Here is a 53,835-nt window from a genome sequence, read left to right as displayed (position 1 = left end):
ACGCTGTTTAATGCTTATGGCCCGACAGAAATCACCGTCTGTGCAACCTGTTGGCGTTGCCCGCCAGACTATACTGATATGTTGATCCCTATCGGGCGCCCGACAGCGAATACCCGTATTTATCTCCTGGATAATCACGGCCAGCCGGTGCCGTTTGGGGCCGTGGGGGAATTGTACATGGGTGGCGCGGGTGTCGCGCGTGGCTATCTCAACCGCCCGGATTTGACGGCTGAACGGTTCCTTATCGATCCGTTCAGTGATGAACCGGATGCTCGCATGTACCGCACCGGGGATTTGGCTCGTTATCTGCCGGATGGCAATCTGGTGTTCGTTGGTCGTAATGATCAACAGATTAAAATCCGGGGTTTCCGCATTGAGCCGGGTGAAATCGAAGCACGGCTGACGGAGTACCCTGATGTGCGTGAGGCGATTGTATTGGCGCTGGGCGAGGGTCAGGATAAACGTTTGGTGGCTTATGTGGCGGCGCCAGCGGATAACGGATTGGCAAACCAATTACATCGTCATTTAAGAGCTTTGTTGCCTGATTATATGGTGCCGGCAGCCTTCGTGCGTCTGGATGCCTTTCCGTTGACCCCGAATGGTAAGCGGGATCACCGGGCCTTGCCGGTGCCCGATCAATACGCTTTTGCCCGTCAGATCTATGAAGCGCCACAAGGGGAACCTGAGATCGCTCTGGCGGCTATCTGGCGTGAGTTACTGGGGGTTGAGCGAATTGGCCGGCATGACAATTTCTTCACCTTGGGTGGACACTCGCTGCTCGCCATGCGGATGATCAATCTGGCTGCGGAACGGGGATTAATTTGCTCGTTGAATAATCTGTTCCAATTTCCGGTGCTAGCGGAGCTAGTGGCGGAGATCACCTCGGATTCACGATCTCAGTGGCAAAGCAGCGCCATCCCGGTGCGGCCGGATGGCACCGAGCCGCCGCTATTCTTCGCACCGTGCGGCATGGATGACTATTCCTATGTTTTCGGGCTGGCTCGGCATATTCAGGCGGATTACCCGATTTATGCTCTACCTTGGCCGTCTATCAATGAGGAGCTGGCGTCAACCATTGAAGCGTTGGCGGACAGAATGATCACCTTTATGAAGGTCGTGCGACCGGAAGGTCCGTATCGAATATACGGCTACTCTTCTGGCGGTATATTGGCTTATGCTATTGCCCAGCAATTGCTGAATGCTGGAGAGACAGTTGATTTCTTGGGGCTAATTGATACACCGGTTCCTCACTGTTTCAAGACACGAGCTGATCAACCTAAAATTCAGTTCCTTGCGGAATTGACAAGGCAGTCAGTGGATAAGCATCCTCAAGAGATTGCCGTATTGCATCAGAAAATGGACGAACTGAATTTAGTGCAACTTATCGCAGTTGCGCAGGAACTGAGATTATACCCATCAAATCTGCATCCTGACTTGATTGCCAAACGTTGGGTACATATGGGAAATTATGTCCAAATGGTCAAGGATTATCAGCCGAAGGTCCTTGCGATAACACTGCACCAATTCTATGCGATGGAGCCTTATCCTCAGATCCCGTTTATCACGGATATTGCGTCACAGATGTTAACAATGGAACCGTCGTTAGGTTGGGAGCAAATAGTTCCCGACGCTTCGCTACAGTTAACCTCGGTTCCGGGGGATCATTTTAGCCTGATGGAAGACAGTGAAAATAAAACTGTTTTGGCTAAGACCTTAAGCATGGCGTTGGCAATGAATTGTGAGGCGGAGGCGCTGTAATGTCAGTGATATTACGAGATAAAAAGTTCTAATTAAAAATAGAAACATCCGGTCAAATGTTTTTATAATAGCCGGATAATCTTGCTGAATATAGGCACCGAATGTTAATCACTTCGGTGCCTGATGAATTTGATACCAGCACGCAGGATATTGCGCTGTTGCGTAGATGGGAAAAAACCGGGTATCAGAGGGGATGTAGGCTGACCGCACCCTGAATTTGCAAACCTTCCTGACTCGGATGGGGGAATAATACATGCTATTGGGGATAAATAGGGAAATAGCGTAACCGTTACCTATTTTCGTTAACAGAATAGCTGTCCATAAAAATATCACTACAGATATTCCGAATGGTATGTTTGGCTATATTGGTGAGAAACCTAATTATACTTTTCTAAGTGAGGTGGGGATATTGCCATGCGGTTTTTGGGATGTTGTTGAGTATTTTATTATTCGCATATCATGAATGAAAATTATTCTTTTTTATTGTGATTTGGTGAATGAGGTTTAAAAAGGCATGATGAGATTGAAATGAATATAATCTATATGAATAAAATGAAAATAGGCGTTGTTATCATAGGGAGATGATTATAACAGCGTATTCAGGGTGTCTTCATTTTATGGCAATCAATGCAAGTTTATTTTTGTCAATCAATGTTATGTTGTTGTAATGGAGTTTAAATATTCTGTTTGACATGCTGTTATATCGGTGACGATAAGGCTTTTGCATAAAAAATCGTATTTTTTTGAAAAAAAGAGTTGATTTTTATAGGCACCCATTAAGAGGATAGGAAAATTAGGAAATCATTTGTCCGGTTGGTGTATTGAGAAAATATGAATGGTTTGTGTAAATATCTTCTATCTGATTAACCGCTGAGGTGGTTATTTTCCGGTATGACGATAATGACATGCTGAGATCTTATTATGCCCTGTGGCAGTGATATTTCCCTGCCTCTTATTATCCCGTTTTAACCTAAGAAGGAAAAGAGAATGAAAACTGAAATATTAGCCAATATGCAGACGCGTTGTGTCGGGCATTATCTGATTGATATTCCTTTGGTATTTGAAAACATCGTCAACAATGAAATATTTATTGGTGATGCAAAAATAGACACCAAGCGGATGCCTTTGTCCGCATTTGAACAGCGGATAGAGATGAGAGAACAAAAATTAAGGACGACTAAGACTGCCGATACGAAAGATCTGCCCTTTTTAAAGAAGGCTTATCATCTCCAGGGAAACTTATATGGTGTGATTTTTGATAGAAATCATAGTGTCAGTGAACCCGGCTTTCCCCGAGTATTAGAAGCCCATTTATATGATAATGGGGTTGCTTTTATTATAGAAATGAAGTTTACAGAAATATCAGATGATAAATACAGTTATTCAAGAAACCTTTATATAAAATCTGGATTGAATCAAAGCCAATATAAAATTCTTTCTCAAACTCTGGACAAAATGCAAAGGCTCATTGCCAGAATCAGTGGCAGAAAGGATACCGATATTCCGACAGAAGCAGGAATCTGTATCCCTGACGGTTTTATTGCCAGTCATGATAATGATAATGAGAATATGATGTTTGTCTATCAGGGAAATCAGGATGACCATTTCACATTCAGTATTGGAATCGTTAATGACTTTAAAGGGGAAGGCGCTTTACTTGAACGTATTAGTGAGATTGAAAGGGATTGGTTCGTTAACTATGGCAGGATAATAAGAAAGAGGGAAAGAGAGATAAATGGGATTCATGGGGAGGAGCTATTAGCAGTAGGTATGCAATCTCTTGACAATAATCCGCGTTATCAATTTGATTTTATTGCAAATGATATGGTGTTGGATAATAAAAAAGTCTGTGTTGTTATTATGTTAATGAATTACCAGTTACCTGCAACGCCCTATACTGAAGATGAATTGATCGCGTTTTGGGATGCAATAACGAAAACTTTTCGTAGAAGACCGGATGCTTTCGAACAACGATAAAGTGAGAGGGATAGTGTTTTAAGTAATTAATTGGAGGTCCCATGTGTTATGAACCGCGTTTGAAGCGAGTTGATATCACGTTATTGCCGGAGCTTGCACCGGGGCATCTGCGTTATGATATCAACTCTGACTTAAAGGTGTGGAGCTGGTGCGTTTCAGCACTGAGTTTGTACCGGAAGGGAATGTGTTGATCCGCCATTTACGCCAGCAAGGGTATATTAGCGGTAGCCTTATTAATAAGGCCACCGTTATTTCTTCTGGTGCGTCCAGATTGAATATTATTGTCAGGAGCAAAAGGGTTTAATAATAAAATTGCTATGACAATAAGAATTTTTCTGGTACATAATGGTGAAAATTATTCGCTAAACAGTATTCTTCCAGTTGTTGGCTGGAATGAATACCTATCTTGCTATATATCTGGACCATATAGGTTTCAACGGTACGATAAGTGATGTTTAATTTCTGCCCAATTTGTTGTCTGGTATATTTTTGTAAAAAGAAAAAAATGATATCCCATTCACGTGGCGTAAAAATATCGCTAGGTGGTTGGAGTATAATCGATGCTGGTAGTTTTTTATAATATTGATGTAGACTGGCTAATGAGTAGTTTTTGGCTTGCCATGCATGAAGAAAGATGCCGGTACATTCGTTTTCATCATTATAGAGTGGATATTTTTCCGAAAAATAAGATGATGGAAGTTTATTTTTCCCATATGTATGTGTTTCAAGTGAACATATTCTTTTTTCTTGTTTTATAACACTTTTATCGTGAATAACGAACTCTTTTGTAAATTCAGCCCCGTTCCAAGGGAGTTCACTATCATATTTCCCTTCATACTCAAACAAATCTGGGAGGTCTTGGATTTGTCTAAATGCCAGATTACCAAAAATCCAACACGAATTTTTATCCTTGATTCCCCAAGGTTCATTACTTTGCTGCAAAGTGTTAATGACTTGAGATGATATCGTATGGTTCTTCATGAAAACTCCTTGATAATTTGAGAGTCAAAGAAAAACTTTGCTTTTAAGTTCCTTAAATCTCTTTGGGATATAGCGGTCAAATTTATTTTCTTCATAAAAATTTATAACTCTATATGTTGTGATAGACTGAATTTTTGCTTAAGAAGCAGGGTTGGTATATACCCGTTATCTTTCAAGTTGCCTCTTTGTTGGCTGCACTCACTCACCCCGGTCACATCGTTATCTATGCTCCCGGGGATTCGCTCCCTTGCCGTCGCGATCCATCTTGAAATCCATTGGGTATAGGTAAATATTAATTTTTGGCTTTTTGCTCCTCAAAAATAATAAGTTTTCTTCATATGTAAATTAGTTTTTTGGTGATGTTATTTTCCCTGTTTTTTTATGTCTAAAGAAATTGATTTTATATAAAAATATAGGGTTTTGTTAGTCAAAAAATGTATTTTTAGTTGATTGGTTTGATGTTTCCCATATGTGTGGTTCAGGTAATCATGATTTTTTCAGTGGAATTACCGTAAATGAAATATGAAGAACTATCTTTTTTTCCTCACGGTTGATGACTTATTTCCATTATGTTAATGATTTGAGGTGGTATTGCATAGTTCTTCTTCATAAACACTTCGTTGTAATTTAGGGTTTAAAGAAACATTCTGCTTTCTTGATTCACAAATCTTTCTGGTACATAGAGATCATAATCATTCGTGCGGCAATATTCTTCCAATTGTTTGCTAGAATGAATACTACATCTTTTATATATTCGTGAGATATGGGTTTCAACAGTACGATAGGAGATATTTAACATCCTACCGATTTGCTTGCTGGTATACTTATGTAACATAAGGAAAATAACATCCCATTCACGTTGAGTAAATAAGTCAGTCGGTGGTTGGAATAATATAGATGCTGGGAGTTTTCCGTGAAATAGACGAGTGAATGAGAAATCTTCGACTTTCCATGCATGTAAAAGGATGCCGATACATTCGTTTTCGTCATTATAGAGTGGATATTTTTCTTGGAAATAAGATGAAAGAAATTTATCTTTACCGAACATATGTGTTTCAAGTGAACATACTCTTATGTGTTTCTCCATTACATTTTCATCGTGAATAACAAATTCTTTTGCAAATTCAGCTCCATTCCAAGGAAGTTCATTGTCATACAGCCCTTCAAATTCAAATGAATTTGAAAAATTCTTAAGAGATTTTAATGCCAGGTTACCATAAATAAAGCATGAGTTTTTATCCTTTATTCCCCAAGGCTCATTACTTTGCTGCATAGTGTTAATGACTTGAAGTGAAATATCTAATTTGTTGATTTTGTTCATAATGAAATCCTATTGTACAATTAATTGTTAGTAATTTAAATTTATAACTCCTTACTACCAATCGTAAGAAATCTTTCAGGAATATAAAGATGGTAGTTATTCTTCTTACAGAAATCTGCTAATTCTATCTGTGGTGGTAAATTAAATTTCTGGTAAATTGACTGAATATGATTAACAACATCTTCTGTGCTCATCATTAGTTCTTTACCGATGCTCTCTTCATCCTGTGAACGCAGGGTTAGAAAAAGCACTTCCCACTCGGTTTGCGTCAATATGTTATTAGGCGGTATAAATTCCAGGGTTGATGGTGATGTTCTCTCATAATAGTAAGCAACAGAAAAATCTTGAGCTTTATACATATGAAAGAAGATCCCAGTGCAATCATTATTCTCGTCAAAAAGGGGAAATTTATCACAAATATAAGTTTGTTTAACGTCATTTTCTCCAAACTGATGGGTTTCCAGTGAAGTGACGCGTTGCATAGTTTGAATGGTTTTTTGATCTTGACGGTGGAATTCTTCTACATATTCAGCAATAGGTGAGGGTAATTCACCCATGGAAAGCCTTATAATATCGAAATCTTCAGGAAGGTTGAGCAGTTGATAAAAAGCAGGGTTAGCATAAATAAATCTTGACTGGTTATCTCTGGCCCCCCAGGGTTCATTGCTTTTATCCCACATCAGGGTTAATTGTGGCGTAATAAGACTAGGGGTGTTTCTTATATTTGACATAGTGATTCCTAAATTTCTATTTAAATCATTATCTGAATGGTTGCTTTGTCGATTATGTCTTAAGTGGACAGCTATATAATAGGATATAATGCTTTTCTCGTCAAAAAGCGTATATTTATTAATTGATTTTTTACTATTTAATAATGAAACTTTAAACATTAAATAATATAACTATATATACTATTTTAGGTGAGTGTTATTTTAGTGATTTATTGAAAGAATGGTTGGAGACTGTTGCTGTGCTCGCTGCCGTGACTAATATCGGGCATTTCTTAACTGGAAAACATCTATCATTAATGGTAAAAATAGGTGCAGATTATACCCGAAATTATCAGCATCCTCTCTATTATCAATGGGTAAATAATTATTTATCCTAATGCTTAACAGCTGTTATGTTAAACTGTTTTATTTACTTTCATGTGTAATAAAGGGTAAATATGAACATTGCTACGAAAAAAATAGTTTTTGAATACATTTTTGATGTGGCTTGAAGATTAAACTAAGCAGATTACGCCTGTTGTGTTACGTATATGTTGTTGGCTTTACGTACTGTTTGTGTTTACTACCCTTTTAAAAGAGTAGCTTGCAATAGTGACTTTCATTGGCATTAAGTAGTAAATACTTAATGAACGACACTAACATAAACTTGGTTTTTTTATTTGAATTTAATTTTTGCTTAATGCTATCCGTTACTTCACATATATAGCACGCAGGTTTAATTGGGAGTGAAAATATCAGCAAAGATGAGCTTGATATGACAAAAGGCACGGAGGATATGCAGTATTTGAGACTGTATTAATGGGTACGGTAATGTTAATGGAGCTAGGGCTGCTTACCACTGCTAGTGTAACGAGGAACGCTCTTGTTATGCCTTTTAGGACCTGGAGGATGTTAACAGTGGATAGAACGGTAGAAACGCAACCGTGGTTGTTGAACTTAGGGTTCAATATCGCTACCATCGATCAAAGGTATATTTATCAATTTGATAACTGTATCGTCCTTTTTAAATGATTAGCGGGGGTGATATGAGGAGGCTATATACCAACAAGATTGGTAAATCCTGAAAAGGTTAATGAAGTTTTCGCTCATCTGAATGAAAGCTCGGATAATCATACCCTCTATACTGCGTTGATGAATGGAGTTGATATTACTGACCAGATAAAAGGGTTGTCACTTTCGCCAGGTTATCGCATGGTTAGGGTTGATGGTCGATTTGGTAGTCGTATCAGTCAATCCCACTTCGAGCTAGCGTTGGTTAACGATGTGTCTAAAGAGGTCGCCTATTATAATCGAGTGGTTATACAGCCAGATGTGGTATTAAATTGTCGTCCAGTAACACAAATTCTTGTTTGGCGTATCAGGACGCCTCAACACCGCGCTGTTCTACGTCATCTGAGCGCGATATCTAAATTGAAGACGATAATATGAGCCAATTAATCTAATCCCGCTATTAATTTAACTCATTATAGTTAGTAATGTTGTATTTATTGGTCGTATTTATGTAGATAAGAATAATGGAAGTGAAATGTTATTTTTGACTATCTTATTTGCATTGTTAACATCAATGTGGGGATATGGGGCAATATGTGGTGGGTAAACAGACTTTCTTATATATTAATGTTGATTTTGAGTTTTTGCTCTATATTATTTTATTCTTCTAACAGTGTTTTTATATATAAGCTCATTGTGTCTCTGAGCTTAGGTTTTTATTTCACTATATATATTTTTAATCTTTGTGAATAAATTTCTTGTTGATGGGGGTGTATGTTTAAAAAATTCGAACAACTATATCTGATATCAGTTATAAAAAATTATCATTATTTCATTGATTAGAAAATAAATAATCAAGGGAATAATAACTTAATAGAGTTAGAGTAATCTGCTTAATTAGACCAAATTATATAAATAATGCCTGATTAGTGGCTGTCATTATATTTTTTACCGTGGAAAGAATGGTGGATTTGCACTGCTCACGGAAAATTAGATTCTCAAAACCGCTGCTGTATCTGTCAGATGCAGTGGTTTTCTATTTAACCACAGCTAAATTAAGGGATTGTTTATGGGGAAATCATCAAACCGCAGTACAGAATATTTCTTTACTGGGAAATATTACGATGATGATGATGGCAATAATATTGTTGCCATTGGTGTCGGAGGGGTTATTTATGCCAAAGGAGGAGATGATCATATTACCCTTGGTTCGATTGGAGCGACGGTCTATGCTGATTCTGGTAATAAGGTTGTCAATGGTGGCGCCGGATATTTAAAAATAGTGGATAAGGAAGGCAATCTGGCCGTACATGGCGCTGCGGGTTATTCGGGTATTGATAAGAGTGGTGATGGTGATATTTCATTTGCTGGTGCGGCGGGAGGGGTTTCTATCGATCACCGTGGGAGCCACGGTAATCTCAATTTCTCTGGGGCGGCGGCTTATAATGGCCTGAGTCGTGAAGGGCAATCCGGCAATGTGACTTTTGACGGTGTTGGAGGTTATAACGAATTATGGCATGAAACGAATCAGGGCAATTTAAATTTTATCGGCGCCGGTGCCGGTAATAAAATTGATCGTACCTGGTATGATCACTATGAGAAAAGCCACGGTGATGTGAAATTTGAAGGTGGGGGCGCGGCGAATAGTATCAGTTCGCGGGTTGAAAGCGGCAATATTAATTTCACAGGTGCCGGGGTTGATAATCACATTATACGTAAAGGTAAAGAAGGCAATATTATTTTGCATGGAGCAGGGGCATCAAACCGCATTGAACGCTTGCGCCAAAGTCAAGATCAATATGGACAGACCCACGGTAGTATCGAATTTGAAGGGGCAGGGGGTTATAACCGGATTTATTCTGATGTCGCACAGGGTGATATTAACTTCAATGGTGCCGGTGCTTACAATGAAATATCAAGAATCGGCGCAGGTAGTGGTTCTCGTAATGAAGCATTGGAATACGCTAAAGCCGAAGATATCGTATTAACGACAGCGACAATGGGAGGAAGTTGGATTCAGCAATTCCAACAAGTGACAGGTATTAAATCAACTATCGAGCCTAACTCTTATCTCTTTGCATTTACCGATGAAATGTACACTAAGCTGGTTAAGGTCCAACTTCAAAATGATCCTGAAACCGGTAAGCTCGGTTATTACGCCACTTCTTGGTATAAAGAGGGCAATCACCTTAAGAATCTTGCTACGGAGAATATCTCTTCAGACAACGGATTTGTTGATATAAGTATCAATGGGGGTTATCGCCTCTCTAATTTAATCTTTGAACATCATCACCCCGTCATTATTCAGCATACTGTTGAAGAAAATTTGCAGGAAAACCATTGGGTGACTTATGCCGGTGGAACCACTGCCAGAGCAGGAGATGTCACGTTGATTGATGCCAAAATGCATAGGCATGCAATCCATTCTGGTGGTTTGATATTGGATGTTTCCGCAGTGAAATCGAACCGTCAACCGAACACTTATATTTATGCCAAGTATGTTGATTCATATACCCAAGTTGTGATGGTTGAGTTGAGAAATGATGCTAAAACCGGTGCGCTGCAATATTACGCCAGTGCGTGGTACAAAGCGGGTGATCATACCGGCAATCTGGCTGCCGAAGATTTTTCACTCAAAAATGGTTATTGCTCAATGGATATAGGCGAATATTCACTAACCAATCTGCAATATAAAGTGAATACAGTACGTCGTATTTCTGAGCATTTAGCACACACAGAAGAATATAGTCATCAGGAGTTGGTGAAATTATCCGCGGATATGGGTGACAGCGCCGGTGACATTAATTTCAAGGGCATGGGGGGAGGCAATGTTATTACCTCCAGTGTCACATGTGGCAATGTCAATTTTGACGGGGCGGGTGCTGCCAATGTGATTGTGAGACGTGGGGAACAGGGCGATATGACGTTCCGTGGTGCAGGTCTGGCAAACGTGTTGGTTCATCAAAGCCAACGTGGAGAAATGGATGTTTATGCTGGCGGAGCGGCAAATGTATTGGTTCGAATCGGTGATGGGCGGTATCTGGCTCATCTTCTGGCGATGGGTAATATCTCGATCCACCAAGGCGATGGTAACAGCCGGATTATCATGCTTGGGGGGTATAACACCCATAGCCAAATAGGTAATGGCAACGCAAATTGGTTGGGTGCGGGCGGTTTTAATGTGGTGACCCAGGCTGGTGGGGGGAAGGTCTCTTCGGTATTGGTGGGTGGCGCCAATGTGTTGACTAAGCTTGGTGCCGGTGATTTGGTTGCCGGTATGCTTGGTGGTGCGAATATTCTCACTCATCTCAACAATGATGAAATATCAGATACCACGGCGGTTGCGTTAGGTGGCACCAATATTCTCACGAAAAAGGGCAGAGGTAGTGTTACTGCGTTGATGGGCGGTGGTGTCAACGTGCTTACTCACATTGGTAATGGGAGGACGACGGGTGTGATGCTAGGTGGCGCTAATATTTTGACCAAAGTCGGAAACGATGACACCACGGGTATCATGCTCGGTATAGGTAATGTGCTCACTCATATCGGTAGCGGTCAGACTCTGGGAGTCATGGGAGCCGCGGGTAATATCTTTACCAAAGTGGGTAGTGGCACTGCGATTGCGGCCATGATTGGCGCAGGCAATATCTTTACCCAGGCTGGCAACGGTGATGCATGGGGGTTGATGGGGGGCTTGGGGAATGTTTTTACCAAAGTGGGGGAGGGTAAAACACTGGCATTGATGATAGCTGCCGGCAATGTGTTTACTCACATTGGTGATGAAATGAGTGTTGCCTTGATGTTGGCTAAAGGCAATATCGCCACCAAAGTGGGTAATGGCATGACGCTGGCTGCAATGATTGGTGAGGCCAATGTGATGACCCATATTGGTAATGGCTCAACCTTTGCTGTGATGATCGGGCAGGGCAATATCCTGACGAAAGTGGGCAATGATTTGGCGTTCGGTTTGATGGTTGGTGAGGCCAATATCTATTCGCATGTAGGTAATGGCACCAGTATTGGCTTGTTTGCCGGTGAGCTGAATGTAATGACCAAAGTAGGTGATGGTACAACATTGGCGGCAATGTTTGGTCAAGCCAATATCATGACTCATTCCGGCAATGGCTTAACCGGTGTTTTAGCGTTAGGAGAGGCGAATATTGTCACCAAAGTGGGGGATGATTTTATGGGAGTGGTTGCGGCGGCGGAGGCTAATGTCATCACCCATAAGGGATCATCAACCACGGCCGCCGTGCTATTCGGTAAGGGCAATATCCTAACGAAGGTGGGCGACGGGACAACCGTCGGTTTACTGATTTCCGATGTAGGTAACATCATGACCCATGTTGGTCATGGTACGACGGTGGGTTTCGCCAAAGGTAAAGCCAATATCATTACTAAAGTGGGGAACGGTATTGGCGTTAATGTGGTTTGGGGGGACGTTAATATTCTAACGCAGGTTGGTGATGGTAACCGTTATAACTTTGCGAAAGGTAAAGCGAACATCATTACCAAAGTGGGTAATAAGCAGGAAGTCACGGTTGTTCAGGGTGATGCCAATATCATCACCCATGTGGGACAAGGTGATGATTATACCGGCGCATGGGGCAAAGCCAATGTGATTACTAAAATCGGTGATGGGCGCAATGTGGTACTTGCCAAAGCGGATGCTAATATTGTGACTCAAGTCGGTAACGGTGACAGCTTTAATGCCTTGTGGAGTCAAGGAAATATTGTCACCAAAGTGGGTGACGGTATGCAGGTTACTGTGGCAAAAGGCAAAGCCAATATCACGACCACGGTGGGGAATGGTTTAAGTGTCACCGCGACGCATGGCGATTTTAATGTCAATACCAATGTGGGTGATGGTGTTTCCGTTAACGCAGTGTGGGGTGAATATAACGTTAATACCAAAGTCGGGCATGGTCTCAATATTGCGATCATGAAAGGTAAAAACAATGCCAATATCCATGTGGGTGATGGTCTGGGGATTAACGCTTCTTATGCACGTAATAATGTGGCGATTAAGATTGGTAATGGCGATTTCTACACGCTTTCTATTGCGGAAAGCAATACGCAAAGTAATAACCTTCCCTTCCTGTTTAAAAATATTAAACAAACTGTGTTAAATGTGGAAGGTAGCTACGCGATTAACTATCTGATCCACGGTAATGAGGCGAATACTTCTGGAACCCATAAAGGCCGAGGGGCGATTAATTTAACCGAAGTTTCTGCCATTGATGGTTTCCAGATGAATGCCATTGATGAAGTGGGTTCGGATCTGCGTGATAAATTAAGTGGCACGGTAACTCAGGTGGAGACCCCTGATACAGAGGCCATCCAGAATGCCTTGCACATTGGAGACAAGGTTGATTCGACTCAGAGTGAATCATCATCGCAAGCTGATGCTGTTATTAAACATGCAAAACAGGACAACGCTGCGCAAAATGCGTTAAGTGATAAAGAGAAAGCGGAGGAGAATCGCCGCATTCTGGAACAAGAAAAGGATGACCAACTTAAAACAATTTCAACATCACAATCCCAATTGGAATCAACAAATCAAAGTGTGCTGAATACCAATGGACAACTACAGCGTGATGCAATCAGTGAAGAATCTAGGGCAGTAACGAAAGAATTGCTCTCCATGACTCAACGTCTGAATGCGCTTAATGACTATGGGAATTACGCTGGGAAATCGGGTGATGAGTGGCGTAACCGGTTTGCTGTGGGATATTTGGACCGTACTCAGGAGAAATTAAATGACACCAAGTTTATTTCACAGAAAAAGTTAGCTGATTTACAGCCGGGCCTTATTGATAACCAACAACAAGTAAAAGATGCAGTTGGCAAATCAGAAGCAGGTTTAGCGCAAAGTTATCAGAATATAAAGAACGCAGACGACAATATTGAGGATGCGCGTACAAAAGCGAAATCAAGACAGAAAGAAGCAGATTTACAACGTCTGTGGGCAATAAAAGCGAAAAATGACGCTCATACCGCGTATGAAGAAGCGAAAAAGCGTGGTGAAAGTGATAGCACGGCGGCGAAAAATAAAGCTGCTCGGACGCAGATTGATGCGAAAGGGGCTAAGCAAGCTGATAATGTAAAACCAGATCGTGTCGGGGCGACCGGCAGTGGTTTGTCTGGAGAGGCTTATATACCAACCGACATAGTGAAACCGAAAAGTCATATCAATCCTGAGTCCAAAACGGAAGCTAGTGGCTGGAACAGTGAAGATCTAACGCTAACAGCGGCAGATTTGACGGCATTAAATAGTGCGCGACAGGCGATTAACCGGCTACAGATTAACAGGGGTATTCGTCCAAAAAATGCCGGCGATTCGATCATCTCTCTGCTTACCGGAACGTCATCTGATAGCGTTATGCAACCTATCTCAAATCAACCGAGAAAATTAACCAGAAGAGTACCTGTAATTTCGGGTATCAATTTGAAAGGGTTAGGTCAAGTTGCTGGTGGCGATAGCTTTAAATCCCATTCTTCCATCCTGAGGGAGTTTGAGCCTTTCTTACTGAGTCAGGGGGACAAACAGTTTATGGACTCAACGAAGAGACATCTTGGTCAGATAAATACTGATTGGCCCAGTAAGGCGCTGGTGGCAGTACGTGAGGCTTTCAACAATACGGTCGAACAACCTGATGAACAGCATGTGTTGCGGCTTGAGCAAGCGCTTGTTCATTGGCAACAGCATGATCCCGATGAATTTGCCAAGCGTGGTCGATTAGTCAAAAGCCTGCGTTTTGAGATGGGGGAGTTGGTTGTCTACCTTCAAGCAAAAAGAGCTGAATCGGCCGGGATTTTAGGGATTAGCTTAGCGCCTGACCATGTCGTACAGTTTGACCAACAGGTATCCTTTGATGGGGTCGGGCGTGTGGTGGGTCTGAAAAGCGATATCGCGCAAGGTGAAATTAATCGTCTTACTGATTTACAAATCAAGCCATTGACCCAGATTAACTCTGCCGCGGAGCGGGAAGCACCTAAAACTGAAAGTGAAAGCCTCATCGTTTTCATTAGCCGATTGCAACAAGAAGCTATTCCCGAAGGTATGCCACTCATTGAACGGGCCAAAAACCTTTGGCTTAGCGGGCAAGTAACCCGACCGGAAACTATTAAGCTATTTGAGGATGCGGCGACCCAGTTGCGGACACATCCTGAATTACACACGTTAACTCAGCACTTACTGGCTGATGCCCGTAAAGAAAAGAGGACTGGACAATATATTGACAACCTGTTTGGCCGCCATTTTGATTCTGAATTGGCCCATGAATTGGTGAAAACAGCGCCACGGGATGCCATGACTACTTCCAGACAGACAGGGCAATTTCTGGTAGAGAAATTTGAACAATGGATAGGGGGTTTTTATCCTGATGTAGCCGAGCGTGAGAAGATTATTGCTAAAAAGATGGCCGGTTTCGCCAGAGCCATTAATAAGGATTTTCGCCCTTGGTTTAGTCGGGTGCCTGAATTGACGACGTTTCTGGACGAACCGACTTTTGCCAACTTCAAAATCATGATGACTCAGGTTGATGATGGTTTTGCTGTGATTAAGGTGCCGTTTCTGGCAGTAAAAATGGCAATTACCCCAGGGATGGGGATGGATCGTGCGGCGTGGAAGGTTGAAGGGGATCGTTTCTATGAAGATGTTATCACCAAAGCCCGTTCAACCAGTAGTCAACTGACTAGCGGGGCTGATGTCACGTATGAAGTCGAAATAACCGAAAAGCAGACCAACGATTATGGTACGGCGCTGCCCTACCAGCCTGCCAATAACAAGCATGATGACTTTTTGTATGGCAGAAAGGTTGCCGCGGGTCGAATTTTGGTCTCCGGATGGGAAACGGAATTTGAGCGTAATGCGTTAGCGCAAGGCCACTCTGTGGTGACGGGAGCCTCTGGCTCGACCAATATCATGGTTCACCTCAATAACTATATTGCCAATGAACAGATTGCCAGTGAACAGTCTACCTTCTCGGTTGGACAGAGCTATCTCAACACGCTGGCGTTTCTGGTATTTGATGGTGGTCACTCTGTCAACGAAAGTCTGGCGGTTTATCGGGCACTACAGGTAACCAGTGACGAACAACGTAAGCAGATACTGAACAGCTACACTGCCAATTATCGGGATCTGGTGGATATTGCCGGTCAAGAAGGCAAAGTGTGGGTAAGTCAGGCGCTAGATAACGCTTTCCAAGAAACTGGGGAGTTCTATCAGAAACATGCCTGGGTGAAGCCACAAAATCGCCCTGCGGCGGAAGAATTAGACCGGTTATCGGGTAAGAATAACGGGCCAGAACCTACTATCATCGACGATACTCATCAGGATAAGAGAGTGAGTAGGCCACTCGGTGACTGGCAAATAGCAAAGGTGACGCCACAAGCTGATGGCCGTGAAACTCGCTTTGATGGTCAGATTATTATCCAAATGGAGGATGATCCGGTCGTCGCTAAAGCCGCAGTTAATCTGGCGGGTAAACACCCGGATTCTAGCGTAGTGGTTCAACTTAACTCTAAGGGCAAATATCGTGTGGTTTATGGCGATCTTGCCAGATTATCCGGTAAGTTGCGTTGGCAGATTGTCGGTCATGGCCGTGATACGTCGGAGCAAAATAACATTCGTCTGAGTGGTTATGCTGCTGATGAACTGGCGACCAAATTAACGCGGTTTTATCAGGACATTAATCTGGGTAAACGCATAACTCACAAACCTGATCACATCAGTATTGTGGGTTGTTCTTTGATAAGTGATGACAAACGGGATGGCTTTGCTCGTCGTTTTATCACTGTGTTGGATAAGCAAGGTATTCACAGTGATGTTTCCGCTCGCAGTAGTGAAGTGGCTGTTGATGCTGGTGGACGCAAATTTACTCGTGATCAAAATAACCAATGGGTTAACAATTTGCCTGATAACAAAATCATATTAAGTTGGAATGACCAGAATGAGCTGATCACATATACCGAACAGGTTCGTCGCGGTATTGCTGAAAGTGATATCAACCTCTCCAGGGTAGGACATACCGAAGCTGATACCGTTATTAAAGGAGCAATTACGGGTCATAATGAAGTATTAGTTAAACCAAAGAAACGTGAAAATACGATTCAGGTTGACTCTGACGATCAATCGAATAATCAACTCAGTTACTCCGGAAATATCCAGGTGAATGTGGGCGATGGGGAGTTTACGGCCTTCAACTGGGGAACCTCGAACATTGGTATTAAAGTGGGTAGCGGTGGTTTTAAATCACTGGCCTTCGGTGATAACAATGTGATGGTGCACATCGGTAATGGTGATAGCAAACAGAGCTTCGATATTGCAGGTTATCAAGCGTTTGAAGGGGCGCAGATGTTTATCGGTAATCGTAATGTCAGCTTCAACCAAGGCCGCAGTAATGACCTGATTGTGATGATGGATAAATCCATTCCAACACCGCCGTTGGTTAATCCGTTTGATGGTGCTGCGCGTATTGCCGATGTACTACAAGGTGTTGCGGGTTCCAGTGAGGATCAAGATTGGTTAGCGGCACAAGATCAGCAGTGGACCATCGCCGGTGCGAAGAGGTTTGTGGAGGATATGTCCGGTTTGGACCAAACCAGCAGCGTGGACTACAACACATTGACTGATCTGGATTCGCAACATGAGCGTAGCAGCCGTGGTTTGAAGCATGACGCCGAATTGACGTTGAACAAGAAGTTTAATCAGTGGCTAGGCGAACATGGCAAGGGCACGGGTATGGGCAAAATAAGTCGCATGGAACAATTCCGTCAGGCCAATCAGAAACTGGCATTTAACTTTGCTGTAGGTGGGCGTGGCGCCGATATTCAGGTGACAACCGGTAACTGGAACCTGATGTTCGGTGACCATATCCAGTCGATTCTGGATACTAACTTGGGTTCGCTGTTTGGCCTGATGACGCAACAATATTCAGCAACGGGCATGGCGAAGACCACCTTTACCTATAATCCACAGGACTTGCCACGTCAGCTTAGGAATAAACTGACTGGCCGATTGGCGAGTATAAATACAGATACCACCTTAGCGGATATTTTTGGGGTGAATTACACAGCGGAGGGGAAAATTATTTCCCGCACAGGCGAATTGGTTGATGGTGAGGCGATTCTGAGAGAGATGCTGGAAGTGATTGGGGAATTTAGTGGTGATCAATTGCAAGCTTTCACTAATCCAGAAAGATTACTTGATAGCTTGGAGGCGGGCATTGATATGGGCGAAGATGGCGTCAGGTCATTTGCGGAGAGTCATGGTCTGAAAGAGAAAGGGCCCGATGAGCGTCAGGAACCAGAATTTTCGGTGAGTATCAATGGAGAAAATGCTCGGACCAATCATAAACCCAAGCCTGCATTTGGTTTTAATTCGCTGAACTTACCTAATCTGTTTGCAGCGATGTTCAGCGAAAAGAAGCAACAAGAGATGAAATCGTTAGTAGCTAACCTAAAAGAAAATCTGACGACCGATCTGCTTAATATGGAGGAAAAAACATTTGATTTCCTGCGTAACAGCGGCCATTTGCACGGTGATGGTGATATCCATGTATCGTTGGGGAATTATAACTTCAACTGGGGCGGTGACGGTAAAGATCTCGGCGCTTATTTGGGCGATAACAACAACTTCTGGGGTGGTCGCGGTGATGATGTCTATTACTCGCTAGGCACCTCCAATATCTTTACCGGTGGTGAAGGCAATGATCTTGGCATCCTGATGGGACGTGAAAACTGGATGTTTGGTGGTAAGGGGGATGATACCGCAGTGGTGGCCGGGCGCATTAACCATGTCTTTATGGGGGAAGGCGATGACCAGACATTTATCTTTGGTGAAGGCGGTTTTATTGATGCAGGTAACGGACAGGATTACGTCGTCACTTCCGGCAACTATAACCGGGTGGATACTGGGGAAGGTCAGGATTATGCGGTGATCATCGGCAATAATAATCAGGCCGAACTGGGTGGAGGCGACGACTTTGCCAGAGTATTTGGTAATGACAACCGGATTGATGGTTATTCCGGCAATGATGCGATTAAGTTGATGGGCTACCATGCGGTAGTCAACGGCGGAGAAGGTGATGATCATCTGATAGCCGCCGCTATTTCGAAGTTCAGCCAATTTGATGGCGGAGAAGGCCAGGATCTGCTGGTGTTAGGCGGGTATCAGAACAGTTTTCAGGGTGGCTCGGGTGTGGATAGCTTTGTGGTGAGTGGAGAGGTGATTGATAACCGAGTGAGCGATATTAATGCGGGAGATATGGTCCTGTTTAACGGTGTTGACTGGCGAAACCTGTGGTTGCAGCGTAGCGGGTATGATCTGGTGCTGTCAGTGAATCGCCCTACTCAGGACAACACCGCTCAGGGGAGATTTGAATCGGTGGGTTCGGTCACCTTTAATGATTACTTTAATGGCAATCGCGCCAAATTGGTGACTCGGATGAGTGATAAGAACGCACTAGGCGAACGTGAATTTACGGCACTGTCAGATAATGCGGTGGATACTTTGATTCAGGCCATGAGTAGTTTTTCCCCGACAGTGGGTGATAATGGTTTTATTGAGAGTTTGGACAGTCAGGCGAAAGTGGCTATTGCAACGGCGTGGACCGATGTCACGATTGGCAAGGGAAAATTTGCCTAATTAACTTACTGTAATTAACGTTTATAAAAGTAAAAATGGCTCACAAAACGGTGGGCCATTTTTTTGTTCTAATAATTTATTATTTTTTCGAAGAGATAAGTTAAATTTTTTTCATTTTTTTGATATAAAAAGATTAATGAATTAAATAAATAATTAATTTTTTATTATAATGAGCTTGAATAAAAATCAGCTTTTGGTTTATTTATCTCCATTTCATTAACTTAGTTAATATTAAAAATAGTCATGTTGGGTATTAGGCAATATGAAGGGGGATAAAAAGACTTTTTGTGTATTAATATTGCTTTTAGACTTCTACTCTATATTATTCCGTCCGGTTTATTCGATCGTTAGTTAGAATATTATTTAAAATAATTTATATATAAATAAACTCAGAATGATTATGAGTTAAGTTATTGTTTATTATGTATTGTTTTGTTGGTAAGTTTTTATTAGGTGAGAATACATCTAAAAAATTTATGTAAATTATATTCATTATTTATACCTAATAGATTTCGAGTTGCAGCGAGGCGGCAAGTGAATGAATCCCCAGGAGCATAGATAACGATGTGACTGGGGTGAGTGAAAGCAGCCAACAAAGCAGCAGCTTGAAAGATGAAGGGTATATAACAAACAAGGTGTTTTTTCATTTCATTAAGCTGGAACAAAAATAGCTAAAGGATTGCTTGTGGGTAAATCATCAAATAGCAGTGCACGATACTTTTTTACTGGGAATTATGTTGCTGACGATAATAATAATGATATCAATGCCATTGGATTTGGTGGTCATATTTATGCTCGTGGCGGGAATGATCGTATTACTCTTGGTTCAATTGCGGCAAAGGTATATACCGGTGATGGAGATGACTCGGTGGTCGGTGGTGCGGCCTATCTGGAGATAATGGATTCCGAGGGTGAGTTGTCTGTAAAAGGAGGGATGGGCTACGCAAATATTGATAAACAGGATGATGGTGATGTCGTCTTTTCTGGTGCGACTGGCGGCGTTTCTGTGGTGCATTCAGGTAGCGATGGAGCTCTTAGTTTTGAGGGGGTAGCGGCTTATAATAGTCTGAATCGTAAAGGTTTGACAGGTAATGTAGACTTTAAGGGCATCGGGGGCTATAACAAATTATTGCATGAAACAGAGCAGGGTAATTCGTACTTTGCCGGAGCTGGTGCGCATAACAAAATTGACCGTACTTGGTTGCAACATTATCAGGGTTCTCAGGGTGATGTTGTGTTTAATGGCGCAGGAGCAGCAAATCGTCTCAACTCACGGGTAGAGCGTGGCGATATTTTGTTTGATGGCGCTGGTGCTGATAATCACATTGTACGTGAGGGTAAAGAGGGAAATATTATCTTACGTGGCGCCGGGGCATCAAACCGAATTGAACGTTTGCGTCAAAGTCAAGATCAATACTCGCAAACTCGCGGCGATATTACTTTTATAGGGGCTGGTGGTTACAATAGAATTTATTCTGATGTTGCACATGGCAATATCAACTTTTCCGGTGCGGGCGCTTACAATGAAATCACCCGATCAAATGCGCATGACATGTATCATGGTGAGACAATTGGTGGGGCATTGAAATATGCCAGAGCTGGAGAGATTGTATTAACGACGGCGATGATGGGAGGCAATTTTCTCCGGGAATCTCAGAAAGTGACGGGAATTAAATCAACAACAGAGTCGAATACTTATCTCTTTGCACTTACCGATAATCGCTATACTCATATCATCAAAATTCAGCTACAAAATGATCCTGTCACCGATGAGCTCAATTACTACGCAACTTGCTGGTATAAAATGGGTAATCACCTTAAAGATCTGGCGTCGCAAAATATTTATTCACTCAATGGATTTATCGATATAAATAATAATGATGCTTACCGTCTTTTTAATTTAACGGTTGAGCAACAGAGACCCATGATTATTCAAGGTATTGAAGAAAACTTGCTAGAAAATGAGTGGGTGACTTATATCGTCGGGACGGCGGTTAAGGCGGAAGATATTACCCTTTCTAATGCAGAAATGGGTGGACATTTTGTCTTTTCTAATAGTCAGAAAGTGGATGTTTCCGCTGTGAAATGGAGCCGTCAACCTAATACTTATGTGTATGCCAAATATATAGAATCGTCTACCAAAGTGGTGCTCGTTGAATTGGCGGATGATCCTGTAACAGGTTCACTGAAATACCTGACTAAAGCGTGGTACAAATCGGGTGATCATACCGGTGATTTGGCTAATGAAGATTTTTCTTTGGCAAATGGTTACAGCGCCATAGAGGCGGGAGGTTGTACGTTAAGCCAGCTTCGATACCAGTTCGATGCGATATACAGCACTTCCGAACAGTTAGAGCAAACTCAAGAATTTGATAAACAGAGTATCAGTGAGAGTTCAGGAGACGTTAGTTTCCGCGGTGTCGGGGGTGGAAACATCATTCAATCCAGTGTTACTCGCGGCAATGTCAATTTTACAGGCGGCGGCTTAGCCAACGTTATTGTTCACCAAAGTCAGCGTGGAGAAATGGAGGTTAACGCTGGAGGTGCCGCTAACCTATTAGTGCGGATCGGTGATGGTCGATACATCGCTCATCTTTTGGCGGTCGGCAATATTTCGATCCATAAAGGCAATGGTAATAGCCGGGTAGTGATGCAAGGTGGTTACAATACACACACGCAGATAGGTAATGGGAACGCCAACTGGCTGGCAACGGGGGGATTTAATGTCATGACCCGACGGGGTAGTGGGAATATTTTCTCAGTGTTGTCGGGGGGCGCCAATGTGTTGACCGGATTCGGCGCCAGTGATCTGGTTTCCGGTATGTTAGGTGGTGCTAACATTATCACGCATATTAATGATGATGATCGCGCGTCAAATACTACGGCAATTATGTTAGGCGGCGCCAATGTGCTGACTAAGAAAGGGCCGGGCAATGCACTGGCGCTGATGGCCGGTGGTGCTAACGTATTGACGCACATTGGTGATGGTAACACCAGGGGGATCATGCTAGGTGGGGCCAATGTCTTAACTAAAGTAGGAGACGGTAATGCAATTGGTGTCATGCTTGGTATAGGTAACGTGCTTACCCATGTCGGTGAAGGTCAGAGCTTGGGGGTGATGGGGGGCGCTGGTAACATTTTTACTAAAGTCGGCGATGGGAAGGCGCTTGCTGTCATGATGGGTAAAGGCAATTTCTTTACTGATGTGGGTGACGGTGATGTTTGGGCCCTGATGGGGGGGCTGGTAGGTAATGTTTTTACCAAAGTGGGAGACGGCGATGTGCTGGCCTTGATGGCCGCTGCGGGCAATGCATTTACTCACATTGGCGATGGGAGAAGTGTTGCTTTGATGCTGGCGAAAGGCAATATCGCAACCAAAGTGGGTAACGGTATGACCCTGGCCGCGATGATGGGGAATGCTAATGTGATGACCCATATCGGTGATGGTAATACTTTTGCCGCCATGATCGGCAGCGCCAATGTGCTGACGAAAGTGGGTAATGATCTGACCGCCGCATTGATGATAGGTAAGGGCAATATCTATACGCATAAAGGTGATAGCGCAACGATAGGCTTATTCGTCGGTGAACTGAACGTGATGACCAAAATTGGGAAGGGTACAACGCTGGCTGCCATGTCTGGTAAAGCGAATATCGTGACCCATGTAGGTCAAGGTTTAACGGGGGTTCTGGCAAAGGGTGAGGCAAATATTGTCACCAAAGTAGGTAATGATTTTATGGGGGTTGTGGCTGTTGGCAAAGCCAACATCATGACTCATGTGGGTGATTCGACAACTACAGGCATGCTTTTTGGTCGGGGTAATATTCTGACAAAAGTGGGGGAAGGTACAACCGTCGGCTTGCTCAGTTCCGATGCAGGTAATGTGATGATCCATATTGGTAATGGAACCACTGTCGGTTTCGCTAAAGGTAAGGCCAATATCATCGCTAAAGTGGGTGATGGGACCAGCGTTAACGCTGTCTGGGGTGAGACGAATGTTCTGACCCATCGGGGTAATGGTGACCGTTACAATTTCGCCAAAGGTGAAAAGAATATCATTACTAAAGTGGGGGATGGACAAGAAGCAACGGTGGTTCTGGGGAATGACAACATTATCACCCATGTTGGTCATGGTGATGACTATACCGGAGCTTGGGGCGAAGCGAATATTATCACTAAGATCGGTACCGGGCGTCATATTGTACTTGCCAAAGGGGATGCCACGATTGTGACCAAAGTGGGTTCGGGTGACAGCTTGAATGCTTTATGGAGCGATAAGAACACGGTTACCAAAGTGGGTGATGGCAGACAACTCACGGTGGCAAAAGGCCAAATCAACATCACGACTACAGTGGGGCAGGGGTTAAATGTCACGGCAACGCATGGCGATCTTAACGTGAATACCAAAGTCGGTGATGGGGTTTCGGTTAACCTGGCATGGGGTAGGAGTAATATTAATACCCAAATTGGGGATGGTCTCAATGTTGCGGTAATGAAAGGTGAAAACAATGCCAATATTCAGGTTGGTGATGGTTTGGCGGTTAATGCTGCTTACGCACGTAATAATGTGGCGATTAAGATTGGTAACGGGGATCTCTATAGCCTTGCGGTTAGTAACTTTGAAAGCAATAAACTCTCCCTTCTTTTTGACAACCTCAAACAGACGGCATTAGGTGTTGGTGGTAGTCAGGCGATTAACTATCTGGTTCGTGGTGATGAAGCGGATACCTCCGGTGTACGTAAAGGTCGCGGCGCGATTAATCTAGCAGAAATTTCTACCATTAATGGTTTTGCAATGGAGGAAGTCGAGCAGGTAAGTTCGGACTTAAACCAGCATCTTAGTGGCTCTATAACTGATATAGACGAGTCTGATGTTAATGCGATTGAAAGCACGTTGAGTCGAGAAATCGAATCTGCATCAGGCCAAGAGGAGAATTTGATCGTCAACGGTGATTTTGAGCAAGGTGATCAAGGTTGGCAATCAACCAATGGCATTGAAGCCTATAGCCCCGCGAGAGCTTATGGTTTTGATAATGCCGGTCATGGCGAGCGGGTCACTGAGCTTGATGTTGAAGCCAATACTACTCTCTATCAGGATCTACAAAACCGGAATCAGGGAGAAATTATTTTACTGAGTTTTGACTTTGCAGTGCGTTCGGGTGTTTCTGCGGATAATGGTATGGCGGTTTTCTGGAACGGTGAGCAGGTATTCTCAACGTCGGATGATCAAAATAAATGGCAAAACAAAACGTTGAGATTAATGACCAAAGAGGGCAATAACCGTATCGAATTTAAAGGTACAGGTCCGAATGATGGTGTGGGTTATCTGTTGGATAACGTTATAGCCAAATCCGAAAGGTCATTGATTGTTAACGGTGATTTTGAACAGGGTGATCAAGGTTGGCGGTCAGTTGATAATATTGAGGCATATCGTCCTGCAAGTGCTTATGGCCTTGATAATGCAGAGCATGGAGTGCGGGTCAGTGAACTGGATGCTGAAGCTAATATTGCGATTTATCAGGACCTGCAAAATTTATATGAAGGAGAAGAGATCTCGCTGAGCTTTGATTTTGCTAATCGTCGCAATACCTATCTCTCCAACAATGGCATGGAGATTCTTTGGAATGGTGAACGGGTATTCTCAACGTCTGGAGATGCAACTGAGTGGCAAAATAAAACGCTGGAATTGATAGCACAAGCGGGCAGTAATCGTATTGAGTTTAAAGGGACAGGTTTGAGTGATGGGGTGGGTTATCTTCTGGATAATATTGTTGCGAAATCTGGGGGGTCATTACAAACCAATAGCATGACTAAATATGTGAGACAAGATCAAACGGCGCAGAATGCGCTGAACGATAAAGCCAAAGCGGAAGAAAATCGCCAACTGTTGGAACAGGAAAAAGATAAACAGCTTGCCGTAATGACAAAATTACAATCCCAGTTGGAATCAACCGATCAGAATGCGCTGAATACCAATGGTCAAGAGCAACGCAATGCAGTGAAAGAGGAATCTCAGTCGGTAACGGATGAGTTGCTTGCCATGATGCAAGGTTTGGATCGGCTTGAGAGTGATGTCAACTACGATGGCCCATCAGGGGAAAAGTGGCGCGATCGGTTCGCAGATGGGTTGTTAAATCACGTTCAGGATAAATTACAGGCAACACGTTTTGCTTCTCAGCAGCAATTGGATAATGCGCAGAAAATGATTGTTACCGACCAACAAGAATTAAAAAAAGTGGTTGCGAAATCAGAAGTGGGTGCAGCGAAAAGTGAGCAATATCATGCCGACGCAAGTCAGGATATTGAGAATGCGCAAATAAAAACAGCGTGGAGAAAGGAAGAGGCGTTCTCACAACAACAGCGGGCGGAGCAAGCGAAAGATGACGCGAATACTACCTATCAGAACGTTAAAAATCGTGGCAAACGTGACATTACCGAGGCTGAAAACAAAGTTGCTCAGGCACAAGCTGATGCCAAAGGGGAAAAGCCGAGTGAGCAGGCCAAACCAGAACGTGTGGGGGCAGAGGGTAGTGGTTTGGCTGGAGAGGCTTATAAGCCAAAGACTCATATAGAAACAGGCCGCCAGATTCATCCTGAGTCTGTCGTCTATGCTGATGGTCGATTTAGTCAAGGGGTAGATAAAGAAGAGCGGCAAGCGCGGGAGAATGTTGAACAAGCGGTTAACCATTTACAGCGTAATGTTGGACGCCAATATTCAGCGAATACGTCGGAGGTAGTGCTGGCAGGTCATGATTCTGCTCAAAATCATGATGCGATCAAAGAGGACATACTGCAAAAAATCGATAATAAAATTTTTGACTTTATCGCTCGTGGAAAAGAGTTAGAAGCTTATTCATTCCATTTTAGCCAGGATAGCAATTTACTGGAGAAACTGCGGAAAATCATTCCTGAGATTGGCAGTGTTCTCCTGACTAAAGGAGATAAGGTTGAGTCAAAGGAGTTCCTTAAGGGACTGTGCTTTGCCCTGTCAGCCCGCTATTTGATCGAAGACCGGGTGCATGGTTTGGGGGGCGGTAAGGCTTATATGCTGTGGTTGAAAGATGCTGTTAAAGCTTACAACGATAAATCAGTCAATAAGAAAACCGATATCAACTCGATTGAATCTGCTTTGCTCAACCAATACCGTCGGCAAAATATTGGTTCGGCGATTGAAGATTTATTATCAATGCAGTACAGCCAGTCGATGGATAGCTCTACGGTTGCTGCGCGTCGAAAAGCCAACGCTGCTTACGGCGGTAAGTTAAAAGCCAATGGACTGACCGGGCCGAATATCAATAATGCATTGAATTATGAAGCTGAAGGCTATGAATCTGTCATGGATAAGCTGCGTAATGTGAAAAAATCGACTTACATGACATTTATGTCTGAACAACATGCTATGTCAGTGGTGGTACACAAAGAGCACGCGCAAACAGTTTGGTCATTCTATGATCCTAATTTTGGTGCTAAATCGTTTGCTAACTATGATGATTGCCGCCGTTTTATGGATTCTTTTCATAAAGGTTACCTCACCAGCTATACCTTTCAGGCGAGTGAACAGCGGGATCAAAGCTTCTCTGTTCAATTCAATCAGTTTGAAGAGGGTATGATTGCGAGATATGACGGTATCTGGAAAAAGGCACGTGATGGTGAACAGGGCTACGTACTGCGTGCATTAAAAGAGCAAAATAAGACTTTTACTTTAGGTTCGGGTATTACCGGGCGCGTAGTTGATTACCGTGAAAATCATATAACGTTAGAAGTGACGACTAAACAGGGTGAGAAAATCCTAGTTGAAGTTGAAGGTAACAACTTTAAGCAAGCTGTCAACTTTGTACAGTTGAATATTGGCAAGGTATTGACTTATTCGACGGTAAGTAAATTGACATTTAAAACCCCAGTTGATAGCGAAGCGTCGCTGCCGTCCTCTATGTTGGAACGATTGTCATCAAGTGACGTTATTAAAAACAAAAATGTCAATTCTTGGGAGCGCGTGACTGTCACGCCTCAAACGGATGGCCGTGCAACGCGTTTTAGTGGTCAGGTTATTATTCAGATGGAAAATGATCCGGTCGTTGCCAGAGCTGCGGCTAATCTTGCGGGTAAACATCCAGATTCTAGTGTCATTGTTCAACTTGATGCTGACGGTAAATATCGTGTGGTCTATGGCGATCCCGCTAAATTATCGGGCAAGTTACGCTGGCAGATTGTAGGCCACGGTCGTGATGAGTCGGAACAGAATAACAGTCGTCTGAGTGGTTACCGTGCCGATAAGTTGGCAGTAAAACTAAAACAGTTCAGCCAGCATTTTGGTCATGTGGAGAAACTGAGCCACATCAGTATCGTGGGTTGCGCGTTAATCAGTGATGATAAACGAGATGGCTTTGCTTGCCGTTTTATCATGGAATTAGGTAAGCAAGGTATTCGCAGTGATGTTTCGGCTCGCCGTAGTGAAGTGGCGGTTGATGTAACAGGCCGTAAGTTTACTCGTGACAAAAATAACCAATGGGTTAACAACCTGCCTGATAACAAAATCATATTCAGATGGAACGAGCTGGGGGAACTGATGAGCAACACGGAAAGGGTAGTACGTGGTATTGCTGAAAGTGATATCAATCTTTCCCACGTAGGGGTAGCTAACTCAGATGAATTAGTCAGCGGGGCGATTGCGAATAATTCGCATATTTTCATTGCACCGAAGAAACACCGGGCCAAAGTAAGTAGTCATTTAGCTAGTACATCGAATACTCATCAATGGGAATATTCCGGCAATATTCAGGTCAATGTGGGAGAGGGAGAATTTACCGCGCTCAACTGGGGAACCTCGAATGTGGGCATCAAGGTGGGTACCGGTGGTTTTAAATCGCTGACCTTTGGTGACAATAACCTGATGGTTCATCTCGGTGATGGTGATAGTCAACACAGTTTCGATATTGGCGGTTATCAGGCGTTTGAAGGGGCGCAAATGTTTATCGGTAATCGTAATGTGAGCTTTAACATGGGCCGCAGTAACGATCTGATTGTGATGATGGATAAATCCATTCCGACGCCACCAATGATCAATCCGTTTGATGGTGCTGCGCGTGTTGCCGATGTACTGCAAGGTATTGCGCGTTTTGATGAAGGGCAGGTATGGTTAGCTGCTCGAAATGAACAGTGGACGTTAGCTGGTGCGAAGAGGTTTATTCAGGATATGTCGGGTTTAGATCAAACCAGCAGTGTGGATTATCGCACCTTGCTTGATCTGGATTCACAAAATGAACGTAGCAGCCGTGCACTGGAAGACGATATCGAATTAACGCTGAATAAAAAGTATAACGAGTGGTTAAGCAACACGGGCAACTGTGCTGATGCTGGCAATATGAGTCGGGCAGATAAATTTCGGTTGGCGAATGAGAAACTGGTATTTAATTTTGCGGTGGGTGGTCAGGGGGCCGATATTCAGGTGACAACGGGTAACTGGAACTTGATATTTGGTGACAATATCCAATCAATTCTGGATACCAACTTAGGCTCGCTGTTTGGTCTGATGACGCAGCAGGTTACGGCAACGGGTTTGACGAAGACCACCTTCACCTATCATCCGCACGATTTACCGCGTCAGCTTAAGAACAGGCTGCTTGGTCGGTTGTCGAGGGTTGGCGCGGATACCACCTTTGCCGATATCTTTGGCGTAGATTACATCGCAGAGGGGCATATGGTCTCCCGTACCGGGGAGCCTGTTGATAGTGTTGCTATTCTGCAAGAGCTGGTTGAAATCATGGGTGAATTCGGTGGAGAACAACTGAAAGCGTTTATTAATCCAGACAAATGGCTTGATGATTTGCGATCTGGTATCAGTATGGGTACGGAGGGTGTGAAGTCATTTGTCAAAAGTCATGGTTTAAGAGAGAAAGAGGTTGAGGAAAAACACCAAGTTTCAACCGCTAATAGCGATATTGCAAAAGTGCAAATCAACTTGTCTGCGACTGACAATAGTAACTCGGAACGGATATTTGGTTTTAATGCGTTGAACTTGCCTAACCTGTTTGCGACGATGTTCAGTAAAAATAAACAAACGGAAATGAAATCATTAGTCACTAATCTGACAGAGAATCTGACGGCTGATCTGCTTAATATGGAAGAGAAAACGTTTGATTTTCTGCGTCATAGCGGCCATTTGCAGGGAGATGGCGATATTCATATATCGTTGGGCAACAGCAACTTTAACTGGGGTGGTGACGGTAAAGATCTCGGTGCTTATCTGGGAGATAATAACAACTTCTGGGGTGGTCGTGGTGATGATACTTTCTATGCAATGGGCATATCCAATATCTATACCGGCGGTGAAGGTCGCGATCTGGGCATCTTGATGGGGCGTGAAAATATGATGTTCGGCGGTACTGGTGATGATACCGCAGTAATGGCTGGACGTATAAACCATCTATTTATGGGTGAAGGTAATGACCAGGCGTTTGTCTTTGGTGAAGATGGTTTTATTGATGCCGGTAATGGGCAGGATTACGTAATAACTTCTGGTAATAGCAACCGGGTAGATACTGGGGAAGAGCAGGATTATGCGGTGACTATCGGTAATAACAATCAGATTAATCTGGCTAAAGGGGATGACGTTGCCAGAGTATTTGGTAATAGCAACTCGATTGATGGCAGCGTTGGCAACGATGTGATTAAGCTGATGGGCTACCACGCGGTGATCAACGGTGGAGAAGGTGATGACCACTTGATAGCTGATGCTATTTCGAAATTTAGCCAATTTGATGGCGGTGAGGGACAAGATCTACTGGTATTAGGCGGTTATCGGAACAATTTCCAGGGGGGAACCGGTGCAGACAGTTTTGTCGTGAGTGGCGAGGTGATTGATACGTTGGTCAATGACATCAGCGCAGAAGATGTGATCCTGTTTAATGGTGATATTGACTGGCAAAACCTGTGGTTCCAGCGCAGTGGGTATGATCTGGTGCTGTCGGTGGATCGTCAAACTCAGGCCACAACCGCTCAGGGAATATTTGAGTCAGTAGGTTCGGTCATCTTTAATGATTACTTTAATGGCAATTGCGCCAAGCTGGTGATACAGATGGGTAATGAGGACGCATCAGGCGAGCGTAAATTTACGGCACTGTCAGATAATGCAGTTGATTCCTTGATTCAGGCCATGAGTAGTTTTGCCCCGATTGCCGGTGATAATGGTTTTATTGAAAGCTTGGAGAGTCGAGCGAAAGCGGCTATAGCAATGGCGTGGATAGATACCACGATTGGCAAGGGGAAATTTGCTTAATCAGCTCTTTGTAAATCAGTAAAAAAGTTTTAATAAGGTGGCTCACAGAAAAGTGGGCCATTTTTGGGAATTTTTATTCAGGAGTTTTATTTGTTAATGTTTTTAATTAATTATTTATTATTGTTTTAATATTAAATTTAGGGTTTCATTATTAAATGAAGTTAATTACAACGTTTAATTGTTTTTACTATAGGACTATATTGTTTTTGTATGATCATATTAATGAATTAATTTATTGTTATTATGCCGATTTTGGTTATGCGTCAAAATAGGAATGCCACAAATAATATAAGTTTAAAATGTTATTTAATTACTGTTGTAAAAGTTAATCGTTAAAATTTGAGTAATAACAAACTCTCATAAAATCTTGCCCCTACTAACACAGAGGCAGATTTTGCTTAGTGTTGTCAATCTAGTGTCCAATCTTCCACTCTCAATCCATCAACCCTATTGAATTCCTTTGTGTTATTGGTAACAACTATCAATCCCTTACTTCTTGCATGTCCTGCAATATGCAGATCGTTATCCCCGATTCGTTTTCCAATTTTTTCTAGTGACGCACGAATATTTCCATAGTGAAATGCGGCTTGTTCGTCATAAGGAAGAATAGTTAATCGAGAAACAAAATCTTCTATAACTGCCAAATTTTTCTCAGGATTTCCACTTTTTTCGGCCCCAAAAATCAGTTCTGCTAATGTGATCGTAGAAATAGCCATGTGGTCTGTATTCTTATTGAATTTAGGCAGAATGGATTCAGGGCGCTTTTTTATCGTGAAAATCACGATATTAGTATCGAGCAGATACTTAATCATCGAAAGATTCTCTTTCACTTGTTACTTGCTCAGGACGTTCAGGTAAAAAATCGTCAGTTACAGATTGATCAGACAGAAAAAAGCTATCCCATGTATTCTGTGCGGGCGCAATAATTCGTTCCTTGCCTCTTGACCTAACAGTAACTTCTTTAACATTATCAGGGAAACGGAGATCTGCGGGTAACCTTACATTCTGAGTTCGGTTGCTCATAAAAACTTTACTTTTATATATCATGGCGCACCTCTTTGATTATTGCTATATATCATGGGTATATAGCATAAAGTCGAATATAGGCAAGGTCTATGTTAAATGCAGGTTGTATAAGTTGATTGTTGTATAAGTTGATTATAGTTATGCCAGCATCTTCAATTTGAGAGGAACGGATTGATCTCCCCTGACTGAATAGAAGACTTTTGGTGGGGTTAGGTATTTGTTGCAATAGATCACCGATGAAGCTGGAAGATTTACTGGTCTTTAGGGGCCTGTTAGCCCCGATTTTTAGGATTCAGGTCAATATCCACTTCATATTGGTTCTACCTCCTGCATAGATTGCTTTACGAACTCTGCAAATGGTTTCACATTTTTTCCTACCGAGGCGGATTCTAACGCTGATAGATACTGGATTCTATTTTTGAGTTTAATTACTGTCCAGGGGTATCCTCCGATTACCAGCAAGAAATTCATTAAGAATCTGGCAGTGCGGCCATTACCATCGGGGAACGGATGAATATAACCCAGAAAGAGATGTCCTAAGATAGCCTTTACCACAAAGTCCTTCTCGTTAGCGATCAACTCTTTCAGGGCTTCCATACAGTCCATTAACTGCTCGCTGGAGGGCGGTACATGCATTGAAGTGCGGATATAGATTGGTCCTTTGCGAAATCCCGCTAAATCCAGTCTGTTGATAATTCCGGCATCTACACAGGGATTGAACAATGCAGTGAACCAGTCAGTCAAGCCAACGTCGATCAGATAGTGGATATCCAAGCCTTCCTTATCTTCATGTGCCTCATGCAGTAGCTCTTTCACCTTGTTGAAGGCATCGTAATAGCCTCTGGCAGCCATTGCATCTTTCTGCGCTTTATCCCTTTGGATTGTATCTGGCGACCAGTCACCTTTAGACAGGCGCTCGATTAATTCTGGTGTAACCTTGTAACCTTCAATGGATAGTGAGTTGTAGGCATCGCTTATGTAGAGATTGCTCATCATGGCGTGTGTTTCTTCGATTGAACGCTCAAAGAAGTCAAAAGGTGGTGGAAAATCATCAAATACTTCGATGACTTCTTGTCTCATCTCCTGCCACAGGATTCTCACGCGAACTGCGCTTGGGGATTCTCCTCGGCTGCTACCTACAATCATCGGAACATGGTCAAATGGGTTAACCCGTTTAATACCTTCAAAACCAGCTCCTTCCATGATGGTTTGTAGTTTCCGGCTTTCGGCTTTCATCTTTAGCTGCTCATAGGCGCCAATTAATCTATTTCCTGAGGCAACATTTTTGGTTGTCAGTACTGCCTCTGAAAGCAGACTCAGATCAGCATTCCGGAGTGCTAGCTGAATGCTTAGGGGATTAGCCCTGAAGGTTTGTGGGCCAGTTTCAACTAGTGCGCTTTCCAACGAATGAACATTTATACCGTTTACTTTGACAGTCTTACAGGGAATTCTTCCCTTGATGATCACCATACTCATATTGTTAGGCAGGTTAAGTGCGCGAGGCGTCGTGTCTGAGGTATAAACGATTATTTGGTTTGGTAGGGCATTGTTTGCTGTATGTAAGTCAAGAGAAGATTCAGGACTTAGCCAATAATCACCCCCGAAGATGCTTTCGACGTACTGCCCAACGAAAGACCAGATGGACTCATACCAAAGTACTGAATCACCCGCTTTTTCAGTCGTGAGATCTGCATCCAGGAGATACCATCCCCTAATAATTTGCTTGAAATAACCTTTATTGATCAGAAGTGTGCGTTGCTTATCAGTGATTGACTTAGAGTTGAGCACATTGCCCACTGCCGCATCACTTGCAGCCCTCAGCGCTTCTGTTAACCTTTCGTTTCCAGTTTTTGCCATGTTCTTCTTCCAGCCGATGTTCAAGTATTAGCTAATACGGGAATGCAATATTAGCTGTTACGATATTGCATTTCTAGCTTTTACGCGCTTGCATTATTAGCTGTTACACTCAGATTCAGTGAATTTGAGTCCTACCAACTGATTGCTGGTGTTCGACTATTTGCAAAGTTATTTAGAGCAAATTAACCCTAATGTTGATAGTGGTACTCTTTACTAAAAAGTTATTAATTTTTTTATTTAATGTTACAGATCGCATTTTTGTGAACAAAAGAGACGCTATTATGCATTAGTGAAATCGCTTAGCGATGGGTAAAGATAACGCTCTATCTTGTCCGTATAACGATAAAACCTGCTATTCAATCTTAATCATTACTATTCATTCAGAGGTCTTTATGGGCAGTACCGGAAGTGTCAGTGCGTGGGATGAAGCGTTATTAATTGCGGCTATTCAATATCCTGTTCCCGTCATTAAGGGGCCTGAAGATATTCAGGTTCAAGTGCGGCGGATTTGTAAAACAATCGATTCAACTAAAGCCGGTTATCCTGACTTGGATTTTATTGTATTTCCTGAATATTCCGCTCAGGGATTAAATACCAAGATCTGGACCTATGATGAAATGTTATTATCGCTGGACGGTCCAGAAGTTGACTGTTTTCGTCGAGCTTGTATTCGCAACAATATTTGGGGTGTGTTTTCAGTAATGGAACGTAATGAGGATCCGTTGCAGCCACCTTATAACACCGCGATCATTATTAACAGCAGCGGTGAGATTGTATTGCATTACCGTAAATTGCAGCCTTGGGTGCCGATTGAGCCTTGGATGCCGGGCAATCTGGGTATGCCGGTTTGTGAGGGGCCCAAAGGTGCAAAGCTGGCGGTATGTATTTGTCACGATGGTATGTTTCCTGAATTAGCGCGTGAAGCCGCCTATAAAGGCTGTAACGTTTTTATCCGTATTTCCGGTTATTCTACCCAAGTTAACGACCAGTGGATCTGGACGAATCGCACTAATGCCTGGCAGAACTTAATGTATACCGTATCGGTTAATCTGGCAGGCTACGATGAGGTTTTTTATTATTTCGGTGAAGGTACGATTTGTAATTATGACGGTAACATTATCCAGCAAGGTCAGCGTAATCCGTGGGAAATTGTTACTGCCGAACTGTTCCCGCGTCTGGCGGATAAGGCTCGTGAAAACTGGGCGCTAGAGAACAGTATTTTTAATCTTGGTTGCCGGGGTTATGTTGGTAAACCTGGCGGAGAGAGAGCTAATTATTTGACTTGGGTGCGCGATTTGGCAAATGGTGAGTATAAATTGCCTTGGGATGAAAACATCCGTATTCGTGATGGCTGGAAATATTATCCAGAAGGTGTGAGGCTGGGGCCATTACCGAAAGTTGATGAGTAATGGGTAGCCAGTCACATCGTTATCCATGCTCCTGGGGATTCGTTCACTTGCCGCCGCGCTGCAACTCGAAATCTATTAGGTATAGGAGTGGTTATGATGTTTTTGTTTTACATTATATTCTATATTTATTGATTTAAATCATTTTTTCTAATTGAAAATATTATAAATATCTTATTGGTTAATTATTGAAGTAATATGGTACTATTAATTGATTATATAAATGGTTTATTATTGACTTATTGAATGAATTAATGTTCTATATGATGATTTAAAATGGATTTGTTTTTTTAAGTGTAAATTGGATATATAAAGTCTGCTGCTGATTTAATTGTAATATATATGATAATATTCCTAATTATGAAGAAATTATTCTAAAATTGTATTGGATTTTAGAAGGGAAAACGATTTATGCTTTGGTATTATTGCCATGTAAGACAACTTAAATGTATATATTGACAGGTATTAGCAAGCTAAACGATCTAAAGATAGAAGCTTATTTTCACTCTGCGCTAATCAATATTACTGACTATCTGATAAATTACATTAAATAATAAATATCCTGAAATATGTTATCTAATAATCAATGTGTTATAGCATCGATACGGATATTGGCTATATTGTTATCAAATGATATATAAATAGATTGATTTTAATTTAAAATTACTTTCCATGGAGTTGGATATAATGAATATTTATATTAACTATAGCGTCTTATTATTATGAAATAGCATATGGTGAAGTTTATTTTAATCTGAGATTGTATTTCAAAGTAATTAAATGTACAGGTTATTTTTGCAAATGTTTAATAAATTGTATTTGACAAGGCGTTTCATTGGCTCGTTGTTTGCAAGGGAATGCTTATTTTGTAGTGAGTTATTGAAGTAAATTCATATCAATAGTCGTCGATAAGTCGGTTTTTAGTCATGGAATTCATCGTCAGTTAATCAAAGGCATTTATCTATACCCTATGGATTTCAAGATGCATCGCGGCAGCAAGGGAGAGAATCCCCGGGAGCATAGCGAACTATGTGACCGGGGTGAGCGAGTGCAGCCAACAAAGAGGCAACTTGAAAGATAACGGGTATATACCTAATAGATTTCGAGTTGCAGCGAGGCGGCAAGTGAACGAATCCCCAGGAGCATAGATAACGATGTGACTGGGGTGAGTGAAAGCAGCCAACAAAGCAGCAGCTTGAAAGATGAAGGGTATAAAAGGTGGGAACGAAATAGAACGCCTGTTTGTGGTCCATTTGATGAGCCATTTGTTCCGTTGTCAGAAAAGTGATCACCGCAGAATTGAAATTAAGCAGTTATTTACATTTAGCGCCAGAGAGCACGTGTTGCCTGAGTATCTTAATTACCGCTTGGTATGCCCGTTTTTATTCTTCCAAAGATTAAGTGGGAAAAAAGTAAGAGAAAACATTTTGATAGCTGCCGGGAATGACAGTTTTCAAATATCTAACAGATTTATTGAGGTAGTAAATAGATGAAAGATAGCATGGCTAAAAAGGGAAATATCTTTGATGCTGGATTAGTGTCGGTGTTGTCAGAAAAGGTGAGTGACGATATACCCGCCCGTAAGCTTGATCTGTTGTCAGAGGCTGAACGCACGCCGTTGCTGGAAACCTGGAATGCCACTGAAACCGTCTATCCTGACCAGTTATGTATCCATCAGTTGTTTGAACAGCAAGTGGAGCAAACCCCGACAGCTATAGCAATAATCGCGGGGGATAAAATCTTAAGTTACACCGAACTGAATGTCTATGCTAACAGGCTGACTCGTCAACTGATTGAGCAGGGAGTTGGTCGGAATGACCACGTGGCGATGCTGTTAGAGCGATCTATCGAATTGGTGGTGGCTCAATTGGCTATTCTCAAGGCGGGGGCGGTTTATGTTCCTATCGATCCCGGTGTGCCGGATGAGCGGAAAAGCGGGTTGATAAACGATTGCTCAGCCAAATTGTTGCTCACTAATATGCAGGTTGATATTCCCAATGACCTTACTGTTCCACTATTTCGTCTCTCTAGTGAAACAGACACGAGCAAGGAAGTAGATTGTTTCAACCTTGATTTGCCATGCACCAGCATCGATCCAGCATATGTTATGTACACTTCTGGCTCGACTGGTACACCAAAAGGGGTAGTGGTGCCGCATCGTGCCGTGGTCCGGTTGGTTATTAATAATGGCTATGCTGAAATTGAACCCAATGACCGGGTTGCCTTTGCGGCTAACCCGGCTTTCGATGCCAGTACTTTTGAAGTATGGGCGCCTTTACTTAATGGCGGGGTAGTGGTGGTTATCGATCACACCACTTTGCTAACGCCGTCGGAATTTGTACAGGTTTTAGGCCGTTATCACATTAATATCTTATGGTTAAGTATCGGCCTGTTTAACCGACTGGCGACAGAGCTGTCCCCGGTTCTACCGCAGATGAAAAATTTGATTGTCGGTGGAGATGTGCCCGATCCTCATATCATTGCTCAGGTTTTGCGTAATAGCCCGCCTCAGCAGTTATTGAATGCTTATGGACCGACCGAAGGCACCACTTTTACCACGACATACCGAATCGAAGTATTACCTCCAGGAACGATCAATATTCCTATTGGTCGTCCGATAGCGAATACGCGTATTTATTTATTGGATGAGCAGGGGCAGCTTGTACCACCAGGGATGATAGGTGAGATTTATATTGGTGGCGACGGGGTGGCTTGCGGTTATCACAATCGTCCTGAATTGACCGCTGAACGCTTTCTGGCCGATCCCTTTAGTGATGTACCGAATGCACGGATGTACCGAACCGGGGACTTAGCTCGCTACCTGCCGGACGGCAACTTGGAATTCCTTGGTCGTAACGATCAACAGGTCAAAATTCGCGGTTTTCGCATTGAATTGGGAGAAATTGAAGCCCGATTGACCGCTTTTCCGGCGGTGCGTGAGGCGGCGGTGCTGGCGTTGAGTGATGGGCAAGATAAGCGTCTGGTTGCCTATGTGGCGGCGCAAGCCGATGAGGGATTGGTTAATAATCTGCATCGCTATTTGAGTGCCGTTTTACCTGATTATATGGTCCCGGCGGCTTTTGTGCGTCTGGATGCTTTCCCATTAACCCCGAATGGCAAACTGGATCGTCGGGCGTTACTGGGATTAGGCGAAGAGGCTTTTGCTCGTCAAATTTACGCAGCGCCACAAGGGGAGATGGAAACCCTGTTGGCGGACCTCTGGTGTGAGTTATTAGGTATTGAACAGATTAGTCGCTATGACAGTTTCTTTGTGCTAGGCGGCCATTCACTGCTTGGCATGCGCATGATTGAACATCTTCGTGGCCTTGGACTTACATTGGCCGCGCGCGATTTATTCCAATTTCCAGTATTGTCGGAACTGGCCCAAACACTGGGGCAGTATCAGGCTGTCGTGGTGAAGCCGAATGTCATTACATTGGTGACCACAACACTGACGCCAGCAATGTTGCCACTGATTGATCTCACTCAGCCAGATCTTGATCACATCGTTGAACAGGTGCCGGGCGGGACGGCCAATATTCAAGATGTCTACGCGCTGTCACCGTTGCAGGACGGTATTTTGTTTCACCATCTGTTGGCAAAGGATGGTGACCCTTATCTGCTGGCCTATCCGATGATCTTTGCTGACCGTGGTCTGCTGGATCGCTATTTGGCCGCGATGCAACAAGTGATTGATCGCCACGATATTCTGCGTACCGCTTTTCTTTGGCAAGGATTATCTGTTCCGGCGCAGGTGGTCTGGCGAAAAGCACAATTGTCAGTCACTGAATTGTCAGTCACTGAATTGACGTTGAATCCGGCTGACGGGCCAGTCAGTGACCAGTTAAACCTGCGTTTTGACCCACGTCGGTATCGTCTCGACCTAAATCAGGCCCCGTTGCTACGCTTGGTCGTTGCACAGGAGAGTGATGGCCGCTGGATCGCACTGCAATTAATGCATCACCTGATTGGCGACCATACGACGCTGGAAGTGATGAACGGCGAAGTTCGGGCCTATCTTAACGGACAGAGCGACAACTTACCTGTACCAGTACCTTTCCGCAATCTGGTGGCTCAGGCTCGGTTAGGTGTCAGTCAGGAAGCACACACTCGTTTCTTTACCGAGATGCTGGCAGAAGTGGATGAACCAACATTGCCCTTTGGGTTGATGGAGGTACATGGTGATGGTTCACGGATGAGCCAATCACATCGAATGTTGACGGCCACGTTGAATGATCGCCTGCGTTGTCAGGCGAGACGTCTGGGGGTGAGTCTGGCTGCCTTGTGTCATCTGGCTTGGGCACAGGTGTTATCTCAGACCAGTGGTCAAGAGAAAGTGGTATTTGGTACCGTACTGTTTGGGCGTATGGCAGTGGGAGAAGGTGCTGACAGTGGTATGGGGCTGTTTATTAATACCTTGCCGCTGCGGTTGGATATCGATAATACCCCGGTACGAGGCAGTGTACAGGCAACGCATGCCCGGTTGGCTGGATTGCTGGAACATGAACACGCTTCGCTGGCGTTGGCTCAGCGTTGCAGTGGTGTGCGGGGGGAAACGCCACTGTTTAGTGCATTGCTGAACTACCGGCATAATTTATTGCCGACGAATTCAAATGAAATCATGGATGGGATTGAGTTTCTTGGTGAGCAGGAACGTACTAACTATCCGTTTGTCTTGTCGGTGGAGGATTTTGGTGATGCTCTGGGGCTGACGGCTCAAATCGTTCAACCGATTGATCCAGACAGGATATGCGGTTATATGCAACAGGCGCTGGAGAGTCTGGTGGCAGCACTAGAGCGTACCCCAGAAATCGCGGTGCGGACGCTAGACATTTTGCCGGATAGTGAACGTACCTTGTTGCTAAAAACCTGGAACGCGACTGAAACTGCTTATCCTGATCAGTTATGTATTCATCAATTGTTTGAACAACAGGTGGAAAAAACCCCGGAAGCCACCGCGCTAATAGCTGGAGATAAGATCCTCTGCTATGCGGAATTGAATGCCTGTGCTAATCAATTAGCTCGCCAGTTAATCGAACAGGAGATCCAGCCTGATGATCATGTTGCCATCTTGCTAGAACGATCAGCGGAACTGGTGGTGGCGCAGTTGGCTATCCTTAAGATTGGCGCCGTTTATGTGCCTGTTTATCCTAAAGTGCCGGATGAACGGAAAAATTGGCTGATAAGCGATTGTTCAGCCAAATTGTTACTTACCGATGCTCAATCTGACATTCCAATTGGTTTAGCTGTGCCGTTACTCCGTCTTTCTGGTGAGGCGGACGCCCGTAACGAAGAGGATGGCTACAATCTTAACTTACCCCGTTCCAGTACTGGCGCTGCATATATTATGTATACCTCTGGTTCGACGGGGACGCCAAAAGGGGTAGTCGTACCGCATCGAGCGGTAGTCCGGCTGGTTATTAATAATGGTTATGCTGAAATTGGCCCTGATGACCGAGTTGCCTTTGCAGCTAATCCCGCTTTCGATGCCAGTACCTTTGAAGTTTGGGCACCGTTGCTTAACGGTGGCACGCTGGTGGTTATCGACCCTGTAACTTTACTGACACCATCGGATTTTGTCCGAGCTTTGCAGGTTTATCATGTTACCGTGTTGTGGCTAAGTGTCGGTTTGTTTAACCAACTGGCGACGGCGTTGTCCCCTGTGTTGCCTCAGATAAAAACGTTGATTATCGGGGGAGAAGTTCCCGATCCACGGGTGATCGCTCAGGTTCTGCACAATAATCCACCACAACACTTATTACAAGCTTACGGTCCGAGCGAAGGAACTACCTTTACCACAACATATCGTATCACTGAGTTGGCACCGGGCGGAGCCAGGATCCCCATTGGACGGCCAATTGCCAACACGCGTCTTTATCTGTTGAACGCTTATAGCCAACCGGTGCCATTAGGGGCGACCGGTGAGATTTATGTTGGTGGAGATGGGGTGTCATGCGGTTATCTTGACCGCCTTGAATTGACGGCTGAACGTTTTGTGGTTGATCCATTTAGCGATATTGCTGATGCGCGTCTGTACCGTACTGGGGATTTGGCTCGTTACTTGCCGGATGGCAATTTGGTCTTCGTTGGCCGTAACGATCAGCAGGTCAAAATCCGTGGTTTCCGTATTGAGCCGGGGGAAATCGAAGCCCGGTTAGCAGAACACGCAGCGGTGCGTGAAGCCGTTGTATTGGCTTTGGGGGAGGGTCAGGACAAACGTCTGGTGGCTTATGTTGTCGCGCAAACAGATGAGGAGCTGGCGAACAGTCTACGTATCCATTTGAGTACCATTTTGCCTGATTATATGGTGCCAACGGCTTTTGTCCGTCTGGATGCTTTCCCATTGACCCCTAACGGCAAACGAGATCTTCGGGCGTTGCCGATACCGGGAGAGGAAGCGTTTGCCCGTCAAATCCATGAAGCGCCACAAGGGGAGATGGAAACGACATTGGCGGCTATCTGGCGTGAGTTACTTGGCGTTGAGCGAATAAGCCGACATGACAACTTTTTTGCTTTGGGTGGTCATTCCCTGTTGGCTGTTCGGATGATCAATCGGATAGCCACCCTAGGCATTGAATTGCCGTTGACCACGTTGTTTAAATCACCCTCTTTGAGCGCCTTTGCTGAAGCGATAAGTACCCGGCTTGATGAACAGCATAGTAAATTACCGGCGATTGGGTTATCAGCGATTGTGTTACCAGAGATTGTGCCGATATCCCGTCAGGGTAAATTGCCATTGTCATTGGCTCAACAGCGTCTGTGGGTTCTGGCTCAGTTTGAGGGGGTGAGTGAAACCTACCACATTCCGATGGTTCTGCGTTTGCATGGTCAGCTAGACATCACCGCCTGGCAGCAAGCGCTCAATGCGCTGTTTGCCCGTCATGAAGCGTTACGCTCGATATTCGTTGCGGTTAACGGTCAGCCGCAGGTTAAATTGTTGCCGGAGGAATTTGGTCTGCCGATAAAAAATTATGATCTCCGTAAAGCGACAGATGTGGAACCAGAGCTTGAATTTCTGTGTGCTCAGGAAGCTAAGACACCGTTTGATCTTGCCCGTGGTCCATTAATTCGTTCTGCTTTGGTGCAACTGGCTAATGATGATTACCTTTTCTTACTGACTCAGCATCATATTATTTCTGATGGCTGGTCTTTAGAGGTTCTGAAATCAGAATTGAGCGCCCTTTATTCAGCTTGCCTGAACCAACAGTCATATCCGTTACCACCCTTAGCCATTCAATACCCAGATTACGCCGCCTGGCAGCGTCAGTGGCTTTCCGCTGAGCGGGTACAGGCACAATCCGACTATTGGCGTACCGTACTGGCTGACGCGCCGGTATTATTGGATTTGCCTACTGACCGGCCACGTCCGCCTGAACAGTCATTTGCCGGGAATTTCTTGTCTGTCAAGCTGAATGCTGAATTAACCCAATCTCTCAAGCACTTAAGTGAGCAGCAAGGCACCACGCTATTTATGACCCTGTTGGTGGCTTGGGCTTCGGTTCTGTCACGTTTGTCAGGACAGGAGGATGTAGTTATTGGAACACCGAGTGCAGGACGCCGCCGTCAAGAAGTGGAATCACTGATTGGTTTCTTTGTTAATACGCTGGCTTTACGTATCGACTTGTCAGGTCGACCCAATGTGATTGAGTTGCTTACGCGTGTGCGACAAATCGCATTGGCAGCGCAAGAGCATCAGGATCTACCGTTTGAACAGGTGGTGGAAATCGTGCAACCGCCGCGCAGATTGGCACATACGCCGCTGTTTCAAGTGATGTTTGCCTGGCAGAGCAATGCGCATACCGAATGGGTATTGCCGGGGTTGGCTGTTTCACCTGTTGCTCCTCTCCTTGACACAGCCAAGTTTGATCTCGAACTGAATTTGTCTGAGGTGGATGGCCGGATTGTGGGTTATCTGAATTATGCAACTGCCCTGTTTGATCAACCCACTATTGAACGGTATGTGGGATATCTGTACACGGTACTGCGAGAGATGGTCGCTAATGCTCAGCAATCGGTCAGTGAAATTGATATTTTGGCGCCGTCGGAGCGTCAACTGTTGCTGGAAAACTGGAATGCCACTGAAACCCTGTACCCTAGGCAGTTGTGTATCCATCAGTTGTTTGAGCAACAGGTGGAAAAAAAACCAGAGGCTACAGCGTTGATAGCAGGGGATAAGTGCCTCAGCTATGCGGAATTGAATGGCTATGCTAACTGGTTGGCTGCTCAGCTAATCGAACAAGGCATCCAACCGGATGACCACGTAGCGATTTTGTTAGCACGATCCGCTGAACTGGTAGCTGCCCAGTTGGCTATCCTTAAGATTGATGCCGTTTATGTGCCGATTGATCCCAGAGTACCGGATGAGCGGAAAAACTGGCTGATAAACGACTGTTCAGCCAAATTACTGATCACCGATGCACAGTCTGATATCCCGGTTGGTTTGGCTGTGCCGTTATTCCGTCTCTCCAATGAGATCGGTGCGAGTAGAGAGGAGGCGGGCTTCAACCCTAACTTACGGCGCTCCAGCACCAAACCCGCGTATATTATGTATACCTCTGGCTCGACTGGCACCCCTAAAGGAGTCGTGGTGCCGCATCGTGCCGTGGTGCGGTTAGTTATCAATAATGGCTATGCCGAAATTGGACAGGATGACCGGGTTGCCTTTACCGCTAATCCCGCTTTTGATGCCAGCACCTTTGAAGTTTGGGCGCCTTTACTTAATGGTGGTGCGTTGGTGGTTATCGACCATGCTACGTTGCTGACGCCGCAGGCGTTGATTCGGGTTTTACAGGTTCAGGGAATCACCGTTCTGTGGCTGACTATTGGGTTGTTTAACCGACTAGCGGCAGCATTATCTCCGATTTTTTCACAGATTAAAGTGCTGATTTTCGGGGGAGATATCCCCGATCCTCATGTGATCGCTCAGGTGTTAGGTAATCATCCACCACAACAATTATTACAAGCCTATGGCCCCAGTGAGGGCACTACTTTTACCACCATGTATCGTATTGTGGCGTTACCGCAAGGAACGATGAGGGTTCCCATTGGTCGTCCGATAGCGAATACGCGGGTTTATCTGTTAGATGTTGATGGTCAACTGGTGCCGCAGGGTGTCACTGGTGAGATTTATGTCGGTGGTGATGGCGTGGCTTGTGGTTATCTCAATCGTCCTGAATTGACCGCTGAATGCTTTCTGGTTGATCCCTTTAGCGATAAACCGGAAGCACGCATGTATCGAACCGGGGATTTGGCTCGTTATCTGCCGGATGGCAACTTGGAATTCCTTGGTCGTAATGACCAGCAGGTAAAAATCCGCGGTTTCCGCATTGAACCGGGCGAAATTGAAGCACGGTTGACAGAGCTTCCTGTAGTGCGTGAGGCGGCGGTGTTGGTGTTGAATGATGGGCAAGATAAGCGTCTGGTTGCCTATGTGGTGGCGGAGGTGGATGACGGGCTAGCGACCAGACTGCGTGAGCATTTGAGTGCTATTTTACCTGACTATATGGTGCCAGCGGCTTTTGTACGTCTGGATGGATTCCCGCTCACCCCAAACGGCAAACTGGATCGTCGGGCGCTACCGATGCCGAGTGAAGAAGCTTTTGCTCGTCAGATTTATGCAGCGCCACAAGGGGGGACAGAAACCACACTGGCCGCTATCTGGCGTAATTTGCTAGGTGTTGTGCAGATTAGCCGACATGACAATTTCTTTGCCTTGGGTGGCCATTCGTTGCTGGCGGTACGGTTAGTTGAACATCTGCGTAACCTGGGGTTGACGTTAGCTGTGCGGGATTTATTTAAGTATCCCGTGCTTGCCGAACTTGCCAAGACATTGGGGCAATATCGGGCTGTGGTGGTACCGCCGAATGCCATTACGCCATCGGCTATGGTATTGATGCCAGAAATGTTGCCGTTGATTGAGCTCACTCAGCCTGAGATTGATCACATTGTCGAACAAGTTCTCGGTGGAATTGCCAATATTCAGGATATCTATGCCCTATCACCGTTGCAGGACGGTATCTTATTCCATCATCTGTTGGCAAATGAAGGTGATCCGTATCTGTTAGCCAGCCAGATAGTCTTTGCTGATCGGCTGATGCTAGAGCGCTATTTAGCGGTGATGCAACGGCTGGTTGATCGTCATGACATCCTACGTACGGCTTTTATCTGGCAAGGATTATCCGTTCCGGCGCAGGTGGTCTGGCGTCAGGCATCGTTGCCAGTGACTGAATTGACACTGAACCCGGCTGATGGGGCAGTCAATGACCAGTTAAACCAGCGTTTTGACCCACGTCGGTATCGTCTCGATCTAAATCAGGCTCCTTTGTTACGTTTTGTTGTGGCGCAGGAGACCGATGGTCGCTGGATCGCACTGCAATTGATGCATCACCTCATTGGTGACCATACCACGCTGGAAGTGATGAACAGCGAAGTACAGGCCCATCTTGCTGGACAGGAAAATAGCCTGCCTGTGCCAGTACCTTTCCGTAATTTGGTGGCTCAGGCCCGATTAGGCGTAAGTCAGGAAGCACACACTTGCTTCTTTACCGAGATGCTGGAAGAAGTGGATGAACCGACATTGCCTTTTGGGTTGGCGGAGGTACGTGATGATGGTTCACGGATGAGCCAATCACACCGGATGTTGACAACCATATTGAATAATCGCTTACGTAGTCAGGCCCGGCGGTTGGGTGTCAGTCTGGCGGCCTTGTGCCATCTGGCTTGGGCACAGGTGTTATCTCAGACCAGCGGTCAAGAGAAAGTCGTGTTTGGCACCGTGTTGTTTGGACGTATGCAGGCAGGGGAAGGGGCTGGTAACGGCATGGGGCTGTTTATCAATACCTTACCACTGCGGTTGGATATCGATGATACCCCGGTGCGGAAGAGTGTACAGGCCGCCCATACCCGGCTTGCTGAATTACTGGAACATGAACATGCGCCACTGGCACTGGCCCAGCGTTGCAGTGGTGTGCAGGGGGAAACACCCCTGTTTAGTGCGTTGCTAAACTACCGGCATAATGCGCAGCCGCTAACCTTGGATAACGTTATAAGTGGTATTGAATTTCTTGGTGGACAAGAGCGGACTAACTATCCGTTTGTTTTGTCGGTGGAGGATTTTGGTGATGCACTAGGGCTGACGGCTCAAATTGTTCAACCGATTGATTCAGACAGAATATGCGGTTATATGCAACAGGCGCTGGAAAGTCTGGTGGTCGCACTAGAACATGCCCCAGACATAGCGGTGTGGACGCTAGACATTCTGCCGGATACTGAACGCACATTGTTGTTAAAAACCTGGAACGCGACTGAAAAGGCGTATCCTGATCAGCTATGTATTCATCAATTATTTGAACAACAGGTAGAAAAATCCCCGCAGGCTACCGCGCTAATAGCAGGAGATAAGCAACTCAGCTACGCGAAATTGAATGTTTGTGCTAATCAGTTGGCCTATCAGTTAATCGAACAGGGGGTTCAGCCTGATGATAATGTTGCCATCTTGCTAGAACGATCGGTGGAATTGGTAGTGGCTCAGTTAGCTATTCTCAAGGTTGGCGCCGTTTATGTACCTGTCGATACCAAGGTGCCGGATGAGCGGAAAAATTGGCTGATAAACGATTGTTCGGCTCGATTGTTGCTGACTGATGCACAGGCTGATATCCCGGTTGGCCTGATGACGCCGGTGTTCCGACTTGCTAGAGAGACCAGCATGAGCGGGGAAGAAGGTTGTTTTAATCTTAATTTGCCCCGTTTTAGCACTGGACCAGCATATATCATGTATACCTCTGGTTCGACTGGTACTCCAAAAGGGGTAGTGGTGCCACATCGAGCGGTAGTCCGACTGGTTATCAATAATGGTTATGCGGAGATCGGGCTGGATGATCGGGTGGCTTTTACCGCTAACCCGGCTTTTGATGCCAGCACTTTTGAAGTTTGGGCGCCGTTGCTTAATGGTGGTGTGCTGGTGGTTATCGACCCTATAACTTTACTGACGCCACCGGATTTGGTCCGGGCTTTACAGGTTTATCGGGTTACCATGTTGTGGATGAGTGTCGGATTGCTTAACCGGCTAGCGACGGCGCTGTCCTCGGTGTTGCCTCAGATAAAAACGCTGATTACCGGAGCAGAGGTCCCCGATCCACAGGTGATTGCACAAGTTTTGCGTGATAGTTCACCACGGCAATTATTGCAGGCTTACGGTCCAAGTGAAGGAGCCACTTTTACCACAACATATCGCATTACAGCGTTAGCACCGGGCGAAGCCAGGATCCCCATTGGGCGGCCAATTGCTAATACGCGCCTTTATCTGTTAAACGCTTATGGTCAACCGGTGCCGTTGGGGGCGATCGGTGAGATTTATGTCGGCGGAGATGGGGTTGCCTGTGGGTATTTTAATCGTCCTGAACTGACGGCTGAACGTTTCCTGATGGACCCGTTCAGTGATGAACCGGAGGCACGGATGTACCGGACTGGGGATTTGGCTCGTTATCTGCCGGATGGCAATTTGATCTTCGTTGGCCGTAACGATCAACAGATTAAAATCCGGGGTTTCCGTATTGAGCCGGGGGAAATCGAAGCCCGGTTAACAGAACACACAGCGGTGCGTGAAGCGTTGGTACTGGCATTAAATGATGGACAGGATAAACGGCTAGTCGCCTATGTGGTGGCAGAGCGAGATGATGGGCTTGTGACTAGCTTGCGGGAATATTTGAGTACCCTTTTGCCTGATTATATGGTGCCGTCGGCTTTTGTCCGTCTGGATGCTTTCCCGCTAACACCTAATGACAAGCGAGATCTCCGGGCACTCCCGATGCCGGGAGAGGAAGCCTTTGCCCGTCAGGTCTATGAAGCGCCACAAGGCGAGATGGAAACGTCACTAGCGGCTATCTGGCGTGAGTTGCTTGGCATTGAGCGAATAGGTCGACATGACAATTTCTTTGCTTTGGGGGGGCATTCCCTGTTGGCTGTTCGGATGATAAACCGGATAACGGCTTTAGGCATTGAATTGCCATTAACCACGTTGTTTAAATCACCCTCTTTGGCCGCTTTTGCCGAAACGATAAGCGCCCGGCTCGATGAGCAGCACAATAGATTATCAGAGATTGTGAGATTATCAGCGATGGTGCCGATATCTCGTCAGGGTAAATTGCCGTTGTCATTGGCTCAACAGCGTCTATGGTTCCTGGCGCAGTTTGAAGGAGTGAGTGATACCTACCATATTTCGATGGTGTTGCGTTTGCATGGTCAGCTAGATATTACCGCCTGGCAGCAGGCGCTCAATGCGCTGTTTGCCCGTCATGAAGCGTTACGCTCGGTATTCGTTGCGGTTAATGGTCAGCCTCAGGTTGAATTATTACCGGCGGAATTTGGCCTGCCGATAAAAAGTTATGATCTTCGCAGAGCGTCCGATGTGGAAACAGAGCTTGAATTTCTGTGTGCTCAGGAAGCTAAAACACCGTTTGATCTTGCCCGTGGTCCATTAATTCGTTGCGCACTGGTACAGCTAGCTAATGATGATTACCTCTTCTTACTGACTCAGCATCATATTATCTCTGATGGCTGGTCTTTTGGGGTGATGAAATCAGAATTGAGCGCTCTTTACTCAGCTTGCCTGAACCAACAGCCAAATCCGTTGCCACCCTTAGCCATTCAATATCCTGATTATGCCGCCTGGCAGCGTCAGCGGCTTTCCGCTGAGCGGGTACAGGTCCAATCCGACTATTGGCGTACCGTACTGGCTGACGCGCCAGTATTGTTGGCTTTGCCCACTGACCGGCCACGTCCGGCTGAACAGTCATTTGCCGGGAATCTCTTGCCGATAAATCTGGATGCAGAGTTAACTCAATCTCTCAAACGCTTAAGTGAGCAGCAGGGTGTCACGCTATTTATGACTCTGTTGGCAGCTTGGGCCACGGTTTTGTCGCGTTTGTCGGGTCAGGAAGATTTAGTTATTGGTACACCGAGTGCAGGGCGCGGTCGTCAAGAGGTGGAATCGCTGATTGGTTTCTTTGTTAATACGATAGCTTTACGTATCGACTTGTCAGATGCACCCAGTGTGATTGAATTGCTGGCGTGTGTGCGGCAAACCGCACTGGCGGCCCAGGAGCATCAAGATTTGCCATTTGAACAGGTGGTGGAAATCGTGCAACCGCCGCGCAGATTGGCTCATACACCTCTGTTTCAGGTGATATTTGCCTGGCAAAATAATGAGCATACCGAATGGGTATTACCGGAGCTGGTTGTATCACCTGTCGATCAAGCTTTTGATGTGATCAAATTCGATCTTGAGCTGAACTTGTCCGAGGTGAATGGGCGGATTGTCGGTTATCTGAATTATGCAACGGCCCTATTTGATCAACCCACCATTGAGCGACATGTGGGGTATCTGCATCAGGTACTGCAATCGATGGTCACGTATCCTCAACAGTCGGTTGTCAGAATGGATATTTTGACAGCGGCGGAGCGCCAACTGTTGCTGGAAACTTGGAACATAACCGAGACACCGTATCTTGACTCGTTATGTATTCACCAGTTATTTGAGCAACAGGTAGAGAAAAATCCTGAGGCTACGGCGCTAGTGTGTGAAGAGCGGCTCCTCAGTTATGGGGAATTAAATGCTTGTTCTAACCGATTGGCGCACCAACTTATTGCGCTGGGTGTCGCGCCGGATCAGCGGGTGGCGATTTGCGTAGCAAGTTCACCGGCGCGGATAGTGGGGCTGTTGGCGGTGTTAAAAGCGGGAGGCGCTTATGTGCCATTGGACCCGGCTTATCCGGGTGAACGTCTGGTTCATATTTTGACTGATGCTGCCCCCGCTATTTTACTGGCGGATGATGCCGGACGTACTGCCTTGGGTGAAAAAGCGTTGGCAGGGCAGACCGTACTTGATCCGAATTCATTGCCTGATCAACCGGACAGTAACCCACAACGGTCTACATTGACTTCTCGACATCTGGCGTATGTGATTTACACCTCCGGCTCGACCGGCACGCCGAAAGGGGTGATGGTGGAACATCGTGGGTTAGTCAACCTGATTCAGGATAAAATTGCCCGATTCGACATTCTGCCTGCTAGCCGAATGTTGCAGTTTGCCTCATTTGGCTTTGATGCAGGTGTCTGGGAAATCATGATGGCGTTGGGGAGTGGCGCCAGCTTGGTTATTCCTGATGAGGCTGTTCGTCAGGACCCACACTACCTTTGGCATTATCTGCAAGAGCAATCAGTGACGCACGCCTGTTTGACACCGGCTCTGTTGCGGGATGGGGCGGATTTGCCCGCGATAACGATAAAACCCACCTTGATATTGGGGGGTGAGGCGCCCAGTGCGGCGTTGCTTAAGGCGCTGCGCAACAAGGCCACGGTATTTAATGCTTATGGCCCGACGGAAATCACCGTTTGTGCGACCAGTTGGCGTTGTCCATCAGACTATACCGGTGTGCTAGTTCCCATCGGGCGCCCAACGGCTAACACCTGTCTCTATTTGTTGAATGCCCTCGGTCAACCCGTGCCGTTGGGGGCAGTGGGTGAACTCTATATCGGTGGTGTCGGTGTGGCGCGTGGCTATCTCAACCGCCCTGAACTGACTGACGAACGTTTCCTTGCAGACCCATTTAGTGAAATGGCTGATGCCCGAATGTATCGAACCGGGGATTTAGTTTGCTATCTGCCGGATGGCAATCTGGTGTTTATTGGCCGTAACGACCAGCAGATTAAAATCCGGGGTTTCCGCATTGAACCGGGCGAAATCGAAACTCGACTGACAGAATACCCCGGAGTGCGTGAAGCGCGGGTATGGGCTTTAGGTGATGGGCAGGACAAACGGCTGGTGGCTTATGTGGTGGCGGCCGAGGATGACGGGTTGGTTAACCGCTTGCGTGAACATCTGAGGGGATTGTTACCTGATTACATGGTACCGGCGGCCTTTGTGCGGTTGGATGCTTTTCCGTTGACGCCTAACGGCAAGCTGGATCGCCGGGCACTACCCGCCCCGGGGGAGGCCGCCTTTGCCCGCCAGATTTACGCGGCGCCACAGGGAGAAACCGAAACCATACTGGCGGCTATCTGGCGTGAATTATTGGGCGTTGAACAGATCAGCCGACACGACAGCTTCTTTGCCTTGGGCGGCCATTCGTTGCTCGCGGTACGCATGGTTGAACGTCTGCGTAACGTGGGTCTAACGCTGGCGGTCCGTGATCTGTTCCAATCCCCGGTATTGTCTGAACTGGCGCAAACGTTGAGGTTGAATCAGGCGGAAAGCGTGCCTGCTAACATTATTACACCGGCCATCACGGTGTTAACGCCAGCAATGTTACCGCTGATTGATCTCACCCAGTCTGAAATTGATCACATCGTCGGGCAGGTAGCAGGTGGGATAGCGAATATTCAGGATATCTATGCGTTATCGCCGTTACAGGACGGGATCTTATTCCACCATTTGCTGGCAGACGAAGGTGATCCTTATCTGTTGGCCGGTCAAATGGCCTTTGCTGATCGGAAGCTGTTGGATCGTTATCTGGCGGCGGTTCAGCAGGTGATTAACCGTCATGACATTCTGCGAACCTCTTTTATCTGGCAGGGATTATCCGTGCCGGCGCAGGTTGTCTGCCGTCAGGTACGGTTGTCGGTGACGGAATTAACATTAGATCCGGTTGATGGGCCGATCAGCGACCAATTAGCGCAACGGTTTAACCCCCGCCAATACCGTCTCGATTTGGGTCAGGCGCCGCTATTGCGCTTTGTGGTAGCACAGGAGGGTGATGGCCGCTGGATTGTGTTGCAACTGATGCATCATTTGATTGGCGACCATACCGCGCTGGATGTGATGAGTCACGAAGTGCAGGTATACCTTGACGGGCAGGAAAGCCGTTTGCCCGCGCCGGCGCCTTTCCGCAATCTGGTGGCGCAGTCCCGGTTAGGGATGAGTCAGGCAGAACATACGCGTTTCTTTACTGAGATGTTGGCTGAGATCGATGAACCAACATTACCGTTTGGGTTGGCGGAAGTGCGCCATGATGGTTCGCGGATGACCGAATCGCACCGAATGTTGACACCTGAGCTAAATGACCGTTTACGTGGTCAGGCGCGGCGATTGGGTGTCAGTCTGGCGGCGCTGTGCCATTTGGCTTGGGCGCAGGTATTGTCGCGTACCAGCGGACAGAAGCGAGTGGTCTTTGGCACCGTGTTGTTTGGACGCATGGCGGCGGGTGAAGGGGCTGAAAATGGCATGGGGCTGTTTATCAATACCTTGCCGCTCCGCTTGGATATGGATGATACCCCGGTGCGAGACAGCGTACAGGTAGCACATCACCGGCTGGCGGGATTATTGGAACATGAATATGCCTCGTTGGCGCTGGCTCAACGTTGTAGCGGGGTGCAGGGAGGAACGCCGCTGTTTAGTACCTTGCTGAACTATCGGCACAATGCATCGTCGGCGACGTCGAATGAACTCATGAGCGGTGTCGAATTCCTTGGTGCGCAGGAGCGGACTAACTATCCGTTTACGCTGTCGGTGGACGATTTTGGTGATGCACTGGGGCTGACCGTGCAAATCGCTCAGCCGTTTGATGCCGAGCGGGTGTGTGGTTACCTGCAACAGGCGCTGGAAAGTCTGGTGGCGGCGCTAGCCCACGCCCCGGAAACCCCGGTTCGACGGCTGGACATTTTGCCGGCGGTAGAAAGGAAACGGCTACTGAAAGTCGGCAATGGCCCGCAAACGGCTTATGCTGACTCGTTGTGTATTCATCACCGGTTTGAACAGCAAGTGGCGGAAAATCCTGCGGCTACGGCACTGGTCTATGAAGAACGGATTCTCAGCTATGCAGAATTGAATGCGTGTGCTAACCGACTGGCTCATCGGTTAATTGCACTCGGAGTAGAGCCCGATCAACGGGTGGCGATTTGTGTCACGCGTTCACCGTCGAGAGTGGTGGCGCTGCTGGCGGTACTGAAAGCGGGTGGGGCCTATGTTCCTTTAGATCCATCCTATCCGGGTGATCGGCTGGCTTATATGCTTACGGATGCGGCGCCGTCAGTGGTACTGGCGGATAATGTGGGCCGGGCCGCGCTAGGCGAACCGGCACTTACGACGTTAACGATACTTGATCCGAATGTTCTGCCTGATCAGCCGGATAACAATCCGCACGTTTCGGCGCTCAGCGCACGACATCTGGCGTATGTGATTTACACTTCTGGCTCCACCGGGACACCAAAAGGGGTAATGGTGGAACATCGTGGCCTGGTCAATTTAATTTGGGAAAAAATCACCCAATTTGCCATTCGCTCGGATAGCCGGCTGTTGCAATTCGCTTCATTTGGTTTTGATGCCAGTGTCTGGGAAATCATGATGGCGCTGTGTGGGGGAGCGACGCTGGACATGCCGGTTGATACGGTTCGTCAAGACCCGCGGCGCCTGTGGCATTATCTGGAAGAACGGCAGGTAACACACGCCTGTTTGACCCCCGCTCTGCTACGGGATGGGGCCGATTTACCGGCGATAACGATAAAACCCACCTTGATACTGGGTGGCGAAGCGCCCAGTGCGATGTTGCTTAAGGCGCTGTACAGCAAGGCAACGCTGTTTAATGCTTATGGCCCGACAGAAATCACCGTCTGTGCAACCTGTTGGCGTTGCCCGCCAGACTATACTGATATGTTGATCCCTATCGGGCGCCCGACAGCGAATACCCGTATTTATCTCCTGGATAATCACGGCCAGCCGGTGCCGTTTGGGGCCGTGGGGGAATTGTACATGGGTGGCGCGGGTGTCGCGCGTGGCTATCTCAACCGCCCGGATTTGACGGCTGAACGGTTCCTTATCGATCCGTTCAGTGATGAACCGGATGCTCGCATGTACCGCACCACCGGGGATT

13 protein-coding genes and 2 pseudogenes are annotated in these 53,835 nt (G+C 45.5%); 9 read left to right on the top strand and 6 right to left on the bottom strand.

Annotated features, from left to right (window positions below; all coding sequences use genetic code 11):
* From D3222_RS16970 to D3222_RS16960, 3 genes and pseudogenes are all read left to right on the top strand, one after another.
* The coding region (locus D3222_RS16970; protein ID WP_157975346.1) for a thioesterase domain-containing protein at positions 1 to 1,758 on the top strand (1,758 nt) is incomplete at its 5' end.
* A 987-nt stretch (positions 1,759 to 2,745) separates the two neighbouring features.
* Positions 2,746 to 3,735, top strand: coding sequence for a T6SS immunity protein Tli4 family protein (locus tag D3222_RS16965; protein ID WP_118987210.1), 990 nt, complete (start codon positions 2,746 to 2,748; stop codon positions 3,733 to 3,735).
* Between the two features lie 47 nt (positions 3,736 to 3,782).
* Positions 3,783 to 3,955, top strand: a pseudogene (locus tag D3222_RS16960) (type VI secretion system baseplate subunit TssE); the annotation flags it as partial.
* Positions 3,956 to 4,050: 95 nt separating this feature from the next.
* On the opposite strand, the gene D3222_RS16955 reads toward D3222_RS16960, so the two are convergent.
* The 3 genes from D3222_RS16955 to D3222_RS16945 form a co-directional block, all read right to left on the bottom strand.
* Entirely contained in the window at positions 4,051 to 4,716 is a 666-nt protein-coding gene (locus D3222_RS16955; protein ID WP_118987209.1) for a LuxR C-terminal-related transcriptional regulator, read from the bottom strand.
* 634 nt (positions 4,717 to 5,350) lie between these two features.
* Positions 5,351 to 6,037 (bottom strand): helix-turn-helix transcriptional regulator, encoded by a 687-nt coding sequence (locus tag D3222_RS16950; RefSeq protein ID WP_118987208.1) that lies wholly within the window; start codon positions 6,035 to 6,037, stop codon positions 5,351 to 5,353.
* Between the two features lie 41 nt (positions 6,038 to 6,078).
* Entirely contained in the window at positions 6,079 to 6,768 is a 690-nt protein-coding gene (locus D3222_RS16945; RefSeq protein WP_118987207.1) for a helix-turn-helix transcriptional regulator, read from the bottom strand.
* A 1,038-nt stretch (positions 6,769 to 7,806) separates the two neighbouring features.
* On the opposite strand from D3222_RS16945, the pseudogene D3222_RS16935 reads away from it, so the two are divergent.
* The 3 genes and pseudogenes from D3222_RS16935 to rtxA (D3222_RS16920) all read left to right on the top strand — a co-directional run.
* A pseudogene (locus D3222_RS16935) lies at positions 7,807 to 8,166 on the top strand (hypothetical protein); the annotation flags it as partial.
* Between the two features lie 661 nt (positions 8,167 to 8,827).
* The gene (rtxA, locus tag D3222_RS16930; protein ID WP_118987205.1) at positions 8,828 to 19,408 is read left to right on the top strand and encodes an MARTX multifunctional-autoprocessing repeats-in-toxin holotoxin RtxA; all 10,581 of its coding nucleotides are present in this window, start codon (positions 8,828 to 8,830) and stop codon (positions 19,406 to 19,408) included.
* A 685-nt stretch (positions 19,409 to 20,093) separates the two neighbouring features.
* On the top strand, positions 20,094 to 30,683 hold the full coding sequence (gene rtxA / locus D3222_RS16920) for an MARTX multifunctional-autoprocessing repeats-in-toxin holotoxin RtxA (protein ID WP_118987203.1): 10,590 nt from the start codon (positions 20,094 to 20,096) through the stop codon (positions 30,681 to 30,683).
* A gap of 407 nt (positions 30,684 to 31,090) precedes the next feature.
* Here the strand turns inward: rtxA (D3222_RS16920) and vapC are convergent, their stop codons facing one another.
* The 3 genes from vapC to D3222_RS16905 form a co-directional block, all read right to left on the bottom strand.
* The gene (gene vapC, locus D3222_RS16915; RefSeq protein WP_118987202.1) at positions 31,091 to 31,495 is read right to left on the bottom strand and encodes a type II toxin-antitoxin system tRNA(fMet)-specific endonuclease VapC; all 405 of its coding nucleotides are present in this window, start codon (positions 31,493 to 31,495) and stop codon (positions 31,091 to 31,093) included.
* The gene (vapB, locus tag D3222_RS16910) at positions 31,488 to 31,730 is read right to left on the bottom strand and encodes a type II toxin-antitoxin system VapB family antitoxin (protein ID WP_118987201.1); all 243 of its coding nucleotides are present in this window, start codon (positions 31,728 to 31,730) and stop codon (positions 31,488 to 31,490) included. The genes vapC and vapB overlap by 8 nt, the downstream gene beginning before the upstream one ends.
* 288 nt (positions 31,731 to 32,018) lie before the next feature.
* Positions 32,019 to 33,566 (bottom strand): Fic family protein, encoded by a 1,548-nt coding sequence (locus D3222_RS16905; protein ID WP_118987200.1) that lies wholly within the window; start codon positions 33,564 to 33,566, stop codon positions 32,019 to 32,021.
* A 392-nt stretch (positions 33,567 to 33,958) separates the two neighbouring features.
* Between D3222_RS16905 and D3222_RS16900 the strand changes: the two genes are divergently transcribed.
* From D3222_RS16900 to D3222_RS16880, 3 genes are all read left to right on the top strand, one after another.
* On the top strand, positions 33,959 to 34,975 hold the full coding sequence (locus D3222_RS16900) for a formamidase (protein ID WP_118987199.1): 1,017 nt from the start codon (positions 33,959 to 33,961) through the stop codon (positions 34,973 to 34,975).
* Between the two features lie 1,199 nt (positions 34,976 to 36,174).
* The gene (locus D3222_RS16885; RefSeq protein WP_118987196.1) at positions 36,175 to 36,465 is read left to right on the top strand and encodes a hypothetical protein; all 291 of its coding nucleotides are present in this window, start codon (positions 36,175 to 36,177) and stop codon (positions 36,463 to 36,465) included.
* Positions 36,462 to 53,835, top strand: a 17,374-nt coding sequence (locus D3222_RS16880; RefSeq protein WP_118987195.1) for a non-ribosomal peptide synthetase, incomplete at its 3' end; no start/stop codon positions are given. The genes D3222_RS16885 and D3222_RS16880, both read left to right, overlap by 4 nt.

The sequence above is a fragment of the Photorhabdus sp. CRCIA-P01 genome, from assembly GCF_003545805.1.
In the GTDB taxonomy this organism is placed as follows: domain Bacteria; phylum Pseudomonadota; class Gammaproteobacteria; order Enterobacterales; family Enterobacteriaceae; genus Photorhabdus; species Photorhabdus antumapuensis.
This window is presented reverse-complemented; position numbering and strand designations above follow the sequence as displayed.

Coding starts and splice junctions, on each gene's coding strand:
- D3222_RS16905 (WP_118987200.1), bottom strand. CDS start 33,566: ATGGCAAAAACTGGAAACGAAAGGTTAACAGAAGCGCTGAGGGCTGCA.
- D3222_RS16945 (WP_118987207.1), bottom strand. CDS start 6,768: ATGTCAAATATAAGAAACACCCCTAGTCTTATTACGCCACAATTAACC.
- vapC (WP_118987202.1), bottom strand. CDS start 31,495: ATGATTAAGTATCTGCTCGATACTAATATCGTGATTTTCACGATAAAA.
- D3222_RS16950 (WP_118987208.1), bottom strand. CDS start 6,037: ATGAACAAAATCAACAAATTAGATATTTCACTTCAAGTCATTAACACT.
- D3222_RS16885 (WP_118987196.1), top strand. CDS start 36,175: ATGAAGGGTATAAAAGGTGGGAACGAAATAGAACGCCTGTTTGTGGTC.
- D3222_RS16965 (WP_118987210.1), top strand. CDS start 2,746: ATGAAAACTGAAATATTAGCCAATATGCAGACGCGTTGTGTCGGGCAT.
- rtxA (WP_118987205.1), top strand. CDS start 8,828: ATGGGGAAATCATCAAACCGCAGTACAGAATATTTCTTTACTGGGAAA.
- vapB (WP_118987201.1), bottom strand. CDS start 31,730: ATGATATATAAAAGTAAAGTTTTTATGAGCAACCGAACTCAGAATGTA.
- D3222_RS16900 (WP_118987199.1), top strand. CDS start 33,959: ATGGGCAGTACCGGAAGTGTCAGTGCGTGGGATGAAGCGTTATTAATT.
- D3222_RS16955 (WP_118987209.1), bottom strand. CDS start 4,716: ATGAAGAACCATACGATATCATCTCAAGTCATTAACACTTTGCAGCAA.